Raw genomic sequence first — 53948 nt, 5'->3', positions numbered from 1 at the left:
AGTTGGCGGCGTTGTCCATCAGTTCGGCGAGCAGGTGCATGACGCCCTCGGCCGCGTACCCGGAGATCGCCGCGCTGGTGGCGCAGTGCATCCGGACCCTGCGGTAGGCGGCGATCCGGCCGACGGCGCCGCGCAGGATGCTCTCCATCACGATGGGCTTGTTCCAGGCCCGGCTGGAGCGTCCGCCCATCAGGAGGGCCAGCCGGTCGGTGACGAGGCCGAGCTGCGAGGTGCTGTGGTCCAGGCGGAGCAGGTCGCCGAGGACTTCCTCGCCGTGGCGGTCCTGCATCTCGCGCAGGTCGGCGAGCATGCCGACGGTCTTGGCCTGGACGCGGCTCAGGGACTTGGCGGCGGCTGCCTGGGCCGCGGCGGTGCGCCTCTCGCTGAGTGCCAGCTCCCGGACGAAGAGCTCGGCGCAGGCGCGCGACTGTGCGCCGCGCGGCCACTCCAGCTCGGCGAGGACGACGTCCGCCGAAGTGCCGTCACGCAGCTTCTCCACCGCGGCGGGCAGGGTGCTGCTCGTCAGGTGTTCCAGTTCCGCGGTGAGCCGGCGCGTCTCCTCGAGTGCCTGCCGGTGGCGGGAGTCGGCGTCCGCGGCCTGCCGCGCGGCGTCCTCCGCCAACGCCGCGAAGCTCTGCGCGACCTGGCGCAGGTGCGCGCCGGAGACGGGCGCGGTGTTCGCCACCGCCTCCTCGGCGCGCGCGCCGTCGCGGACCTGCTGGGCGATGCCCGGCAGGGCCACGTTGACCAGGTGCGCGAAGCCCGCGCTCTCGTGGGCGACGCGGGCCTTGAGGGCGCTGATCTCCGCCTTCCGGTCGGCCGCGGTCCGGCGTGCCCGGCCGACCAGGTGGGAGCCGAGTACGACGGACACGGCGACGCACAGCCAGGACGTCACGGCGAGGGTGGCGGTCCAGCTCCGGGCGGTGTCGGGGGCCGCCGCCCAGGCGGCTCCGGCGGCCGCTGCGGCCGCCGGCAGCACGACCAGGGGGACGGCGGGGGTGGTGCGGCGGGCTTTCTGCGCCCGGGGCGGGGTGGGGGGTGCAGACACTGACATTCCGCGGTCCCTCTGGTCCTTGAGAGCGGGGAAAAGGCCGGGCCGACATTCGTCGTTGACGGGCCGGAACGTCCGCCGGGGCCAGTGGTGATCGCTCCGGCGGGCTTGCGGCTCATGCTAGTCAGCGCCCGGGGCGCGTAAGCCGGACCGACCGCAGACCCCACCGAGGAGCGAACTTCCCCGGCATCTCACCGATCGAACGCACCGATGTGATACAGGCGTTCCGGGTGGGACGGTGTACCGACGCGTCGCGGGACGCACCGCTGCCCGCCGGGGGGCGCCGCCCGCCCGGCGACGGGTATGTAGGGTGGCTTGCGCATACGTCCCCGAGCAGTCCCTGCGGTAGGAGCCGTCCCCATGTCCCAGCGCGGCAGGCACACCCGAGCGGTGTCGCTGCTGCGTTGTGCGCTCGCGATGGTCACCGTGGTCGTCGCCGTGCTGTGCGTGGCGGGAGCGGGCCGTTCACCGGCCGCGGGCGCCGGTGCCGAGAGTGCCGTGACCGCCTCCCCGTCCGCGGTCACCGTGCTCGCCGTCGACCGTGTCTCCGACGACGAGCTGTCGCCCACGGCGCCGCGTCCGTGCGAGAAGAAGGGCCTGGCCGAGCAGTCCTCGACGCGCGGGGACCTCCGTGTTCCGGAGGCGCCGACCGCCGGCTCGGCGGACTCGCTCGCCCAGCGCGGGACCGCCCCGTCGCCGGCCGGTCACGCGGCCTTCGGACCCGCGCCGCCCACGAGTTGTGCCAGTGGTACCTCGACCACCGTTCTGAGGATCTAGACCGGCCCGTTCGTGCCGCGTCCATCGCATCCTTACGAACGGAGTCCTTCCCCATGCCCTCCTCCTCCCGGTCACTGAGCCGGGCGGGAGCGGTCCTCGCGTCCTGGCGGCCCGCCCAGTGGGCCGCCGCCGGGGCCGGTGCCGTCCTGACCGCTGTCGTCGTGGGTGTCCCCACCGCGGTCGTGCCCTCGCCCTTCTTCTCCCGGTCGGTCCCCGTCCAGTGGTGGAACCCTCCGGTGCTCGCGGCCACCGCCGTGCTCGCGGGCCTGGTCCTGGCCACCTTCGTGCGCCCGCCCGGAGCCGCCGGACCGCCGCGGACCGACGGTCCCGGCAGCAGGCTGGGACCGGTCGGCGGTGTGCTCTCCTTCCTCGCCGTGGGCTGTCCCGTCTGCAACAAGGTGGTCCTGCTGCTCCTCGGCAGCTCCGGCGCACTGACGTACTGGGCGCCGCTCCAGCCGGTCGTCGCCGTCGCCTCGCTGGCGCTGCTGGCCGAGGCGGCGCTGCGCAGGCTGTCGACGGCCGGCGTCTGTCCGCTGCCGGCCCGCGCCTGACCGCCGGCCACTCGGCGCTTCCCCGTTCCTTCCTTCCCTCTTTCCTCCTTCCGTGGAGTCGACCCATGAACACCGCATCACGCCTGCCCAAGAAGTCCCGGCCGGGTTCCGCCCCCGGCAGCGGCCCGGCGCCGCGCCGTCGGCTGCGGGTGGTCCTGGCCGCCCTCGTCCTCGTGGCCGCCGTCGTCGGCGCCACCGTCGCGCTGGGCGGTGGCGGGAAGTCCGCCGACCGCCCCGCAGACGCGTCGGCCTCGGACGCGCCGTCCGCCGCCCCGCCCGCCGATCCCGCGCTGCTCGCGCTCGCCCGTCGGGACGCCGACGACCCGTACGCCGTGGGGAAGCCGGACGCCCCCGTCGTGATGATCGAGTACTCGGACTTCCAGTGCCCCTACTGCGGCCGGTTCGCCCGCGAGACCAAGCCCGAACTGCTCCGCGAGTACGTCGACAAGGGCGTCCTCCGGATCGAGTGGCGGCACTTCCCGATCTTCGGCGAGGAGTCGGAGCAGGCGGCCCGGGCCTCTTGGGCGGCGGGCCGGCAGGGCCGGTTCTGGCAGTTCCACGACACCGCCTACGGTCAGCCGCGCGAGCGCAACAAGGGTGACTTCGCCGAGAAGGAGCTGCTCGCCATGGCAGAGGAGGCGGGGGTCGGGGACCTCGACCGCTTCCGCACGGACATGGCATCCGCCGCTGCGGACGAGGCCGTGAACCGGGACGTCGAGGAGGGGTACGCGCTCGGCGTCAGCAGTACGCCCGCCTTCCTCGTCAACGGCCGGCCGATCCTGGGCGCCCAGCCCACGGACGTGTTCGCCGAAGCGGTCGAGGCGGCCCAGGCCGCCGAGGGAGCGCGCGCACAGGGCGGAACCGATGAGTGACCCGGGCTTCGCGGTGGCTTTCCTCGGCGGGTTGCTGGCGCTGCTGAGCCCGTGCTCGGCCCTGCTGCTGCCCGCGTTCTTCGCCTACTCGTTCACCGGCCGCACCCGGTTGCTGGGGCGCACCGCGCTGTTCTACGCCGGGCTGTGTCTGACCATGGTGCCGCTCGGCGTGGCGGGCTCGCTGGCCGGACGCCTCTTCTACGGGCACCGTGACCTGCTGGTGACGGTGGGCGGCTGGCTCGTCATCGCCCTCGGGGTGGCGCAAGTGCTGGGCCTGGGGTTCGGTTCGCGCCGGATGCAGCAGGCGGCCGGCGCCCGCCGGTCGGGTTCGGCCCTGTCCGTGACGGCGCTGGGCGCGGTGTACGGGCTGGCCGGCTTCTGCGCCGGACCCATCCTCGGCAGCGTCCTGACGGTGGCCGCGATGGGTGGCGACCCCTGGCGCGGTGGGGCGCTGCTCGCGGTGTACGCCCTGGGCATGGCGGTGCCGATGTTCGTCCTGGCGGCGCTGTGGGACCGGTTCGACCTGGGCCGGCGGAACTGGCTGCGTGGGCGGCCGGTGCGGCTGGGTCCGTTGCGGACGCACTCCACGTCGTTGGCGGGCGGGGTGATGTTCATCGTCCTGGGCGCGGTCTTCCTGCTGTTCGACGGCACGTCGGCGCTGCCGTCGCTGCTGGGTGTGGAGACCGAGTTCGCCTGGGAGCAGCGCATGACGGGGCTCGGGGGCGCGGTCTCCGACCGTGCGCTGCTGGGTGTGCTCGCCCTGGTCGTCGCCGTGGGGGCGCTGGTCGTCCTGGTGCGTGGGGCGCGGGGGCCGCGGCGCGGCGGACCGGAGCGTCAGGCCGCTGCTCCGGGGCGGCGGGGTGCGCACAGTGCCGTGCGGCCCCGCTGTCGCCTCGGTCGGACGCGCCCGGCGGTGACGAACCGGCGTGTCGAGCCGCCGGGCCCGCCAACACCGTCTGGGTGACTGTGGGATGCGGCCGGGCGGGACAGCGGATCGGATGGGTGCCATGCGCAAACCCATAGCCGTGGCGTCCCGCCACTCACGCCGCCTGCTCGCGTCGGGCGTCCTCCTCGCCTCCCAGTCGCTCCTCCTGACCCTGTCCGCGGTCCCCGCGTCGGCCGACGGGACGGGCGTGACACCCGTCCGCGGCACCGCCCACATGGGCATGGGCGTCCTGGCCCACGAGGGCGTCCAGGGAGTGCCCGCCGGTACGCGGGCCGCCCAGACCGAGGGCGTCGACGTCTCCAGCCATCAGGGCAACGTCGCCTGGTCCACCCTCTGGAACAGCGGGGTGAAGTGGGCCTATGTGAAGGCCACCGAGGGCACGTCCTACCGGAACCCCTACTACTCCCAGCAGTACAGCGGTTCGTACGACACCGGCATGATCCGCGGCGCGTACCACTTCGGGATCCCGGACGGCGCCGGCGGTGCCGCACAGGCGGACTACTTCGTCGACCACGGCGGCGGCTGGTCCAAGGACGGCCGGACGCTGCCGGGCGTGCTGGACATCGAGTACAACCCGTACGGCGCCACCTGCTACGGCAGGACGGCGAGTCAGATGGTCGACTGGATCGGCGACTTCCTCGACCGTTACAAGGAGCGCACCGGCCGTCACGCCGCCATCTACACCTCCACCAACTGGTGGAAGCAGTGCACCGGGAACTACAGCGGTTTCGGCGACACCAACCCGCTGTGGGTCGCCCGGTACGCCTCGAGCGTGGGCGAGCTTCCGGCCGGGTGGGACTTCCACACGATGTGGCAGTACACCTCGTCCGGGCCGACCGTCGGGGACCACGACAAGTTCAACGGGGACCTCGACCGCGTCAAGGCACTGGCCAACGGCTGACGTCGTACGCCGGCCGCCGGTCCCGCCGGCGGTCGGCGCCCGGCGGCGGTCGGCGCCCGGCGGCCTGCGGCCGGCTCGGCTCAGCGGTCGGAGAGGGAGTCCAGGATGTCGGCGACCTGCGCCCGCACCACGTCCCGGGCCGCGGAATGCAGTGCGCCGAAGTCCGTGCGCTCCAGTGCGCCGAGCACCTGGTCGGCGCCCTCGTCGCACGGAGCGGTCTCGCTGAGCACTTCGTAGCCGTCGCGTACGGCCACCCTGAGGTGGTGCCGGCCCTCGTCGTCGGCGTGCACGGCGGTGGCGACCACCAGGGGCGGCGGGCCGCCGGCCTCGGCGGGCTCCTTCCGGTAGCCGCTGGCTGTCGGCGTGCGCCAGCGCAGACCGAGCAGCAGGTGACGCTTGGCCACGACCTCCGCCAGGTCGGTCTCGTAGGCCCGGTCCGGCCCCAGGACCGTGGGGCGGGCGTCCAGGACGAGGGCGGCGGGCAGCAGGCAGCGCAGGCTGCTGCCGACGATGTTGCCGCCGACCGTGGCGGTCCGGCGTACGGCTCCGGTGCCCACCGTGCCGGCCGCCCGGCGCAGCACCTCGGGCACGCGGTCGTCTATGCGGTGCAGGACCACGGCGGCCCCCAGCGCCTCGGGCTCCACCACGGTCGCCTCCGGCAGGTCGCGCAGCGACATGGCCAGCGCGGGGAAGCCGTCCCGTTGCCAGCCGGCCCACACGAGGGTGGCCCCGCCGATGGGCACCGCTCCCTCCGCCATGCACTCCTGCGCTTCGGACACGGTCGTGGGCAGACGCAACAGCATGGCGATCGACCTGCTTTCCCCGGCGGGCGGCGGTACGACGACGCCGCGCCCCCCGCCGCGTGATCACGGCCACTGCGCATTGTCCGTACCCCCGCGGGGGCGCGTACAGGGCTCACTCACCGGCAATGTGCGCCCTCTGCGCTCCGGAACACCACGGAGGCGCCGGGCATGTGCGACGAGTCCCGGACCGTCGACGTCCGGCCGGACCGCCCGGCGCCGGCGGTCACAGCCACTCGGCCAGGAAGCGCAGCAGCGCGGCGTTGAAGCGCTCGGGTTGTTCGGCGCCCGGGAGGTGGCCTGCCCGCTCGATCACGACCAGGGTGGAGTGCGGGACGAGACGCCGGATGGCCTCGGCCTCCGGCACGGGGGTGTAGACGTCGTCCGCGCCGACCAGGATCAGGACCGGTGCCTCCACGGAGGCCAGGACGTCCCGGTAGTCGGGGCGTTCGGCCCGGCCGCGCAGCGCCGCGGCGGCGCCCTCGGGGTCGGTGGCGCACATCGTCTTCAGGACGCGGGCGGCCACGTCCGGCATGGCGGTGACGTTGTAGGCGGCGAGCATCTTGTCGATGACCTCGTGCGCGTAACCGTCCATGCCCTCGGCGACGAGCCGGTCGGCCAACCGGTTGCGGAACGCCTTGCCCTCGGCGGTCTCCGCAGGCGCCGAGGTGTCGGACAGGACGAGCGCCCGAACCCGCTCCGGGTGGCGCAGCTGGAACTCCATGGTGATCTGGCCGCCCATGGAGACGCCGCCGACCACCGCGCGCTCGATGCCCAAGTGGTCGAGGAGCGCGGCGAGGTCGTCGGCGAAGTCGGCGAGCAGCACCTTGCCGGGGGTCACACTGCTGCGGCCGTAGCCGCGCAGGTCCGGGGTGACCACCCGGTATCCGGCCGCCGTCAGGGGCATCACCTGGGGCGCCCACAGGGTGCGGTCGAAGGGATGCCCGTGGATCAGCAGGATCGGGAGCCCCGTCGAGGGGCCGAAGTCGTCGTACTCGATCGTGGCGCCGCGCACGGTTGTGGAGTTCATTCCGGGCACTCTATGCGCGGCGGCGCCGGCAGGGGCGGGCACGTGGGATCGTCTCAAGGGGCGAGCAGTGCGCGGGTCAACTCCGCGCGCAGCAGCTCCCCTTCCTTGTGGACCAGCCCGGGCGCCTGTGCGTTCCACTGTTCGGCGGCACCGTCCAGTGCCTCGGCGAAGGCCCGGTGCGCGCGGCGTCCCACCACGGCCATCACGACGGGAAGGAGGGGACGCGCGAAGGAACGGCCCTCGATGCGCGCCTTCACGGTCACCCGCCAGCGCCCGTCCGGGGCCGGTCGCGGCACGGCCGTCACGGTGGCGCGGGCGAGTGCGTGCGTCACGGTCCCGCTCAGCGGCGCGCGGGACGGGCGGCGGGCGCGTCCGGACGCCGACGGCCACCAGCTGCCGAGGTCCAGGTGCAGGCGTCCGGTGCCGCCGAGGTACTTCGGCCCCTTGCCCCCGCTCGTCCGCAGCGTTGCCGCCAGCCACGCCTCGCGGGGCCGGGCCACACTCCTGATGCCGAGCACGCAGACCAGCCGGGCGCGGTGGGCCGGATCGTCGTCCTGCGTGACGATCTCGAACGCCGTCTCGCGGCGGCGGTCCCAGGCGAGCACCGTGACCGTCGGGTCGGTCTCCGGCCGGCCGTCCTCCGCGGCGGTGGCCCGGTAGCGGGCGCCCGGTCGCAGATGGCGCCCCTGCTCCAGGACCAGATCGGGCAGCAGGCGTCCGTCGGGCAGCCGCAGCCGCGCTCCGTCGGCCTGAGTGCCTTCGGCGAGGTCGTGGAGCATGCCGAGGCATGACTCCAGCCAACGGCGGGGCACGGGGGCGAGCGTCACGGTGTGCTGGAAGCGGGCCATGCGGTCAGGATGGCTGCCCGGGAGCGGCGGGTCACGGGGTCGGCCTGGCAGGGAGAGGCCCGGGTCGGCTGCCGGGTTGCGACGGGGGCGTGGCGGCCCGGGTCGGCTGCCGGGGTTCCGACGGGGGGCGTGGCGGCCCGGGTCGGCTGCCGGGGTCCCGTCGGGGGGCGTGGCGGTCCGTGGCGCGGCGGGGTGCCCGCGGGGCTTCCGGCTGCCCCCTTCCGGCGCCGGCCCCGACGGAACACCGACCGCCCGCGCTCGGCCGGGTGCCGCGTCAGCCGCGACCGACGCGCGCGGGGTGCCCCGTGTCCCGGCCGGTCTATGAGCGTCGTGCGACGAACACGAACTCCCTGCCCGGGCGGTCGGGGGCGTCCCGCACCTCCTCCAGCACGAACCCCTGGGCGTCGAGGTCGGCCTCGACCTCGTGCCGCTCGCGGAAGCGCAACGTCGAGTCGGAGGTCAGCACAGCGCCGTCCGAGGCGAAGACGTACGTCCAGCGGAAGCTCACCAACGGCCACCGCACCTCCGTCAGCGCGCACCAGCTCTCCACCGCGCCGACGCCGGGGATCTCCGTGACCCGCCACGTCCGCTCGCGGTTCCACTCCTCCCAGGCGCGGCGGGCCGGGTCCCGGGTCTCGAACACCAGGTGTCCCCCGGGCCGCAGGGCGTCGTGGGCGCCCCGCAGCGTCCCGTGCCACGCCCGTGTCCCGGTGATGGCCTGCGCGACGTTCGCCGTCATGGTCGCCAGGTCGGCCCGCAGCTCCGGGAGCGAGGTCGCGTCGCCCTCGATCCACCGCACCCGGTCACCGCCCGCCTTGCCCCGCGCCACCGCGAGGGACGCGCCCGCGGGGTCGACGCCGACGACGTCCATGCCGCGGTCGGCCAGCAGCAGGGCGAACACCCCCGTGCCGCAGCCGATGTCCAGCACGCGCCGCGCCCCGACCTCCTCCGCCGTGCGCAAGTACAGAAGCAGGTCACCGCGATCGGGGTCGAGGGCGTCGTGGACCGCCGCGAGCCGCGGATGCCGGAAGCACTCGTCAGCCATGCGGCCGACGGTAGCCGAAGTCCGCGGCCGGGGCGGCGGCCCGGCGGGAACGGGCCCGGTACACCGGGTCACCCGGCACGTCCCCGCCGTCGGTCCGTCAGGCGGCGGCGGTCACCGGCACGGGGCGCTCCGCGTCGTTCAGCCACTCGATGAGGGAGGTACGGGCGCGGGCGACCCGTGAGCGCACCGTCCCTATCGGGCACGCGCTGACGTCGGCCGCCTCCGCGTACGGCAGCCCGAGCAGCTGGGTGAGGACGAACGCCTCGCGCCGCTCGTCGGGGAGTGTGTCCAGCAGCTCGGCGAGGGCGATGCCGTCCTCGAAGCCGGGCAGACCGCGCGGCTGGGTGCGTTCGGCGGCCGACTCCCAGTCGTCCGTGGCCGCCGGCCGCGGCCGGCAGGAGTTGTAGCGGATGTTGTCGATCACCGCGCGGCGGGCGATGGAGAGCAGCCAGGTGCGGGCCGAGGACCGTCCCTCGAAGCGGTGCAGGCTGCCGAGTGCCCGCAGGAACGTGTCCTGGGTGAGGTCGTCGGCGCTCTGCGGGTCGGCGCCGAGGAACGTCACGTAGTGGTGGACGTCCCGGTGCAGTGCGCGCACGAAGTGCTCGACCGCGTCGGGGTCGCCGGTGCCCGCGGCGAGCGCCCAGGCCGTGATGGACGCCTCCTCGGCGTCCGTGTCCGGCTGCCGGCGTGAAGGGGGCAGGGCAGGAGTGATCACCTGTGTCCGTCCTTGTCGGGATCGGGGGTCCGGCCTCCGGGCGGGCTCGCCCGTGCGGGACGGGCAGGCGGCACGGAAGGACCGGTGACGGGGTTGCGGCCGGGCGTCGGAGCGCGCGGCCGGAGCCCGAGGTGCGGCGCCGTCGGCTCGACGGCTCGGCGGGTGCGCCGGCGGCCTCGGGAAGCCTGCTGTCGTCAGGCGACAGCGGTCCCGGCGGGCGGACCCCTGGAAGTGATCGCATGGGTGGTGGAGAGACGGCGCGGTGCCCGGTCCGAGGTGGCCCGGCGGGGACCTACCCGGGGCCGGTGCGGCGGCGCGGCCGGCCGCAGCGGCAGGCTCAGCGGAGCGAGGAGCCGGGCGGCGAGGGACCGCACGATGCGGAAGGCGGCGCGCTCGCCGTGGGCCAGCCACAGCCCGCACAGCAGCGCGGCCACCAGATGGGCGGCGAGCATCCCCGACGGGGACATGCTCCCCATGGCGTGACCGACGGCGTCAGCGCCGTCCGAGCCGTGCGGGGCGTGCACGGCATGGCCGCCGTGCACGGCCGCGCCCATGGGCATCGGCGCGGCGCCCGGCACCGCGCCCGGCCCCGACGGCATCCGGCACAGCAGGACGTCCAGCCACCGGCGTAGGAGGGACGTGTCGCCGGAAGGGCCGGGGTGCGCCCCCGCCTGGGCGAGCGAGAAGGAGGCGTGCAGGACGGTCTGGGCGGCCACCGCGAGCCCTACGACGGCGAAGGGGCCGCGTTCCCGGCCGGCGAGCCACCAGGCGGCTCCGCCCGTCGCCGACGCGCCCGCCGCCACGGCCCACCAGGGCACCGCCGCACCGGACATCAGGAGGTGGCCCAGGGCGGCGAGCAGCACACAGACGGCCGCGAACACCGCGGCCCGTACCGTGCGACAGCACCACCCTGCTCTCATGGCGGCCTCATCCTCGCATCCGCGCTTCCGTGATCACCGGTGAGTACGGTTTCCGGTCCGGCTCCCCACTCAATCCGACGCGCGTGACCCGCGCCATACCCCGTCACGCCCGTCCACGCCCGTCCACGCCCTGGCCCGACGCACGTACGGTCGGACGGCGGGCCCGTCGGGTTCCCGGCGGCCCCCGTGGAATCGGGGCGACGGAGGCGGAGCGGGGTGCACCGGCGCACGGTGGCCGTCCGCCGTGCCCCCGCGTCCGGCGCGGGGTGCGCGTCCGCTGCCGCCGCGCCGGGTATCTCACCGGCAGTCCCCACGACCGCCGGTGCGGTCACTCGTTCCCCACGGAAGGTGAAGGAGCATGACCGAACCCCACGGGCTGGAGCCCGTCGCGACGTTCTGCGGCAACTGCGACTGCGGCTGCCCGCAGCTGTTCGTCGACCCGGACGCCCCCGCCGAGCGACGGATCGTCCTGACCGACGACTTCGGCCAGCGCGTGCAGATGAGCGCCGACCAGTTCTCGTCGCTGGTCGACGACGCCAAGCGGGGCAGGCTGGACGGCATCGCGGCGCCCTGAGCCGCCCCGCCGGACCGCATCGCACCCGCCCGCGACCGCCGTGCGGCCGGGCGGGTGAACGCCCTCGCTGTACGACGGTCGCGAGCCGCCTCGCGGGGAACAGGGACAGGCATGCGCGCACTCGTCATCAACTGCACCCTCAAGCCTTCCCCCCGGCCCTCGAACACCGAGGCCCTCGCCGGCACTGTCATCGCGGCGCTCAAGGGCCACGGCGTCGAGGTGGACGTCGTACGAGCCGTCGACCTCGATCTCAAACCCGGGGTCGAGACCGACATGGGCGAGGGCGACGACTGGCCCGGCGTGCACGAGAAGCTGCTGTCGTCGCAGATCCTGGTCATCGCGTCGCCGACCTGGCTCGGCCGTCCCTCCTCGGTCGCCCAGCGGGTCCTCGAACGCATGGACGCCATGCTCTCCGAGACCGACGACGAGGATCGTCCGGTCGCCTACAACCGCGTCGCCGGCGTACTGGTCACCGGGAACGAGGACGGCGCCCACCATGTGATCAGCGAGATCAGCGGGGCGCTCACGGACATCGGCTACACCGTCCCGGGCCAGGCGTGGACCTACTGGCACCTCGGCCCCGGCCCCGGCCCCGACTACCTGGACGACGACCGGGGCCACGACTGGTCCGCCTCCACCGGCCGGGCGATGGCGTCCAACCTGGTCCACGCGGCCCGCGCGCTGGCGGCGATGCCGCTGCCGGCCCCGCCGTCCTGACGGCGTCGCCGCCCGCCCCGGAAGGACCGGAAGCAAGCGCGGAAGAATGGCCCGCCCCATGCGGGAGACCCGTCCTCCCCGGCCGTGCATGTCTGCCGTCGCCGATGCGGGGCATTCGTGCACGTGCAACGACGTACGAACCGCATGAGGAGCTGAAGTCCGCCATGACGCACGACCTGACCCCGAAGTACACGGTCCCCGGCATCGAGCGCGAGGCCGCCGGGCGGCTGATCGGCGTGCTGCGCATGCGTCTGCACGCTCTCAACGATCTGCACCTGACCCTCAAGCACGTGCACTGGAACGTCGTGGGACCGCACTTCATCGCGGTGCACGAGATGATCGACCCCCAGGTCGACCAGGTGCGCGAGATGGCCGACGACGTAGCGGAGCGCATCGCCGCACTCGGCGGGGTGGCGCAGGGCACGCCCGGGGCGCTGGTCTCCGAACGGAAGTGGGACGACTACTCCATCGGACGGGCCGACGCCATCGCCCATCTCGGCGCGCTCGACGTCGTCTACACCGGAGTGGTCGAGGGGATGCGCGCGGCGGTCGAAGAGGCAGGGAAGATCGACCCCGCCACCGAGGACCTCCTGATCGGCCAGCTCAGGGATCTGGAGCAGTTCCAGTGGTTCGTGCGGGCCCATCTGGAGAGCGCCGGAGGCACCCTGGCCACGGGCACCGCGACCTCCGAGACCGAGGCGGCGCGGCGCGGGGCGGAACTCGGCTAGGACACCGGACCCCGCACGGGGCCGACCGCGCCGCTCCGGCTCGACGGTCGGCCCCCGCATGCGCACCCGGGTACGTGCTTCAGCGTCCGGGGCGTCCCCGGCGCCCGATGAGCACCCCGACGAGGATCAGGTCGGCGACCAGCAGCGCGACGCCGATGACGAACAGGTAGAACAGCCCTTCGGCGGCCAGTCCGATCACTGCGAGGACCACCGCCACCAGCAACAGCAGCAGGAACAGGCTCATGGTCGTCGTCTCCCCTCGGGAGGGCTCGTCGGACGGTTCAGCGCCGGCCGAGCCTGCGCTCTCCCCGGCTGCCCTGCTCGTACGGCAGGTCGTAGTGGGCGAAGACCGCGCCCTCCTCCTCGGCCGCGAGTTCGCCGTCGGGATCGATCCCGGGCGCGTCCTTGACCACGCTCTTGTCGTAGGTGACCTTCAGGTAGCTCGGGCCGACGGTGGCCTTGTCGACCGGGACGAACACCAGACGCCGGCGGGTCGGCAGTCCGATGGTGACCGCCGCGAACGCGGGCCGGTCGGTGGCGGTGTCGAAGTAGATGGACTCGAGGGTGCCGATCTTTCGGCCGCCGCTGTCGACGACGTCCTGGCCCCGCCAGTCACGGATGTTGTCGGCTTCGAACATGGTTCGTCTTCCCTTCCGAGGACACGCTCACTGTCGTGTTCCCCGATTCGCTCCCCCGTCGCATGTGTGGTCCCCGGTCCGGCGTACGGCGCCCACCTCGCGATAGGCTGCCTGGCCGGAGAAGGCACCCGGGACACGGACGGACACCCGGCGGATTTCCGAAGGAGACCGAGTGTGGATGCCACAGGCCCCACGGGCGGACCGTCCCGGGAGCGGGGCGGTGCCGTGCTGGAGGTGGGTCCGTTGTCCGGCCGTCCCGGCATCCGTGCCAGCGGAGAGATCGGCGTGACCACCCGCCGGTCCTGGGAGAACGCTCTCACCGAACTGTCCCGGCGGCACGCCGACGTGTCCTACGTGGAGCTGTCCGGCGTGCGATTCGTCGACGTGGCCGGCGTGGCGGCGCTCGCCGTCACCGCCATGAACCTGCCCGGCGGGCGGGTCGTCGTGGAGCAGCCGCCGCCGCAACTGCCCCGGGTGCTGGAGCTGTTCTGGCCGTCGCTGCAGCGGATCGAGGTGGCACCGCGATGAGCACGGTGGTAACCGAGGAGATCTTCTCGCACCCGGCGCTGTTCTACCGCTCCGAGGACGAGTACGCCGACCGGACGGTGACGTTCGTGCGGGAGGGGCTGGCCGCCGGCGAGCCGGTGGCGGTGGCGGTGCCCGGCCCCAACCTCGAGCTGATCAGGACGGGGCTGGGCGAGGACGCGCGGGACATCACCTTCCTCGACATGACGGAGGCCGGGCGGAACCCGGGGCGGATCATCCCCGGTGTGCTCCGGGCGTTCGCCGACCGGCACCCCCGGGGACGGGTGCGCATCATCGGCGAGCCGGTCTGGGCCGGGCGGAGCGCGGCGGAGTACCCGGCATGCGCGCAGCACGAGGCGCTGATCAACGAGGCGTTCGCGGGCCGTGCGGCGACGATCCTGTGCCCGTACGACGAGACCCGGCTGGACGCGGACGTCCTGGCCGACGCCCTGGTCACCCACCCGACGGTCATCGACCGGAGAGGCGAGCGGGCCAGCGGGTCCTACGACTGGCGTGCGGTGGTCGCCCGGTACAACGAGCCGCTCGGGCCCGGGCCGGGCGCCGCCGTCCTCGGCTTCGGTACCGAGGAGTTGCCCGAGGCGCGCCGCTTCGCCGTCGACCGGGCCAGGTCCCTCGGACTGTCCCAGCGGTTGCAGGACGTCGAGCTGGCGGTGGCGGAGCTGACCACCAACAGCGTGGTCCACGGTGGTGGTCAGGGAACGCTCGCGGTGTGGGCCGAGGCCGGGCAGGTGGTGTGCGAGGTCCGCGACGCGGGCCGGCTGACCGATCCGCTCGCCGGACGCCGGCCCCCGCAGCCGGGGCAGATCGGCGGCCGTGGACTGCTGCTCGTGCATCACGTCGCCGATCTGGTCCGGACACACACAGGGGAAGAAGGCACCACTGTCCGCTTCTATGTGGGCCTCTGACCCCTATGTCCCTTTCTGCGCGGGTCTGTGACGCCCCGTCGATCCGGCCGGCATCCGGGCAGGCATGAGAGCCATGGCCCGGGGTAGGCGGACTGTCGTCGGCCGGTGAGCCGACGGTGACGGGGGCCGATCGACTGGGAGGGCACATCATGGCGACGACGACCGCACAGACCATCGCGCACACCACCACGGGCATGCCGGAGGTCGAGGACCCGTCCAAGGTGGCGCCCAAGGACGCGCGGGAGTTGTCGAAGCTGTTCTTCGAGCAGCTGACGGTGCTGGAGGAGGGCACGCCCGAGTACCAGTACGCGCGCAACACGCTGATCGAGATGAACATGTCCCTGGTCCGCTTCGCGGCCGGCCGCTTCCGCAGCCGCGGCCCGGAGGAGATGGAGGACATCGTCCAGGTCGGCATGATCGGTCTGATCAAGGCCATCGACCGGTTCGAGCTGACCCGCGAGGTCGAGTTCACCTCGTTCGCCGTGCCGTACATCGTCGGCGAGATCAAGCGCTTCTTCCGGGACACCTCGTGGGCGGTGCACGTGCCCCGGCGGCTCCAGGAGGCCCGGGTCCAGCTGGCCCGCGCCACCGAGGAGCTGCGCAGCCGGCTCGGCCGCAACCCCACCACGAAGGAACTGTCCGAGCTGATGAGCCTGCCGGAGGACGAGGTCGTCGAGGCCCGCCTCGCGGCCAACGGCTACAACTCCGCCTCGCTGGACGCGGCCATCGGCGGCAGCGAGGACGGGGAGTCGGCCCTGGCGGACTTCATCGGCGCCGACGACGCCACGCTCGCGCTCGTGGACGACTTCCATTCGCTCGCGCCGATGATCGCCGAGCTGGACGAGCGCGACCGGCAGATCATCCACTGGCGGTTCGTCGAGGAGCTGACCCAGAAGGACATCGGCGAACGCCTCGGCGTCTCGCAGATGCACGTGTCCCGGCTGATCTCCCGCCTGCTGGCCCGCCTGCGCGAGGGCATGCTCACCACCTCCTGAGCCCGGACGGCCCCGTCGCGCGCCGGCCCGTGTACGCCCTGCGGCGTTCGGGGCGGCGCGTCGCCGTGTGCGGGGCGCTCGCGCAGGGTGCCCGCGAACTCCGGAACGGGCCGGGGGAACGACGGGACCGGTTCCTCGTAGTGCCGGATAGTGCGGGGGGGGGGCAACTCGGTGCGGGCGGCGATCTCGCCGATCTGCACGTGCTCGCCGTTCACGTCGGGCTCCTGGCACTGCTCGTTCCTGCCGGTGCCGCCTCCCGGCGGCCCTCCCATCCCGCCCCTGACGTCAGGGTGGAGATGTGGTCGTGCGGCGCTCACGCGTCCTGGTCACCGAGCCGGTCGTGCTCAGGCGGCGGCCGTCCTGCGCCGACGGCCGCCGCCGGCTCCGGTGAGGGCGTCGATGAGCTCGTCGCGGCTCATCCTCGACCGTCCCGCGATGTCCTGCTCGGTGGCGCGCTGGTAGAGCTCGGCCTTGCTCAGCTCCCGCAGCTCGCCACGCTTGGGCGGCTTGCCGCGGGAGGGGGCCGTGGCCTTCCGGCGCGCTCCGGCGGAGCGTTCGCCGGCGGTGCCCTTCGATCCGCCGGGCCGTTCGTCCCCGGGGCTCTTCTTCCTCCCGGCCCGCCCGTCCCCGGCGCTCTTCGCCTTGCCGGCCCGCCCGTCCCCGGTGCTCTTCGCCTTGCCGGCCCCTCGGGCACCGGCGTTCTTCGCCTTGTCGGCCCCTCGGGCACCGGCCTTCTTCGCCTTGTCGGCCGACTGCCCGCCGCCCGTGCCCTTCGCCCGCTCCAGGCTCCCCTGGAGCACCTCCATCAGGTCGACGACGTTGGTCGCCTGCGGCGCCTCCTCCGCGACGGCGACCTCCTCGCCCTCCGCCTTGGCCCGGACCAGTTCCCGGACCTTCTCCTGGTACGTGTCCCGGTAGCGGGCGGGGTCCCACGGGCCGCTGAGGGCGTCCACGAGTCGCAGCGCCATGTCGAGTTCCTTGCCCCGGCCCACCCTGCCCGAGGGCAGCTCGGGCAGTTCCCGGACCGGATCGCGGACCTCGTCGGCCCAGTGGAGGGTCTGGAGCACGAGGACCTCGTCCTCGGCGCGCAGCGCGGTCAGGTACTGGCGGTTGCGCATCACGAAGGTGGCGATGCCGGCCTTCCCGGCCTCGGCGAGTGCGGTGCGCAGCAACCCGTAGACCTTGAGGTACTCCTTGCCGCGCGGGGCCACGTAGTAGGTGCGGTCGAAGTAGACCGGTGCGATCCGGTCCAGGTCGACGAAGTCGGTGATCTCGAGGGCGCGTGAGCGACCCGGCGCGATCTCGTCCAGTTCGTCCGGCTCGACGACGACGTACTCGCCCTCGCCCACCTCGTAGCCCTTGACGATGTCGCCGGTGGCGACCTCCTCGCCGGTGCGTTCGTTGACCCGCCGGTTGCGGACACGGTCGAAAGTGCCGCGCTGCAACTGGTGGAAGTGGACGGTGTGGTCCTCGGTGGCCGTGAAGAGGCCGACGGGCACCGAGACCAGCCCGAACGTGATCACGCCTGTCCAGATCGCCCGTGCCATGGCTGCCCGCTCCCGTCCGCTCCCGTCCGCCCCGTCCGCACCACCCTGGCCCTCCAGGCTGACACCGGGCACCCACTCCCGCGCGCCGGGCGCAGCACACGGGTGGGCGGCGGGGCGACAGCGCGCGGATCGGCCACCGCCGGGGTTCCCTGTGATGTGCGGGAGGTCGACCGCGCCTGCGCCCTCGGCCGTCTCCCCCACCGCACGCAGCCGATGCCGAAGCCGAACAGAGGGACACCACCCATGAGCTGTCACCTGAAGCCGATCACCCGCGAGGAGCATCTGCGTTTCGTCGCGGCCCGGCCGTCCGTGAGCCACTTGCAGACCCCCGCGTGGGGTGACGTGAAGCCGGACTGGCGGGCGGAGAGCCTGGGCTGGTTCGACGAGCGCGGCGAACTGGTGGGGGCCGGACTGGTGCTGCTGCGGCCGCTGCCGAAGCTGAAGCGGTATCTGGCCTATCTGCCCGAGGGCCCGGTCATCGACTGGGACGCGCCCGACCTCGAGCGGTGGCTGGAGCCGATGCTCGCGCACCTGAAGCGGCGGGGTGCCTTCTCGGTGAAGATGGGGCCACCGGTGGTGGCCCGGCGCTGGAGCGCCGAGGCGGTCAAGACGGCGATCGCCGACCCGGGGGCCCGGCGGCTGGGAGACGTGGAGCCCACCGAGCGGGAGCCAGGGGCCGAGGCCGTCGCCGAGCGGCTGCGCCGGATGGGCTGGCGGCGCGGCGCACCGGGCGGCGAGGACGGTTTCGCCGCCGGGCAGCCCCGCTACGTGTGCCAGGTACCGCTCGCCGGACGGTCGCCGGAGCAGGTCCAGAACGGCTTCAACCAGCAGTGGCGCCGCAACGTCAAGAAGGCCGAGAAGGCGGGCGTCAAGGTGGTCCGGGGCGACCGCGAGGACCTGAAGGCGTTCTACGAGCTGTACGTCGAGACCGCCGAACGGGACCGGTTCGTCCCGCGACCGCTCGACTACTTCGAACGGATGTGGACGGCGCTGACGGCCGAGGACCCGGACCGCATGCGGCTCTACCTCGCCCACCACGACGGGGAGGTGCTCGCGGCGGCCACGATGCTGACCGTCGGCGAGCACGTCTGGTACTCCTACGGCGCCTCGACCAGCCGTCGGCGCGAGGTGCAGCCCAACAACGCGCTCCAGTGGCGGATGATGTGCGACGCCCTGGAACTCGGCGCGTCCGTCTACGACTTCCGCGGCATCACCGACACCCTCGACGAGGACAACCACCTGCTCGGGCTGCTGCGCTTCAAGGTCGGCGCCGGCGGTCGGGCCGTCGAGTACCTCGGTGAGTGGGACTACCCGCTCAACAAGGTGCTGCACAAGGCGCTGGACCTGTACATGTCGCGGCGCTGAACCTCCGGGAGCGGCCGGAACTCCCCGGCCGGCGCGGTGCTCGGCGACGGTTCCGCCGAAGACGCCGTTCCCCTCGGGCACCCGAGGGGCCGTACTCCGTGTCAGGCCGCACGCGCCCGGTACTTCCCACCGCGCGCCAGGAGCGCGTAGAGCGACGAGGCGACGGCTAGGCCGGCCGGCAGAGCCAGGTCCACGCCGCCCAGTGCCTGTGCGACCGGCCCCGTGTAGAGCGTGTTGACGCACAGGGCCGCGACGGTGACGCCGCCGGTGAGGGCGAGGGCGCCCGCCGGATTGACGCCGGCGGTGTACCAGAAGGGGCTGCCGGGTGTCTCGTCCATCAGCGCGGGGCCGTCGTACCGGTTGCGGCGCAGCAGGATGTCCGTGGCGTAGACGGCCAGGGCGGGGCCGAGCAGGACGACGGTGAGCTGGAGGACGTTGCTGACCGTGTCGAGGAAGTCGGAGACGAGGAGCCCGTACAGGGTGAGGGCGACGGCTGCGGTGCCGTCGGCGAGCACGCTGAGGGAGCGGCGGATGCGGATGCCGACGGCCTGGAGGGCGAGGCCCGCACTGTAGGCGGTCAGGGCGTTGATGGCGATGGTGCCGAGGACCAGGGCGAGCAGGAGGACCGGGCCGAACCAGTCGGGCAGGATCTGCCGCAGCCCCGCCTGCGGGTCCGTCATGTCGACGACCGTCGCGGCGCAGGCGCCGATCGCGCAGACGGCCACGCCGGGCAGGAAACCGCCGAGGAAGGTCCAGCCGACGATCGCCCGGCCGGGCGTGGTACGCGGGAGGTAGCGGGAGAAGTCGGCGCTGGTGGTGTACGACAGCGGGGCGGACGCGATCAGGGTGACGCCGGCCACCAGGACGGCCCACAGGCCGGTGCCGGTGAGCGGTTCGGACGGCACGTACGAGAAGTCGGCGTGCCGGAAGACGCCCACCGCGACGACGGCGAAGGCGGCCGTGAGGGTCAGCGTGATGGGGAGGTACAGCTTCATGATCATGGCGTGGCCGTAGACGCCGATGGCCAGCGTGAGGGCCGCGATCACCAGCACCACGGCGATCTTGACGCCGGTGTTCGCGGTGATGCCGGTCATCTCCACGAGGGCGAAGGCGGCCGTCGCGGCGGCGGCCAGGTTCAGGGCGAAGTAGCAGACGGAGATCAGCCAGCCCACGACCGCGTTGTTCACGCGGTTGCCGCGCACGCCGTACAGCGCCCGCGTGATCACCTCGCTCGGCGCGCCCGCCGCCGGCCCGGATATCGAGAGCAGGCCGGTGAGCAACCAGAAGAGGTTGCCCACCACGATCACCGCGAGCGCCTGCCACAGGGTCAGGCCCATGAGGATCAGGGCACCGCCGGTCACCAGGCTCAGGTAGTTGACGTTGGCCGCCGCCCAGACGGAGAACAACTGCCGGGGCCTGCCGTGGCGTTCGTGGTCGGGGATGTGGTCGATGCCGTGGGCCTCGACGCGGCCCGCCCGGTCCGAGGGGGACTGCGGGGGTGGTGGGGGTGATGCCTCCTGCCGCGCGGCTCCGGTGCCTGGTTGCGGGTCGGGGATCGTGGACGCCATGAGGCTCCTCCGGGGTGCTGGTATCCCACCTGCTTGCTTGTTGGTCGCACACTCAATAGCATTGATTCCATGCCGTCAAGCATTCCGAACAAGCGAATCCGCAAGTCTCCAGCGGCCAGACGTGCGGAAATCGTTGCCGCAGCCTCCAGCGTCGCTCTGACCGAGGGGCTGGAGTGCATCACACTGAGGCGGATCGCCGAGGAGCTGGACGTCCGCCCCGGATTGATCAGCCACTACTTCCCGGCGGTGGAGGACCTGGTGGCGGAGGCCTACGGCGACGCCGCCGGCGCCGAACTCGACGAACTCCTCCCGGCCGACCGGGGCGGGGCCACGCCGACCCGGCATCTGGCGCGCTTCTTCGCGCGGGCGGCCGGTCCGGAGTTCGACGGCATCAGCCGGCTGTGGCTCAACGCCCGCCACCTCAGCCGCTACCGGCCCGCGCTGCGCGACCGCGTGGCCGTCCAGGAGGCCGCGTGGCGCGACCGGCTGGAGGCGCTGATCCGCGAGGGCGTCGAGCGGGGCGAGTTCCGCACGGACGATCCGCTGGTGGCCGCCATACAGATCCTCGTCGTCCTCGACGGCCTCGGCATGCTCGTCAACAGCGCGGACACCGGCGACGACCCGCCCGCGGTACGGCGGATGCCGATGACCACCGCGGAGCGCGAACTCGGCCTGCCCGCAGGCGCCCTGACGCCCGCCGACACCAACTGAACCGCCCCTTCAAGGAGTGACTGTGCGCACCTCTCTCGTCCTGCTCTCGGCCCGGCTGCTCGACCCGGTCACCGGCGACTTCCTGCCGCAGACCGCGCTGGCCGCCGCCGACGGCCGGATCAGCGCCCTCGGTGACGACCGGGAGGTCCGGGCACTCGCGGACGCCTCGACCACGGTCGTCGACCTGAAGGGCGCCGTGGTGACTCCCGGCCTGGTCGACGGGCACATCCACCCCGTCACCGGCGCCGAACTCACCCACGGCCTCGACCTGTCGGGCTGCACCGACGTGGACCAGGTGCGCGAGGCGCTGGCCCGCGCGGTGCGGGACCTCGCCCCCGGCGCCTGGCTGCACGGCTGGGGCCTGGACCCCAACGTGTTCGGCGACCGCCCGGTGGAGACGGCACCCTTCGACTCCGTGCTCGACGGCGTGCCCGCGCTGCTGCTGCTCTTCGACGCGCACTCCATGCTGGCCAGCCGCCGCGCCCTCGAACTGGCCGGGGTGACCGGACCGCGCTCCTTCGCACAGGCCACGGCCGAGGTGGTGTGCGACGCCGGTGGGCGGCCCACCGGTCTGCTGCTGGAGGACGCCGCCTGCGAGCTGGTGGAACGGGTCGCTCCGCAGCCCACGCGCGAGGAGCGCCGCGACCGGCTCGCCGGCGCCCTGCGCGCCATGGCCGCGACCGGGCTGACGGGTGGTCACGTCATGGACGCGAACGGCGACAGCCTCGCCTTCTTCGCCGAGCTGGACCAGTCGGGGCGGCTGCCGCTGCGCCTGCGGGTGGCGCCCTGGTGCCAGCCGGGCACCGACGCGGACGGGGTGCGCGCGCTCGTCGACGGGCAGGGCGTGGGCGGGCGGCTGTGGCGGACCGCCGGCGTCAAGATCTTCATGGACGGGACCGTCGACAACGGCACCGCCTGGCTGGAGCAGCCCGACTGTCACGGCGAGTCCCGGCACGCCTTCTGGCCGGACCCCGAGGAGTACACCCGGATCGTCGGCGAGCTGCACCGGGCCGGCGTGCCCACGGCCACCCACGCGATCGGTGACGCGGCGGTACGCCATGTCCTCGACGCGGTCGAGAAGGCGCAGGCGGACGGCGGGCGCGGGGTGCGGCACCGGGTGGAGCACATCGAGACCGTCCCGGACGACACGCTGCGCCGGTTCGCCGGCCTCGGGGTCGTGGCGTCGATGCAGCCCACCCACTGCTGCGACTTCACCCGGGCCGACCACACCGACAACTGGTCCCGGCGCCTGGGCGAACCGCGCGCCTCTCGTGCCTGGCGCTGCCGCGACCTGCACGACTCCGGTGCCGTCGTGGTCCTCGGCTCCGACTGGCCCATCGCTCCGTACCCGCCGCTGGGTGTCATGGCCGGCGCCCGCCACCGCCGCCCGACCCGTGACCTCAGCCGGGCGCCGCACGGCCCGGAGCAGGCCCTGACGGCGCTGGAGGCGCTGCGCGGCATGACCGTGAACGCGGCCTACGCGGCCGGCGAGGAGCACGAGGCCGGACGGATCGCCGTCGGTCACCGCGCCGACCTGACCGTTCTCGCCGCCGACCCGCTCACCGTACCGGCCACCGAACTGGCCGACGTGCCGGTGCTGTTGACGGTCCTCGACGGCGACCCCACGCACCGTGCCGCGAATCTGTGACGCGATCGGAGGGTTGCGGCCCACCATGTGCCGGGCAGTGAGGTTCTGTCCGGGCGCATGAGGCGGGGGTGGGCGATGTCGCGGCTGCTGGTGGTGCAGAACGGTCCCGGTGGCGGTCCGGGCCGGTTCGCTGACTGGCTGGACGCGGACGGGCTGTCCCTGGACGTGGTGCACGCGTACACCGGTGCGCCGCTCCCCGGGCACCTGGCGCACGACGGCGTCATGGTGCTCGGGGGCGGCTACCTGCCCGACGACGACGCCCGCGCGCCTTGGCTGGCGCCCACCCGCTCGCTGGTCGCCGAGGCGCTGGAGCGGGGCGCCCCCGTGTTCGGGATCTGCCTCGGCGGGCAGCTCCTCGCCCATGTCGCGGGCGGCACGGTCCGGGGCGAGCACGGCGAACCGGAGTTCGGCAGCACTCCGCTCGCCCTGCGGTCCGGAGCCGGGGACGACGCGCTCCTGGCGGGGCTGCCGGACCGGGTGACGGCCATCGAGCACCATGTCGACGCGATCACCGCCCTGCCGCCGGGCGCCGCCTGGCTGATGGAGAGCGAGCGCTGCGCCCACCAGGCCTTCCGGGTGGGTGACCGGGCCTGGGGCGTGCAGTTCCACCCGGAGGCGGGTGCGGACCGGCTGCGGTCGTGGGACCCGGAGCGGCTGCGGGCCCTCGGGCTGGACCCGGCGGAGCTGTGCCGCCGGGCGGAGCGCGACGAGCCCGCCGCCGAAGCCGTCTGGCGCGAGGTGGCCCGGCGCTTCGCCGGCGTCGTACGGAGCTGACGATCAGCCGGTGGAGGCACCGTGGCCGGTGAAGGCTCCGTGGCCGGTGAAGGCCAGCTCGGCGAAGCGTTCGCCCATGCGGCGGTGGGTGGCGGCGTCCGGGTGGATGTTGTCGGGCAGGGGGAGTTCGGCCGCGTCGGCCTCGCCGTACAGCTCACGGCCGTCGAGGTAGTGCAGGTTCGGGTCGTCGGCCGCCCGCTGGGCCACGATCCGGGCCAGCTCGTCCCGGATGACGTTCAGGGTCAGCTTCCCGCTCGCGCGTTCCGCCGGGTCGCCGGTGGCCACGAAGCGCAGTCGCCCCTCGGCGACCCCGCCGAAGTCGGGGGCGAGCGGTCCGGGGGTGTCCTCGTGGACGGGGCACAGGACGGGTGAGACGACCAGCAGCGGAGCCGTGGGGTGGCCCTCGCGGACGGTGTCGAGGAAGCCGTGCACAGCGGGGCCGAAGGCGCGCAGGCGCATGAGGTCGGCGTTGACCACGTTGATGCCGACCTTGACGCTGATCAGGTCGGCGGGGGTGTCGCGCATGGCCCGCGCGGTGAACGGGTCGAGCAGGGCGCCGCCGCCCAGGCCCAGGTTGATCAGTTCGACGCCGCCGAGGGAGGCGGCCAGCGCGGGCCAGGTGGTGGTGGGGCTCGCGGCGTCGGAGCCGTGGCTGATCGAGCTGCCGTGGTGCAGCCACACCCGGCGGCCCGCGTCCGGGGCCGGTTCGACGGGGGCGTCGGCGCGCAGGGCCACGAGTTCGGTGGTCTCGTTGTGCGGCAGCCAGATCTCGACGTCCTTGTCGCCCCCGGGCAGGTCCGCGAAGCGGAGGGTGCCGACCGGGCCGGGCTCGACGGACGCCGTTCCGGTGGTCATGTCGATGGTCAGGGTGTTGCCGCCCGCGACACTGCCGCGACCCGCCGGGCGTCCGTCGACCAGCAGGTCGTACACGCCGTCCGGGCGCGGCGGAACGCCCGCGTAGACGCGCTTGGTGGGCAGGGTGTCCAGTTCCAGGACGGTGGCCCGGGTGCGCAGGGCCAGGCGTACGCCCGAGGGCTGGGACTCGGCCATGGCCAGCTGTCCGTCGGTGTTCTGGGCACGGGCCCGGGCGGGCAGCCGGTGCGGCAGCAGACCGTGCTCGGTGCGCTCGAGGTCGAGGGCGCCGCGGACCAGGTCCGGGGTGATCGGGGTGGTGATCCAGTCATCTTGGCTGTGCATGTCGTCTCCGGCTGGGGTGGTGCTCGGTACGGGGTTCAAGGTGTGGGCCAGTTGCGCAGCAGGGCGTCGAGGGCGTCCACGATCCGGGTCCAGGTCTCCTGCGTGTCGGGGGCGCTGTGGCTGAAGCCGCCGCCCATCTCGAGGCTGACGTAGCCGTGGAAGACGCTGCCCAGCAGCCGCACCGCGTGGGTCTGGTCGGGTTCCGTCAGGTCGTAGCCGCGCAGCACGGCGCGGGTCATCCGCGCGTGGCGGACGCCCGCGCTCGCCGCGGCCGTCTCGGGGTCCAGCCGCAGCTGGGCCGCGGCGTAGCGGCCGGGGTGCTCCCGGGCGTAGTCGCGGTAGACGTCCGCGAAGGCGGCGAGGGCGTCCTTCCCGGCCCGTCCGGCCAGGGCAGTGGCGGCCCGGTCGGCGAGTTCCTCCAGGGCGAGCAGGGCGATGCGGGTCTTGAGGTCCTGGGAGTTGCGCACGTGCGAGTAGAGACTCGCGACCTTGACGTCGAACCGCCTGGCCAGCGCGGAGACCGTCACCTGGTCGAAGCCGACCTCGTCGGCCAGCTCCGCGCCCGCCCGCACCAGGCGTTCCGTGGTCAGCCCCACTCGAACCATAATCATCCCTTCGTTTACCTGAATCGATTATGCATTTACCTAAAGCATTTAGGCAACTATGTGGCCCGGCCTGCCGGGTTCCGCGGCGGCGGCGCGCGTCCGCGCCGAGGAGGCATGAGCGAGCGCGGCGAGGGGACCCCGTCCACATGTCCCGTCCCCACCTGGTCACGTTCGGGCACGGCACCGCGGGCCGCGCCGCGCTGGCCGAGCTGCTGCGGGGTGCCGGTGTCTCGGCCGTGGTGGATGTCAGGACGGCGCCGGGCAGCCGCCGCGACGCCGACCTGCTGCGGGAACGGCTCGCCCGGTGGCTGCCCGAGGAAGGGTTCGCCTACCGGTGGGAGCAGCGGCTGGGCGGCTTCCGGAGGCCGGCGCCGGACTCGCCCGACGTGGTGTGGCGCAACATGTCGTTCCGCGGGTACGCCGGCCACACCCGTTCGCCGGAGTTCGTCACCGCCATGGACGAGTTGCTGGACCGGGCGGCGCGGGAACGCACCGCGGTGATGTGCGGTGAAGCGGTGTGGTGGCGGTGCCACCGGCGCCTGATCGCCGACTTCGCCTTGCTGGCCCGCGACACCCCCGTGGAGCACCTCATGCACGACGGCCGCCTGACGGCCCACTCCCCCACCCCGGGGGCGCGGCTGCGGACGGACGGACTCCTCGTGTACGACGACGAGGAGACGGCGGCGAGGCACTCGCGGTCGTAACGGCCGGAGCACACACGTCGAGGCGGAGGCGGAGGACCATGCGGCGCGAGGACGGACACCGCGGGGCGGACGGCGACCACGACGCGGAGTCGGTCGAGTCGGTGCTCGACGAGCTCTACACCACGCCGCCGTCCGACTTCGTCCCGCGCCGTACGGAACACGCCGCGGCCGCCAGGGCGGCAGGCCGCGGGGAGGACGCCCGCCGCATCCGCGCGGCCCGCCGGCCCACGCTCGCAGCCTGGGCGGCGAACCTGCTGACCCGTTTCCGGCCGGAGGAGAGCCGCCGGTTCCTGGACCTGGGGCAGGCACTGCGCGAGGCATACCGCACCCTGGACGCCGACGGTCTCAAGGAACTCTCCGCGCAGCGCCGGAGCGTCGTCTCCGCGCTGTCCCGGCAGGCCGCCGAACTCGCCGACGAGGCGGGGCACCGACTGTCCGAGGCGGCGCGGCGGGAGGTCGAGTCGACCCTGCAAGCCGTCCTCGCGGACCCGGGCTCGGCCGCGAGATGGGCCGGCGGACACCTGGAGGGCGCCCTGACCCCGCCGTCGGAGTTCCCCTCCGGCACCGTCCCGGCCGAGCCCGCGCCACGCGAGCGGCCTTCCCTGCCGAAAGCGCCTCCCCCGGGCCGCGCGAAGGACGAACTCGCCGAACGGCGCCGCAAGCGGCAGGAAGAACTCACCCGCGCCGAACAGGCCGCGGAACGGGCCGCGCGGCAGGCGCGTGACCGACGGGCGGAACACGCGGACGCCGACGCCTCGTTGCGACGGACCGGCGACGAACTCCACCGTGCACGCGAGGAGATGTCCGCGGCCGAGCAGCGGCTGCGGCAGGCACGACAGGAACTGGAGCGGGCCGAACGGGAACAGCGGGAGTCCGAGGAACGGGAACGCGCGGCGGCTCACGCCCTGGACCGGGCCGAACGGGAGGCGCATGCGGCGGCACAGAAGGTGAACCGTCTGGCCGGCCGGGCCAAGTCCGGCCCGATCGAGTAGTACGCCCACGCGTCTGAGTACCCGTACTCATGAGACGCCCCTCCCGTCGGGGGAGGCTTGCCGTGTCAACCGGCCAGAGGGAGCCCGACATGCACATCGTCAGCCGAGTTCACCGTCCGTCAGCCGTACGCGGGGAGCGAAACGCCACACGGTCCGTCCTGGGTCTGGCACTGGCCTGCGCGGCCGCCGCCGCGGTGCTGACCGGCTGCTCCATGGAGGACGCGACCTGCGGCGGTGGTGAGTACCCGGTCCTCGCCGTCGGCGGCACCGGCAGCGCCTGCGTCCCCAACGGCGAGGAACCGCCCGAGGGTTACACCCGTTACCCGGAGGGCAAGGTGCCCGAGCACGTGGGCGACGAGTGGGACACCTACTGGCAGACGCACACCGTCGACGAGGACGGGAACATCGTGGAGGTGCCCGAGGGCCAGTGAGCAGGGGCTGTTCGCGGTCCGAACGCACGCACGAGGAAATGAGGCGGGACATACCACGGTGACGGCCATACGTGGTATACCGGCCGAGCGCCGATCGGACATGGTCCCCATGTCCCGCGCCCGATGTCCCAACGTTCCTCCCGAGCCTTCACGGCCGCGAATCGAGGAGAGTCACAGCATGTCCGAGAGTACGACGCAGCCCGCCACCGAACTGGCCTCGCAGTACAGCGTCCAGGTGACCGACGACCTGGAGCGCAACATCAAGGAGCAGGAACGCATCGGTGCGGAGATCACCGCCCTCCAGCAGCAGCTGGCCGCGCTGCAGCACGACCACGCCCTGCTGGTGAACATGCAGCAGGCGCTCGGCCTCACCTCGGCGCCGTCCCAGCCGGCGACCGCGCCGGAGCCCGCCGCCGCGACCGACTCGGCCGGCGTGCCCGCACCCCGTGACGGCGCCGCCACGGAGCCGGGCGCCGGGAAGCGGACGCGGGGCCGCAAGGCCGCCGCCGCACCCAAGCGCGCCGCCGCCCCGAAGCCGGGCGCCAAGCCGGCCGCGAAGTCCGCGACCAGGTCGAAGCCGGCCGCGAAGTCCGCCCCCGAGCGGGCCGCGAAGTCCGCCACGAAGTCGGCCACGAAGGCCGCCGGGAAGCCCGCGGCGAAGAAGCCGTCGTCGCGGACCGCGTCCGCCGAGCAGGCCGCCGCCCAGCCCACGCTGGTCGAGCTGGTGCGCACCCACCTCACCGAACAGAGTGAGCCGCGCTCCGCCGCCGAGGTCGCCACGGCACTCGGTCGGGCGAACTCCGGACGCACCATCAAGACCACGGTCGTGCGCACGACTCTCGAGGGGCTCGTCGCCAGGAACCAGGCGCAGCGCACCAAGCAGGGCACCTCGGTCTACTACACCGCCACCGACGCGCCCGAGGCGGCGAAGCAGCCGGCCACCGACACGAAGACCACGGCCGCACAGGACCAGGACTGACGGCCGCGGCACCCGGCACCGCCGGGTGGTGACCCCGTCCTCCCCCGCCGTGCGGCCGCGCGCGGCCGAGGGGAAACGGGGCGAGTATCGGTGGATGGGTGTTGTACTGCCGGTGCTCTTCGCACTCCTCGCCGCGTTCAGCAACGCGCTGGCCACCGTGCTCCAGCGCCGGGCGGCGTTGACCGTGCCGCAGTCCCAGGGCTTCCGCCCGGGGCTCGTCGTCGACCTGTTGCGGCGGCCGGTCTGGCTCGGCGGCATGCTGGCCGTCGTCGTCGCCGGTGTGGGGCAGGCGGTGGCCCTGGCGACGGGGCCGCTGTCACTCGTACAGCCGCTGTTCGTGCTGGAACTTCCGCTGGCGCTGTTGCTGGCCTCGCTGATGACCGGCCGCCGTCTGGCCCCCGCCCTGTGGCTGGCCGTGGGCGGGGTGGTCGTCGGACTGGGAGTCGCGCTGGCGTCGGCCGCGCCGGACGCCGGCCAGGACGACGTGCCCCTGGACCGGTGGCTGCCGACGCTGGTGGCCTGCGCCGGAGCGGCGGTGCTGCTGGCGGCGGCCGGTCTCAGGCGCCCCGTCGGCAAGGCCCGCGCCGGTTGCCTCGGTGCGGCCACCGCGGTGTGCTACGCGCTGACGGCGGCTCTGATGAAGGACTCCATGCACGTCCTGGACACCGACGGCCTGACCGGCTTCCTGACCACGTGGCAGACGTACGGCTTCGCCGCGGCCGGTGTCGCCGCGGTGCTCCTGCTGGAGCACGCCATGCAGGGCGGCCCCCTGGTCGCCTCCCAGCCCGCCCTCACCCTGGGGGACGCCGCGGTGAGTCTCATGCTCGGCGTGGTCCTCTACCGCGAGGACGTACGGGCCGGCTGGTGGGTCCTGCCGCAGTTGCTCGGGGTCGCCCTCATCGTCGCGGGGGTCCTGACGCTCGCCCGGCGAGGCATGGACCTGCGCGAGACGAACAAGATGCCCGAAGCCACCGCCTGAGGCACAGTGGTCGCACATCGCTGGGCGACCACGAGGGACGGCATGTCGCAGGCCCCTGCTTCCGGCACCGACGGGGAGGCCCCGCCGGCCACCAAGCTACCCCTGTTCACCCTGACGGCCATGGTCGTCGGGTCGATGGTGGGTGCCGGGGTGTTCTCGCTGCCGGGGCGGTTCGCCGAGGAGACCGGCGTCGCGGGAGCGCTGATCGCCTGGGGCATCGCCGGCACGGGCATGCTGATGCTGGCCTTCGTCTTCCAGTTCCTCGCCGTGCGCAGACCCGACCTCGACGCCGGTGTGTACGCGTACGCCAAGGCGGGCTTCGGCGAGTACCTGGGCTTCTTCGCGGCCTTCGGCTACTGGGCCAGCACCTGCGTGGGCAACGTGACGTACTGGGTGCTCATCATGTCGACGATCGGCTCGGTCTGGCCGGAGCTCGGCGACGGGGACACCGCCCTCGCCGTGGTCCTGTCCTCGATCGGGTTGTGGGCGTTCTTCTGGATGATCCGGCGCGGGGTGAAGGAAGCGACGGCCATCAACAAGATCGTGACGGTGGCCAAGCTCGTCCCCATCGTCATCTTCGTGATCCTGGCGCTGGTGTACTTCCGACCGGGTGTGTTCGCCGACAACTTCGGCGGGGCGGACTACGCGGGTTCACTGTTCTCGCAGGTGCGCGGCACCATGCTGGCCACCGTGTTCGTCTTCCTCGGCGTCGAGGGCGCCAGCGTCTACTCCCGGCACGCCAAGCGCCGCTCGGACGTGGGCAGGGCGACGGTGCTGGGCTTCCTCAGCGTGTTCGCGGTCTTCGCGTCGGTGACCATCGTGTCGTACGGCATCATGCCGATGGCCGAGATCGCGGACCTGCGCCAGCCGTCCATGGCGGGAGTCCTGGAAGAGGCCGTCGGGACCTGGGGCAGGGTGTTCATCAGCGTCGGCCTGATCGTGTCGGTGCTGGGCGCCTACCTGGCGTGGACGCTGATGGCGGCCGAGGTGCTCTTCGTCGCCGCCAAGGACGACGACATGCCGCGCTTCCTGCGCCGCGCCAACGCGGTCGACGTGCCCGTGCCGGCACTGCTGATGACGTCGCTGCTCACCCAGGTGGTGCTGATCGCCACCAGTTTCTCGGACGACGCCTTCAACTTCGCGCTCAATCTGACCAGCGCCCTGTCCCTGATCCCGTACCTGCTGGCGGCTGCCTTCGCGGTGCGGATCGGCGTCCGTGACGACCCGCTCACGGAGGGCGGGCGGAGTTCCCGGCGTGAGCTGGCCGTCGGCGTCGTCGCCACGCTCTACACCGCGTTCCTGCTGTACGCGGCCGGACTGAAGTACGTCCTGGTCTCCTTCATCCTCTACGCCCCGGCGACGGCCCTGTTCGTGATGGCCCGTCGCGAACAGGGCAGGCGGCTGTTCTCCCCGGCGGAACTCGTCGTCCTCGCCGTCTCCGTGGCCGGCGCGGTCCTGGGCGTCGTCGCGCTGGCCGCCGGATGGATCAGCCTGTGAGCCCCGTCCCCTCCGTCCCCCGTCCCGCACCTCTCAAGGAGGCCGTGTGACCAGCAACGAAAGCGCCGTGCAGCCCGCGCTCGGCGTCCACTCCGAGGTCGGCCGGCTGCGCAAGGTCCTGGTGTGTTCGCCCGGCCTCGCGCACCGGCGGCTGACGCCGACCAACTCCGACGACCTGCTCTTCGACGACGTGATGTGGGTGGAGAACGCCCAGCGCGACCATGCCGCCTTCGTCGGCGAACTGCGCCGGCGCGGGGTGGAGGTGGTGGAGCTGCACGACCTGCTGGCGCAGATCATGGCGATCCCCCAGGCGAAGGCGTGGCTCCTGGACCGCAAGATCACCGCCAACCAGGTCGGCGTCGGGCTCATCGACGCCACCCGCGCCTACCTGGAGACCCTGTCGCCCAGGGAGTTGGCCGAGTTCCTGGTCGGCGGACTCGCCGTCGGCGATCTGCCCGAGGACTTCCGCTCCCCGTACCTCGCCCTCGCCCGCGAGTCCACCGGCGCCCGCGAGTACCTGATGCCGCCGCTGCCCAACACCCTGTACACCCGCGACACCACCTGCTGGCTGTACGGCGGGGTCACCCTCAACCCCTTGTACTGGCCCGCGCGGCACGACGAGACCCTGCTGATGAAGGCGATCTACACCTTCCACCCCGACTTCAGGGGTTCGAAGGTGTGGTGGGGCGATCCCGAACTCGACTGGGGCCAGGCCACCTTCGAGGGCGGCGACATCATGCCGGTGGGCAACGGCGTGGTCCTCATGGGCATGAGCGAGCGCACCTCCCGCCAGGCCATCACCCAGGTCGCCGCGTCACTGTTCCGCAGCGGCGCCGCCGAGCACGTCGTCGTGGCCGGGATGCCGAAGCTGCGGTCCGCCATGCACCTGGACACGGTGTTCACCTTCGCCGACCGCGACGTGGTGACCCTCTACCCGCGCATCATGGACGCGGTGCGCACCTTCTCGCTGCGCCCCGGCGACCGGGCCCCCGGCTTCGACGTCGTCGACGAGGGCACGACGCCGTTCGTCGACGTCGTCGCCAAGGCGCTCGGACTGTCCTCGCTGCGGGTGGTGGAGACGGGCGGCGACGCCTACGCCTCCGAACGCCAGCAGTGGGACAGCGGCAACAACGCCGTCGCGATCGAACCGGGCGTGGTGTTCACCTACGACCGCAACACCCTCACCAACGCCCTGCTGCGCGAGGCCCGCGTCGAGGTCGTCACCATCGTGGGCGCGGAACTGGGCCGGGGCCGCGGCGGCGGGCACTGCATGACCTGCCCGCTGGTACGGGACCCCGTCGACTTCTGAGCGTCCCCGGGGCGCCCCGGCCGCCCCTCACCGGCAGAACCCGTACGCCTGCTCCAGCCACCGGTGCAGCGCCGTGTGAACACTGCCGGGGAGCTGGCTGAGCCGTTCGATGGCGGCCCGGTCCCCGGCGGAGGGCGCGATGCCGGCCGCGGTCAGCAGCGCGAGCAGGTCCAGTCGGCGCAGGTCGGCGGGGTCGATGCGACTGGGGACGCGTTGGGCGGGGTCGGGCGGCTGGAGCAGGAAGTCGCCGCCGGTGTCGCGGGAGCGCGCCGGGTCGGCGGCGGTCGGGGCAGTCATGGTGTGCATACCGCGGTCCTCCACTTGGTGGGTCGCCGTTCTCGACGGGAAGAGACACCGGCGCGGCGACGGCGGTTGCGGACCGGCCGCCGGACCACACGGTGGATGCAATCGGCGCCTTATCGCACGAACCGGCCGGGCACGGGCGCGAGTCGGTACGCGTCCCCGTGGTGGACGACCCGGCCCGCGGTGGGGGGCGGGAAGTGGGTGCCCAGCACCAGTGTGTCCGTACCGGCCAGCGAGGCCAGCAGGGAGCGCCGGGTCGACTCGGCGCGCGCCGGGTCGATGTCCACGCAGCTGCCCAGTGCGGGGCGGGCGAGTTGCACGGGGTGGTGGACGCAGTCCCCGGTGACGATCGCGCCGGCGCCGGGTTCGCCCACCCGCACGGTGACGTGGCCCGGTGTGTGTCCGGGGGTCGGCAGGAGTCGCAGGCCGGGCGCGAGGTCGGTGCCCTCGGCGGGGACCTCCACGGCGTCGAGGAGCCCGGCGTCCTCGACCGGGTCCACGGAGTCCCGGAACATCTGGCGCCGCGGTTCGTCCATGGCGTACCCGGCCCAGAATTCGCGCTCGGCGCGGGAGACGACGTAGCGGGCGTTGGGGAAGGTGGGGACCCAGCCGGCGTCGGTCCGCCTCGTGTTCCAGCCGACGTGGTCGGTGTGCAGGTGGGTCAGGATCACCAGGTCGACGGTGTCCGGGGGGAATCCCGCCCCGGTGAGCCGCTCCAGGTAGTCGGTGCGCAGGTTGTGCCAGGCGGGGTTCGCGCGCGTCTTGCCGTTGCCGATGCCCGTGTCGACGAGGACGCGCAGCCCGCCGGTGGTCAGGGCGAAGCTGTGGCTGCCGAGCCGCAGGACGCCGTCCTCGTCGGCGAAGTCGGGGTGCAGCCACCGCTCGCGGGTGACCACGTCCGGGGTGGCGCCGGGCAGCAGCCAGGGTCCGGTGGCGGGCGGCAGGAGGGTCTCGTCGATGCGGTGGACGGTGGTGTCGCCCACGGTCCAGGAGGGGGTCTGCATGGCGGTGCCGTCTTTCGTCGACGCAGCTAAAAGCTATTGGTTTGCGTTTGGACACCGTAGGCCCTATGGTCCTCTAACGCAAACGATTAGCGTTAAGTGAGTGCGAGAAGGAAGGGATCCCATGCCCAGCCCTGAAGAGGACCGCACAGCCGTGGTGGCGGCGACCGCCCGGCACATCCACACCGTCGTCTCGGTGCTGCGGGAGCTGGACCTCGGCGACACGCCCCCCGCCGCGGCCTTCCGCGCCGACGAGGAGGGGGTGCGCGGTGCGGCCGTATGAGTTGTCCCTGGCCGCTGCCGCCGACGCGATCCGCGACCGGCGGCTCTCCCCGGTCGACCTGGTGGACTCGGTGCTGGAACGCGCCCGGGAGGTGCAGCCGGGGCTGGGCGCGTACGTGACGATCACGGCGGACCGGGCCCGCGCCGCGGCGCGCGCGGCCGAGCGGGAGGTGGCGAGCGGCCGTGTCCGCGGGCCGCTGCACGGTGTCCCGATGGGGCTGAAGGACCTGATCGACGTGGCCGGTACGGCGACCACCGCGAGTTCCCGGGTCCGCGCCGGCCACCGCGCGCAGGCCGACAGCACGGTCGCCGCGCGACTGGCGGCGGCCGGTGCGGTGCTGGCCGGCAAGACCCACACCCACGAGTTCGCCTACGGCCTGACCACGCCCCAGACGCGCAACGCCCGGGACCGGGCCCGGATCGCGGGCGGCTCCAGCGGCGGCTCCGCCGTCGCCGTGGCGGCGGGCGCGGCCACCTTCGCGCTCGGCACCGACACCGGCGGATCGATCCGTGTGCCCGCCGCGCTGAACGGCGTCGTCGGCCTCAAGCCGACCTACGGCCTCGTCCCCCGCCACGGGGTGACGTCCCTGTCGTGGTCGCTGGACCACGTGGGCCCGATCACCCGCACCGTCGAGGACGCCGCGCTGGTGCTGGCCGCCGTGGCGGGCCACGATCCACGCGATCCCGCCTCGACGCCCGCCCCCGTGACCGGCCACCGGCGGCCCGCGCGGGACGGCGACCTGACCGGGCTGCGCGTCGGCGTGCCGAGCACCTACTACTTCGACCACGTCGACCCGGAGGTCGAGACCGCCGTCCGGCGCGCGGTCCGGCGTCTGGCGGAGCTCGGCGCCCGTCTCGTCGACGTGGAGATCCCGATGGCACGCTACGTGCAGGCGATCCAGTGGGGCCTGATGGTGCCCGAGGCCAGCGCCTACCACGAGCGGACCCTGCGCACCGCCGCCGACCTGTACGAGGACGACGTCCGCGTACTGCTGGAGGCCGGGGAGCTGATGTCCGCCGGGGACCACCTGCGGGCCCAGCGGGCGCGGACGCTGATGCGGCGGGAGTGGGCGCGCATGCTCCGGCAGGTCGACGTCGTCGTCGCACCGACCGTGCCGCTCACCGCGGTACCGGCCGGACAGGCGTCCGTGTCCTGGCCCGACGGCACGGTGGAGGCCGTCTCGGACGCCTACGTCCGGCTCTCCGCGCCGGCCAACATCACCGGCGTCCCCGCGCTGACCGTGCCGGTGGGCCCCGACCGGGCGGGACTGCCGATCGGCATGCAGGTGCTGGGGCGCCCGTTCGACGAGGCCACCGTGGTGCGGGTGGGCCACGCCTACGAACGGAGCACCGCTTGACGCAAGGACTTTGCTTTAAGGTGTGGGCATGAGTCCCCGACCTATGGTCCGCCCCGGCGGGCGCAGTGCCCGGGTCCAGGAGTCGGTGCACACCGCCGTACGCGAGCTCACCGCCGAGGTGGGCCGCGACGCGCTGACGGTGCCACTGGTCGCCGCCCGCGCCGGGGTCACCCCGTCGACGGTCTACCGCCGTTGGGGCGACCTCCAGGAGTTGCTGTCGGACGTGGCCGTCGAACGGCTGCGCCCCGACACCGCCCCCGAGGACCACGGCGGCCTGCGCGCCGACCTGACGGCCTGGGCCGAGCAGTTCCTCGACGAGATGGCCTCTCCCCCGGGCCGCGCCTACATCCGTGACGCCCTGCTGGGTGACCCGGACGGCACCAACGCGGGCCAGTGCTCGGCCTACGCCGCCGAGCAGATCGACGTGGTCCTCGCCCGCGCGGCCGGCCGCGGGGAGGCGGTGCCCGACACGGAGGCGGTGATGGACCGCGTCGTCGCGCCCGTCATGTACCGCATCCTGTTCCGTCCCGACGGGCTCGACGCCGGGTACGCGCGCCGTCTGGTGGCCGGGCTGCTGGACGCGTCCGGCTGACACCGGCCGACGCGCCGCGGGCCGGGGGCGCTGCTCCGTACGAGTGGTGCGTTCGTGGAGGCGGTCGTACGGTCAAGTACGGGGAACCGAGCGGAGACAAAGTGACCCCGATACGGCCGGGAGCAGACATGGGCAGGAACCCTATGAGGGCAGCGATCACGCTCTGTGCCGCCGCCGCGCTCGCAGTACCCATGGGCACGGCCTACGCGGCACCGCCGGCGCAGCACACGGCCACCGACCGGGCGGCGCACAGCCGGCAGACGCAGGACCCGGTGCTGATCGACTGCGCCTCCCAGCCCCAGGTGCGGCCCGAGGCGTTCGTCCTCGCCTGCGGTGACGGCAACAGCAGGCTGGTCTCCATGCAGTGGCTGCGCTGGGACGCGAACGCGGCCGTGGGCCGGGGCACCAACGCCGTCAACGACTGCGAACCCTACTGCGCCGCGGGCACGTTCCGCTCCTATCCGGTGACGGTCCGCCTCGACCAGCCGCGGGCCTCGGAGGACGACCCGGGTGAGCGGCACTACACCCGGATGACCCTCACCTACACCGACGGCAGGCCGGACGGGTTCCCGCGCACGGTGAGCTACCCCCTGTCCGGCTGACGGGGCCCGCGGCCCCGCCGGTCAGTCCGGGAGCGCCAGCCGGCAGGTGTCGCCGGGCTCGAGCCGCACCTCGCGGTCCGGCAGCCGGACGTCGATGGGCAGCGGTCCGGAGGCGGGCACGGCGATCTCCAGCCGGCCCTGCTCCAGCCGGAACCGCACGCCCCAGTGGCCCTGGTAGCGGACGGAGAACCCGTACGAGGACAGCGCCGGCAGCGGGACCGGGTCCAGCCACAGGGCGCCCGAGCGGGTCTCCAGTCCGGTCAGGCCCCGCTGGACCAGGTCGAGCGTGCCCGCCATGGCGCCGAGGTGGATGCCCTCACCGGTGGTGCCGCCCTGGAGGTCGGCGACGTCGCCCTTCAGGGCCTCCTGGCAGTAGGTCCAGGCCTCGGCGCGGCGGGCCCGGGCGAGGATCCAGCCGTGCACCAGGCCGCTGAGGGTGGAGCCGTGGCTGGTGCGGGCCAGGTAGTAGTCGACGGTGCGCTGCCAGGTCTCGTCGTCCAGGCGGTACCCCAGCCGTTCGAAGAGCGAGCGGAGTTCGGCCGGGGAGAACAGGTAGCCCAGCATCAGTACGTCGGCCTGCTTGGACGCCTGGTAGTTGTTGACGCTGTCGCCCTCGGCCTCCAGGACGCGGTCGAGACGCCGGATGTCGCCGTACCGCTCCCGGTAGCCCGCCCAGTCCAGTTCGGTGAGGTCGCCGTACCCCTCGAACTGGCTGACGACGCCCTCGTGGAAGGGGACGTGGAGGGTGCGGGAGACGCTCTCCCACTGTTCGAGTTCGCCGTCGTCCAGGGCGGTGCGCTCGACCAGTTCGCGGCGGCGGGGTTCGGGCAGGTCGCGCAGCACCTCCAGGGTGCGGGCGAGGACCCAGGCCGCGGTGACGTTGGTGTACGCGTTGTCGTCGAGGCCCGGCCGGTCGGCGCCCGGGTACGCCTCGTGGTACTCGTCGGGGCCGACGACGCCCCGGATGCGGTGCCGTCCGGTCTGCTCGTCCCAGGTGGCGGAGTCGGCCCAGAAGCGCGCGATCTGGAGCAGCATCTCGGCGCCCTTGGTGTGCAGGAACTCGGCGTCACCGCTGGCCTCGCAGTACTGCCAGACGTTGTACGCGATCGCCGAGCCCACGTGGTGCTGGAGGTGCGAGTGGTCCGGCAGCCAACGGCCCGAGTGCGGGTTCAGGTGGAGCTGCTGGGTCTCCTCGCGCCCGTCGCTGCCGCTCTGCCACGGGTACAGCGCGCCGCGCCGGCCGGTCGCGCGGGCCGCGGCGCGGGCCCGTTCCAGGCGGCGGTGCCGGTAGTGCAGCAGGGACCGGGACACCTCCGGGAAGTGCAGGTTGAGGTAGGGCAGGACGAACAGTTCGTCCCAGAAGACGTGTCCGCGGTAGGCCTCCCCGTGCAGCCCGCGCGCCGGTACGCCGACGTCCAGGTCGGCGGTGTGCGGGGAGAGGGTCTGCAGCACGTGGAAGAGGTGCAGGCGCAGGATGCTGCCCGCCTCGCCGGGGACGTCGAGCTCGGCCCGGCGCCACAGCTGGCCCCAGGCGGTCCGGTGGGACGTCAGCAGGTCGTCGAAGCCAGGGGCGGCGGCCACCCGGTCGATCGCGGCCTGGAGGGGGTCGCTGATCGCCGGGTCGCGTGAGGTGTGCAGGGCGACGACCTTGTCGACGGTGACGGTGCGGCCCGGCCGGGCGCGCAGGGTCGTGTGCTGGGTGACCCGCAGGTGCTCCCGGGCCGGGGTGACGGTCGCGCCGGCCGTCGTGCGGGCCGCCAGCCCGATCCGGATGTCCGAGGTGCGGGTGCGGCAGCGCAGCCACACCGAGGCGTCGTCGGTGACGCCGGTGTGCACGTGGGTCAGGTGCCGGCCGTCCAGGTCCCGGTAGCGCGGCACCCCGGCGTTGGTGACACCGCCGTCGAGGGCAGACTCCACTTCCAGGTCCACCGCACCGGCGTCCACGGTGAACTCCGTGCGCAGCGCGGCCAGGTGCGGGTCGGCCATGTGCACCAGGCGAAGCTGACGTACCGTCAGCACGCGCCCCTCGCCGATGCCGAAGTGGGTGAGGCGTTCCAGCACCCCCGAGTCCAGGTGCACGGTCTGCCGGTGGTCGAGCACCTCGGCGGTGTCCGGCGTGAGCCAGTCCCCTCCGGCGGTCCGGAAGCGCAGCGGCAGCCAGTTGGGGAGGTTGACCATGTCCTCGTTCTCGACCTCGCGTCCCGAGACGGCGGAGGTGAGCCGGTTGTAGCAGCCGGCCACGTAGGTGCCCGGGTAGTGCACGTCGTCCGCGACGCACTCGGGGAGCGCGCCGCGGGTGGCGAAGTAGCCGTTGCCGAGCGTGCACAGCGACTCCCGCAGCCGCTCCTCGGCCGGGTCGTAGTGGTCGTAGTCCCAGGTCGAGGGCGTCGCGGTCACGGTGAGCCGTCCCAGGTCCAGTCGGCGACCTCGGGCATGTCCACTCCGTGCTCGCGGATCCAGTCGTGGTGGCGCAGCCTGATGTCCTCCATCCGCTGCCGTACGGCCGCCGCGCGTACCGCCAGGCCGGGGACGCGGTCGATGACGTCCATGACGAGGCGGTAGCGGTCCAGGTCGTTGCCGACCACCATGTCGAAGGGCGTGGTGGTGGTCCCGATCTCCTTGTAGCCGCGCACGTGCAGGTGGGCGTGGCCGGTGCGCCGGTAGGCGAGCCGGTGGATCAGCCAGGGATACCCGTGGTAGGCGAAGATGACCGGCTTGTCGGCGGTGAACAGGCCGTCGTACTCGAAGTCGCTCATGCCGTGCGGGTGTTCGCCGCTGGGCAGCAGCCGGGCGATGTCCACGACGTTGACCACGCGCACGGCGAGGTCGGGCAGGTGCTCCCTCAGGAGCTGCGCGGCGGCCAGTACCTCCTGGGTGGGGACGTCACCGGCGCAGGCGAGCACCACGTCCGGTTCGCGGCTGCCGTCCTCGGTGCCGGCCCAGTCCCAGATGCCGGCGCCGCGCGCGCAGTGCACCCGGGCCTCTTCCATGGACAGCCAGTCGAAGCAGGGTTGCTTGCCGGCGACGATCACGTTGACGTAGTCGCGGCTGCGCAGGGCGTGGTCGGCGACGGAGAGCAGGGTGTTGGCGTCCGGCGGCAGGTAGACCCGTACGGCCTCGGGACTCTTGTTGAGGATGTGGTCGACGAAGCCGGGGTCCTGGTGGGAGAAGCCGTTGTGGTCCTGGCGCCACACGTGGGAGGTGAGCAGGTAGTTGAGGGAGGCGACGGGTGCGCGCCAGGGCAGGCGGCGGGTCACGCGCAGCCATTTGACGTGCTGGTTGACCATCGAGTCGACGATGTGGACGAAGGCCTCGTAGCAGGAGAACAGTCCGTGCCGGCCGGTGAGGAGGTAGCCCTCCAGCCAGCCCTGGCAGGTGTGTTCGGACAGGATCTCCATGACGCGTCCGTGCCGGTCGAGGTCCTCGTCGACGGGCAGGGTCCGTTCCTGCCAGGCCTTGCCGCTGGCGCCGTAGACGGCCTGGAGGCGGTTGGAGGCGGTCTCGTCGGGGCCGACGAGGCGGAAGTCGCGCCGGTCGGCGGTGGCGGCCATGACGTCCCGCAGCAGGTCGCCGAGGACCCGGGTGGGCTCGTGCACGGTCGCGCCGGGTTCGTCGACGGGGACGGCGTACTTCTCCAGCGGGGGCATGGGCAGCTCGCGCAGGAGGAGACCGCCGTTGGCGAAGGGGGTGGCGCCGAGGCGGCGGTGGCCCTCGGGGACGGCGGCGAGGACGGCGGGGCGGGGCGCTCCGGTGTCGTCGAAGAGTTCCTCGGGCCGGTAGGAGCGCAGCCACCGCTCCAGCTGACGCAGGTGGTCGGGGTCAGTGCGTACGGCGGACAGGGGGACCTGGTGTGCGCGCCAGGTGTTCTCCACGGGCAGGCCGTCGACCTCGGCCGGTCCGGTCCAGCCCTTGGGGGTGCGCAGCACGATCATCGGCCAGCGCGGGCGGCTCGTCGCGCCGTCCTCACGGGCGGCGCGCTGGATCGCGGCGACGCGGTCGAGGGCGGTGTCCATGGCGTGGGCCATCGTGCGGTGGACGGCGGCCGGGTCGTCGCCGGTGACGTGGATCGGGTCGTGGCCGTAACCGCGCAGGAGGTCGTCCAGCTCGGCCTCGGGGAGGCGGGCGAGCACCGTGGGGTTGGCGATCTTGTAGCCGTTGAGGTGCAGGATCGGCAGGACCGCGCCGTCGTTGACCGGGTCGAGGAACTTGTTGGAGTGCCAGGACGTCGCCAGCGGCCCCGTCTCCGCCTCGCCGTCGCCGATCACGCAGGCGACCACGAGTCCGGGGTGGTCGAAGGCGGCACCGTAGGCGTGCGAGAGCGCGTAGCCGAGCTCGCCGCCCTCGTGGATGGAGCCCGGCGTCTCGGGGGCGACGTGGCTGGGCACGCCGCCGGGGAACGAGAACTGCTTGAACAGCCGGGCCATGCCGGTGGCGTCCCGGGTGATGTCCGGATAGGTCTCGGTGTAGGAGCCCTCCAGCCACGCGTTGGCCAGAACGGCGGGGCCGCCGTGCCCGGGTCCCCAGACGCAGAGCGCGTCGAGGTCGCGGGCCTTGATCACCCGGTTGAGGTGGGTGTGGACCAGGTTGAGGCCGGGTGAGGTGCCCCAGTGGCCGAGCAGGCGCGGCTTGACGTGCTCGGGACTCAGTGGCTCGGTGAGCAGGGGATTGGCCATGAGGTAGATCTGACCGACGGAGAGGTAGTTCGCGGCGCGCCAGTGGGCGTCCAGGCCGGCCAGCTCCTCGTCCGTGAGCCCGGAGGGCGCCTGCTGCGTGTCGACGGACATCGGGGGTCCTTTCCGTGTCGGGACAGCGGTCGGGCCGCGCGGGCACGGAGGTGCCCGTGCACATCCCAACCCTGCGCAGACCGGTCGGGTACCCGACAGGACCGTTCGGGTCACGTCGGTCACCGGACGGGGCCGACAGGAAGATGGCACGGCCGCCACCGGCGCCGACCCCGGTGCCGACCGTGCTGATGCACCGTGTACCCCAACTTCCTGCGGACACGCAGGAGTTGCACAAGCCCTGCACCGGCCGTGGCCGCCGCCACGCGGAGGCCCGGGCGGAGACGCCGTCGGCACCCTCCATTCGATACCCCCCTGGGTATATCTGTTACGGTGGCAATGGATACCCCAGGGGGTAATTGGGAAGGAGTCTGTGCCGTGTTCTTTGTCGACGTCCTCGAGACCGAGGGGCTGGGCAACCGCAGCTACCTGGCGGGCGGTGCCCGCGCGGCCGTGGCCGTGGACCCACCGCGGGACATCGACCGGGTCATCGCCGAGGCCGCGCGGCGCGGGGTGCGGATCGCCGCCGTCGCCGAGACCCACGTCCACAACGACTACGTCACCGGCGGCCTGGAGCTCGCCCGCCTCACCGGCGCGCGCTACCTGGTGCCGGCCGGGGCGGAGGTGGCGTACGCGCGGGTGGCGGTGGCCGACGGGGACGTGGAGCCGGTCGACGAGGGCCTGGAGCTGCGCGCGGTGGCCACGCCCGGTCACACCCCGCACCACACCTCGTACGTCCTCGAGGAGTCGGGCCGGGCGGTGGCCGCCTTCACCGGTGGCTCGCTGCTGATCGGCGGCGTGGGCCGGCCGGACCTGGTCGAGCCCCGGCTGACCGAGGAACTGGCCCGCGCGCAGCACGCCTCCGCGCACCGCCTCGCGGACCGGCTGGACGACGAGGTGGCCGTGTTGCCGACGCACGGATTCGGCAGCTTCTGCTCCTCCTCCCGGGCCGGCGGCGAGCACAGCACCATCGGCGCCGAGAAGGCGGCCAACCCGGCACTCGCGCAGGACGTGGAGACCTTCGTGGCGGAGTTGCTGGCGTCACTGGACGACGTGCCCGCCTACTACGCGCACATGGCTCCGGCGAACGCGGACGGGCCCGCCCCCGTGGACCTGACCGAGCCCCGCCGTGCCGACGCGGACGAGATCGCCCGGCGGCTGGCCGCCGGTGAGTGGGTCGTGGACCTGCGCAGCCGGGTGGCCTTCGCCGCCGGCCACGTGGCCGGGTCGTTCAACTTCGAGGTCGACGGACAGCTCGCGACCTATCTGGCGTGGATGATCCCGTGGGGCAAGCCGGTGACGCTGCTCGCGGGGAGCGCCGCGGAGGTCGCCCGCGCCCAGCGGGAGCTGGCCCGGGTGGGCATCGACCGGCCCGCCGCGGCGGCGGTCGGCTCCCCGGCCGACTGGGTCGTGGACGGCGCCCGGCCGGCCTCGTTCCGGCGGGCGACGTTCGCCGAGCTGGCCGCGGCACGGCACGAGGGTGCCGACGTGGTGGTGGTCGACGTGCGCCGGGACAGCGAGCGGGCGAACGGCTGGGTCGAGGGCAGCGTGCACATTCCCGTCCACGAGATACACCGGCGCCTGGCCGAGGTCCCGCCGGGCACGGTGTGGGTGCACTGCGCGGGCGGCATGCGCGCGGCCGTCGCCGCGTCGGTCCTGGACGCCGCGGGCCGTGAGGTGGTCGCGGTCGACGACGGCTTCGCGGCGGCGGCCGACGCCGGTCTTCCGCTGGCCACGCCGTCGGACGGCCGCGCCGCATGACCGCGCTCGTCCTCGCCCTGGCGGCCGGTGCCGTGGCCGGCCTGTCCCTGGGCGCGCTGGGGGCGGGCGGCAGCATCCTCACCGTCCCCGCGCTGATCTACCTGCTGGGCTTCACCCCGGCCGCGGCGACCACCGCGAGCCTGGTCGTCGTGATCGTCTCGTCGGTCACCGCACTGGTCGCCCACGCACGGGGCGGCGCGGTGCGCTGGCGGGCCGGGCTGGCGTTCGCCGCAGCGGGTGTGCTGCCCGCCGCGGCGGCCGGCGCGCTGTCCGCGCAGATCCCCGAGACGGTACTGACGCTGGCCTTCGCGGCGCTGGCCGCACTGGCCGGACTGCACATGCTGCGCCGCCGCGCACCCCGCGAGGGCGGACCCGTGTCGGGCGTCCGCGCGGCGGGGGCCGGCGCCGGGCTGGGAGCGGTGACCGGGTTCCTCGGGGTCGGCGGCGGTTTCCTGGCGGTACCCGCGCTGGTGACGGTGCTGGCCGTGCCGATGGGCGCGGCGGTGGGCACGAGCCTGCTGGTCGTGACGGCCAACGCGCTGGTGGCCCTGGCGGCCCGGGCGTACTCGGCCGTACACCTGGATCTCAGGCTGCTCCTGCCGTTCCTGGCGACGGCCGTCCTGGGCGCGTGGGACGGGAGGCGGCTGGCCGCCAAGGTGTCCGAGGGGACGCTGCGGCGCGTGTTCGGCGCCGTACTGCTCGCCGTCGCCCTGGCGATGTGCGTCACCGCGGCGCCGTGACCGGCCCGGCGGGCCCGGCCGGTCAGGCCGGTCAGGCCGGTCAGGCCAGGGAGAGGAACAGCTTCTCCAGGCGGGCCCGCATCTGGGCCGAGTCCCGCATCTCGGGGTCGTCACCGGTCATGCACTGCTGCAGCCCCGTGGCGATGATCGAGAATCCGGCCCGGTCCAGGGCACGGGAGACGGCGGCGAGCTGGGTGACCACGTCCTCGCAGTCGCGCCCCTCCTCGATCATCCGGATGACTCCCGCGAGCTGCCCCTGGGCGCGCCGCAGCCGGTTGAGCGCCGACTTCAGCTCGTCGGCCGACATGTCGAGTTCCACGCTTCCTCCTCCACCGGGCCCCATATACCCCCGCGGGTATCGTACCGCGAGGGCGTACACAACGAGAAAGGCTTCAGCCATGACCACCCGTACCGCACCGACCACCGCCCTGACCCCGGAGCAGGCCGCGCACCGCCTGGACGAGTTCACCGTCGTCGACGTCCGCTCCCCCGGCGAGTACGCCGGCGGCCACCTGCCCGGCGCGCACAACGTGCCGCTGGACCGGCTGGACGAGGCCGCCGACGCGCTGACGGCCGCCGCCGCGCGCGGGCCGCTGCTGCTCGTGTGCGCCACCGGGAACCGGTCCGCGCAGGGCTGCGCCCGGCTGACGGCGCGAGGCGTCGAGGCGGCCACCCTCGAAGGCGGCACGAGCGCCTGGGCGGCGGCGGGCCACTCGGTGGAGCGCCCGGCCGGCGCCCGTACGCCGTGGCCGATGGACCGGCAGGTGCGCCTCGCCGCCGGCTCGCTCGTCGCCCTGGGGTTCCTGGCGGGCCGCGCCTGGCGTCCCGCCCACTGGCTGTCCGGCGCGGTCGGCGCGGGCCTGGTGTTCTCCGGGGTGACCGGCACCTGCGGCATGGCGACAGTCCTGGCTCGGCTGCCGCACAACCGGGCCGCCGGGAGCGCCACCCCGTTCGAGGAGACGCTTACGCGGCTGGCCGGCTGAGCCGAACCACCTCACGACGGCGGGCGCCGACCCCTTCGAGGGCCGGCGCCCGCCGTCAATTTTGCATGCCGTGCATCTTTGCATACTATGCAACTTATGACGGAGAAGGGTGCCGCGGGGGGCGGTCTGCGGGAGCGGAAGAAGCGGGCCACGCGTGCCGCTCTCGCCGAGGCCGCGGTACGGCTCGCCGCCGAGCACGGGGCGGAGAAGGTCACCGTGGAGGCGATCAGCGCCGCGGCCGGAGTCTCGGTGCGCACCTTCTTCAACTACTTCGACACGCGGGACGACGCCTTCGTCGTCATCGACGCGGACGCGGGCGCCCGCATGCGGCGCGCCGTGCTCGACGCACCGGCGGGCCTGTCCCCGCTGGAGGTCCTGCGCGGGGCCATGGCTGCTGAGCTCGCCGAGGCGGAGCAGCAGCACGAGCTGTGGCGGCTGCACGCCGAGGTGCTGCACGCCTCACCGCACCTGCTGGCGCGGGGCGTCGGGGCGCACATGGCGGCCGAGGCCGAGCTGGCCGAAGCGATCGCCGAGCGCCTCGGCGACGCGGGCGGCGGCATCTACCCGCGGCTGCTGGCCGCGGTGGCCGGCACCGCGGTGCGCACCAGCATGGACCACTGGTCGGCCCACCAGGAGGAAGCCGCGTTCCTCGACGTCTTCCACGAGGTGTTCTCCCTCCTGGCCGCCGGTCTCCCGGCCCCCGCCGCGTAACCGCCCCGCACCACAGCCTCCGCACCACCTCCAGCGCGCCGGGCGCCGGCGCGAATTCGTCAGTCCACCACCGAAAGAGATGCCGTGACCGCAGCTCAGGCGCCCGCCGACGCGCCTCCGACCTCCATGGATCAACGCCAGATACTCCAGGCCATGTCCGGCCTGATGGCCGGCATGTTCGTCGCCATCCTGGCGGGCACCGTCGTCTCCAACGCGCTGCCGACGATCATCGCCGACCTGGGCGCCAGCCAGTCCTCCTACACCTGGGTCGTCACCGCCGAACTGCTGGCGATGACCGCCACCGTGCCCCTGTGGGGCAAGCTCTCCGACCTCTTCAACAAGAAACTGCTGCTCCAGCTCTCGCTGCTGATGTTCGTGATCGGTTCGCTGCTGGCGGGCTTCTCGCACGACACGACGCTGCTGATCTTCAGCCGGGTCGTCCAGGGCATCGGCGCGGGCGGCCTGACCGCCCTCGCGCAGGTCGTCATGGCCGCCATCATCCCGCCCCGGGAACTGGGCAAGTACTCCGGCATCTTCGGTGCCGTCTTCGCCGTCGGCACCGTGGCCGGGCCGCTGATCGGCGGCGTGCTGGTCGACACCGACTGGCTGGGCTGGCGCTGGTGCTTCTTCATCGGCGTGCCGTTCGCGCTGCTGGCGATCTTCCTGTTGCAGCGGACGCTGAAGCTGCCCACCGTGAAGCGCGAGGTGAAGATCGACTGGCTCGGCGCCTTCCTGATCGTCGCCGGCGTCTGCGCGCTCCTCATCTGGGTCTCCCTGGCCGGCAACCAGTTCGACTGGGCGTCCTGGCAGACCGCCGCACTCGTCATCGGCGGTGTGGTGCTGCTGGGCCTGGCGGTCCTCGTCGAGGCCCGCACCGCCGAGCCGGTGATCCCGCTCGACATCTTCAAGAACCGCACGGTCACCCTGACCACGGTCGCCAGCCTCCTGGTCGGTGTCGCCATGTTCGGCGGGACCGTCTTCCTCTCGCAGTACTTCCAGGTGTCCCTGGGCAAGTCGCCGACCGTCGCCGGTCTGATGAGCCTGCCGATGATCCTGGGCCTGCTGGTGTCGTCCACCGTCGCCGGGCAGCTCATCAGCCGGACCGGCAAGTGGAAGAGCTACCTGGTGGCGGGCGCGGTCATCATGACCGCCGGCCTCGCGATGCTCTCCCTGATCGACGCCGACACCCACTTCGGACTGCTCAGCGTCTACATGGCCGTCCTCGGTATCGGCGTCGGCATGCTGATGCAGAACCTGGTGCTCGCCGCGCAGAACGACGTCCCTGCGGCCGAGCTGGGCGCCGCGACCTCCGTGCTGTCCTTCTTCCGCAGCATGGGCGGCACGATCGGCACCAGCGTCCTGGGCGCGATCCTCGCCAACCGGGTCGCCAGCGAGATGACCAAGGGCCTGGAGAAGGCGGGCGCCACCGGTGCCGCCGAGGGCGGCTCGGGCGGCGGCCACGGGGCCGTCCCCGACATGAGCACGCTGCCCGCCCCGATGCGGGAGATCGTGCAGCACGCCTACGGCGTCGCCACCGCCGACCTGTTCCTCGTGGCCACCCCGTTCGCGCTGCTGGCGCTGGTCGCCGTGGTCTTCATCAAGGAGAAGCCGCTGAAGACCACCAGCGGCATGGAGCGCCTCGCCGAGGAGGCCGGCGAGGCCGCCGCCGCCCCGGCCGACAAGGGCCCGGCGGCGCCCGTCGCCTGAGGCACCCGGCACCCCGCACGGTGGGGCCGCCCGTCCGATCCGGACGGGCGGCCCCACTGTCGTGTCCGGCGATAACCCCGGGCCATCACGAGCGAACCGGCCTGGTGCTCCCCCGCCCCGTGGATCATGTGCGGGGACACCGCCGCCCGCCGGACGGAAAAGGCGCTCCTGCGGTCAGATGCCGAAGGGAGCCGCGTAACGGACGGTGCCGGCCGGCAGCGGGTGGGCGGCGTCCAGGGTGAGGGCCATGAGGGCCTCGTCGGGGACGTCGATGCTCAGGCCGATGCCGTGGGCGGAGGCGCGGCCGAAGCCGAACCGGGGGTAGTACTCCGGGTGTCCGAGCACGACGACGTGGTACTCGCCCATGCGGCCGGCCGCGGCGAGTGCCGCGCGGACGGCCGCGGCGCCGGCGCCGGTGCCCTGGTGGCCGGGGAGCACGGCGACGGGTGCCAGGCAGAGCGCCGGACTGTCGCCGATGTGGCACCGGGTCAGCAGGGCGTGGCCCACGGGGCGGTCGTCGTCGTCCACCGCGACGAGGGACAGGCCGCCGATCCATGCCTCGGGGTCGGCGCGCAGCGCGTCGACGAGGGCGGCCTCCTCCGGCGTGGGGAAGGCGGCGCGGACGATGTCACGGATGGCGGGGATGTCGGCGCCGGTCTCGGCGCGGGTGTTCCAGGTGTGCGACATGACGGGATGAGGTTCCGTTCCTGGGTTGCGTTCGTCTGGGTCAGGCCGTGGCCCGGGACGTGAGGGAGACCCGGGCGCCGCGAAGCGCGGCTTCGGACACGGTCATCGACCTCACCTCCCTGTCATCCCGATGCGGACTCGTCGAACGCGAACGGCCGCCAGTCTACCCGTGCGGCACCGGCGTCATCACCCGCCGGGGGTGGGACCGGTGTCGTACACGGGGACCTGGGACTGGATATCGAAGGTGACGGATCCGGCCTTCTCGAAGTTCAGGGTGATCTTCATGAAGTCGCCGCCGCGGACCACCTGACGTACGTCCCGCAGCAGCAGGTGGTTCTCGCGTTCTGGCCGGGCGCGTTTCAGTCCTGGAGCTCGAAACTGTCGTCCCCGCCGCAGCCGGTCAGGGCCAGGGCGGTCGCGGCCAGAACGGAGGCGGCCGCGGCCTGGGCGGCTCTCCCACGCGTGAGCACCATGGCACCTCCGGTACGGCGGTCGGCATCCGCGCCCGGGTTGCCCACGGGCCGGAGTGCGAACGGCCGGTGACGCGGCAGGCAGGAGGCCTCGCGCACCGTGGGATCGTGGGCGCCGGACGCGCCGTGCGGGACCGCCCGTGCGGCTTCGCGGCGTGGGGGGCCGCTCCGTCCGCCCGGCTCGCGACCAATCCATGGGCCGTGCGGCCTCGGATCACCCGGGGACATGCCCGCCCGTCGCAATTCTTTTGGAGACCCGCTCGTGAAGGAAGCCGTGCACATCGGCAGAAATTTATCGGCCCGACCTGATCTGCAACAGCTCATCCATGAGGTGGCCCTCGGAGATCAGGACTCCTTCGCCACGGTCTAAGGGCGCCGTGGACGGTGCGGCGGGGGTCGGGATCACCGTGGAGCCGGCCGGCGGGTCGGAACAGCCGACCTCCACACCGATCGCACTGATGAACCTGCCTGCCTGAGGCCGCGGGGCTCCCCGCGCCCGTTCCCCTCCGCTCGCCGAGGGCCGGGACGGGGAGCCCCGCGGGCTCGGTCGCCACCCGCCACCGCCGATCCTCGGCTGGTAGGCTGGTCAAGACGTTGATCGTGGATCGAGGAGTCCCAGACATGGTGGGTGACGACGACATCTCCGGGTGATACCCGGATCTGACCGGCCGCCGGTGCGCGCGCGAGAGCGCCGCCGCAGTGGCCTTCTCGTCGTTCCCTTTTCCCCTTCTGTCTGCCGGGCAGAGGCCTCTCCCTGCCCGCCCTCTCCTTCACGAGGTCGTGTCATGTCCGACGCCGCAATCCGCTGTTCGCGCCTCTCCTTCTCCTGGACCGACGGCACCCCCGTCTTCGAAGACCTGTCGTTCACCGTGGGCACCGGCCGTACGGGACTGGTCGCGCCGAACGGTGCCGGCAAGTCCACCCTGCTGAAACTGATCGCCGGGGAACTGCGGCCCGGCGCCGGGACCGTGTCCGTGACCGGCGATCTCGGCTACCTGCCGCAGAGCCTCCCCCTGACCGGCGACCTCACCGTGGCCGAGGTGCTGGGGGTCGCCGCGGTGATCCGGGCCATCGACGCGGTCGAGGGCGGGGACGTGGCAGAGGAACACTTCACCGTCATCGGCGACGACTGGGACATCGAGGAACGCACCCGCGCCCAGCTCGACCGCCTGGGCCTGGCCGGCCTCGCCCTGGACCGGCGGCTGGGCACGCTCAGCGGCGGTCAGGTCGTCTCCCTGGGGCTCGCCGCCCAGTTGCTGAAGCGCCCCGACGTACTGCTGCTCGACGAGCCCACCAACAACCTCGACCTGGACGCCCGCACCAAGCTCCACGACGTGCTGGCGGACTACAACGGCTGTCTGCTGCTGGTCAGCCACGACCGCGCGCTGCTCGACCGCATGGACCGCATCGCCGAACTCGGCCGTGGCGAACTGCGTCTCTACGGCGGCAACTTCACCGACTACCAAGAGGCCGTCCGCTCCGAACAGGAGGTCGCGGAGAAGAACGTCCGCAACGCGGAGCAAGAACTGAAGTGCGAGAAGCGGGAGATGCAGCAGGCCCGCGAGCGTGCCGAGCGCCGCGCGAGCAACGCCGCGCGCAATCTGAAGAACGCCGGTCTCCCCCGGATCTTCGCCGGCAACATGAAGCGCGGAGCGCAGGAGTCCGCGGGCCGGGCGGGCCAGACGCACGCCGGCCGGGTCGGCGAGGCCCGGGCCCGGCTGGACGAGGCGGAGCGGTCGCTGCGCGACGAACAGCGCATCGCCCTGGACCTTCCGGAGACCGATGTGCCCGCGGGACGGAACCTCTTCGTCGGCAGGCGGCTGCGGGTCCGGCTCGGTGAAGGGGACGTGTTCGGGGGCGCGGGCGTCGACCTGACCGTCCGCGGACCCGAGCGCATCGCGCTGACCGGCCCCAACGGCGCCGGCAAGAGCACGTTGCTGCGCCTGGTCAACGGCGATCTGGAGCCGGAGAGCGGTGAGGTCGGGCGGGCCGACGGGCGCATCGCCTACCTCTCCCAGCGGCTCGACCTGCTGGACGCGGACCGTACGGTCGCCGAGAACCTCGCCGCGTACGCCCCGCGGCGGCCCGAGGCCGAGCGGATGAACCTGCTCGCCCGTTTCCTCTTCCGGGGCGCCCGCGCCCATCTCCCGGTCGGCCTGCTCTCCGGCGGCGAGCGGCTGCGGGCCACGCTGGCCTGCGTCCTGTGCGCGGAGCCCGCGCCGCACCTGCTGCTCCTCGACGAGCCGACGAACAACCTGGACCTGGTCAGCGCGGGCCAGCTGGAGAGCGCCCTGAACTCCTACCGGGGTGCCTTCGTGGTGGTCAGCCACGACCAGCGGTTCCTGCACGAGATCGGCGTCGACCGGTGGCTGCGGCTGGCCGACGGGGAGCTGACGGAGACGGGGGCTCCCGAGGTGTGAGCCGGCGGAGGGGGCGAGCCGGCGGGGCTGTGACGCACGGCCGACCGCCGCTGCGCCGGGTGGCGTTCCTTGCCCCCGCGGGGCATCGGACGGCAGGCTTCGGGTGTGGCCACTTTGCTGATCGTGCATCACACGCCGTCGCCGAACTGTCAGGCGATGCTGGAGTCCGTCGTGTCCGGGGCGACCGCCCCGGAGATCGAGGGCGTACGGGTGGTCCGGCGCGCGGCGCTGGCGGCGACCGCGGTCGACGTGCTGGAAGCCGACGGGTACGTGCTGGGCACGCCGGCCAACCTGGGTTACATGTCCGGAGCGCTGAAGCACTTCTTCGACCAGGTCTACTACCCCTGCCTGGACGGGACGCGGGGCCGGCCGTTCGGCTACTACGTGCACGGCGGCAGCGACACCACCGGGGCGGTGCGCGGCATCGAGGCGGTCACCACGGGCCTCGGCTGGCAGCGCGCGGCGCCGGCGGTGACCGTGGCCGGCGAGCCCGGCAAGGCCGATCTGGAGGCCTGCTGGGAGCTGGGGGCCGCGCTCGCCGCCGGGTTGATGGACTGACCGACCGCGGGTGGGCCTCCCCACCGCGTCACCGGTCACCCGTGGAGTCGGCGGGCGGCGTTCATGTCGGCGCGCCGGTCTCCGGCCAGTGGGCCGGAGGGCCCGTCACCCGCCCGTGAGCGTGCCGAGGAACCGGACGTGCGGGCGTCCGCCGGGTCCGGTGCCGGTCACCTCGGCGCGCACCCCGTACACCTCGGCGACCAGGTCGGCGGTCAGGACCTCGGCGGGGCCGCCCGAGGCCACGACACGTCCCTCGGACAGCACCACGAGGTGGTCGCAGTACATCGCCGCGAGGTTGAGGTCGTGCAGCGCGACGACGCTGGTCGTGGGCAGGGCGGCGACCAGGGCCAGTACGTCGAGCTGGTGCTGGATGTCGAGGTGGTTGGTCGGTTCGTCCAACAGGAGTTCGCGCGGCCGCTGGGCGAGGGCGCGGGCGATCTGGACGCGCTGGCGTTCACCGCCGGAGAGGGTGTGCCAGAGCCGGTCCGCCTGTCCGGTCAGACCGGTGCGCGCCATGGCTTCGGCGACCGCTTCCTCGTCGGCGGCGGACGCCGGTGCCCAGGCGCGCCGGTGCGGGATGCGGCCCAGGCGTACGACGTCCAGCACGGTCAGTTCCACCTGGGTGTCGGCCTGTTGCTCGACCACGGCGACCCGTCGGGCGACGTCCCGTCGGCCGATGCGGTCCAACGGCCGCCCGTCCAGCGTGACGACACCGGAAGCGGGGGCGAGCACGCCCGCGAGGAGCCGCAACAGTGTGGACTTTCCCGAGCCGTTGGGGCCCAGCAGGCCGGTCATGGCACCGGGCCGGGGGCTCAGGTCCACGCCGTCCAGGATCAGCCGTCCGCCGGCGGCGCGGGAGACCCGTTCCGCGCTCAGGGTCACCGTGCCCTCCTGGTGCGGTACAGCACGAGGACGAAGGCGGGCACGCCGATCAGCGAGGTGACCACGCCCACGGGAACCTCCTGCGGTTCGAGGACGGTACGGGCCAGGGTGTCGACCCACACCAGGAAGACCGCCCCGGCGAGCGCGCACACCGGCAGCAGCCCGGCGTGGCCCGGGCCGGTCAGCGCCCGCACCGCGTGCGGCAGCACCAGGCCGACGAAGCCGATGGCGCCCACCGAGGCGACCAGGGTGGCGGTGAGCAGCGCGGTGGCGCACAGCAGCACCAGCCTGGTCCGGGTCACCCGGACGCCGAGCGTGGCGGCCGCGTCCTGGCCGAAGGCGAAGGCGTCCAGCGTCCGGGCGTACCCGAGGCACACGGCCAGCACCAGCACCAGTGCCCCGGCACCGGTCCACACGTCCGTCCAGCCGGCGCCGCCGAGCGAGCCGAGCAGCCAGAACAGCACGCCGCGGGTGGTCTCGGCGTCGGCCGCGGTCATCACGACGAACGAGGTGAGCGCCGAGAAGAGCTGCATCGCCGCCACGCCGGCGAGGACGACCCGGTCCGTGGTGCCGCCGAGGCTGTGGCTGAGCAGCATCACGAGCGCGAAGGAGCAGACCGCCCCGGCGAACGCCCCGCCGGACACGGACAGCGCGCCGCCGCCGACGCCGAGTACGACGACCAGGACCGCGCCGGTCGAGGCGCCGGAGGAGACGCCCAGCACGAAGGGGTCGGCGAGCGGGTTGCGCAGCAGGGACTGGAGCACGGCCCCGCACACGGCGAGTCCGGCGCCGCACACCGCCGCCAGGAGGGTGCGGGGCAGCCGCAGGTCCCAGACGATGCCGTCCCGGATCGGGGTGACGTCGGTGGTGCCGCCGCCGAGGTGGGCGACGACCACGGACCACACGTCGCCGACGCCGATGTCGGCCGGGCCGATGGTGACGGCGACGGCGACGGAGGCGCACAGGGCGAGGATTCCGGCCGCCGCCCATGCCGGGTGCCGGCGCCCGGCCGCACGTGTGCCGGGGGCCGCCCGGCCGACGGCCGTCACTTGGTGAGGCCGTACGCGCGCAGCGCGGCCGCGAGCTTCTCGACGCCCTCGACGGTGCGGACGGTGGGGTTCATGGCCTGCCCGCTGAGCAGCACGTACCGCTTCTTCCTGACCGCGGTCATGTTCCTGGTGACGGGGTCGGACTCAAGGAACTCGATCTTCTTCGCGGCGGTCTCCGCCGTCTGGGACCTGCGGGTGAGGTCTCCGAGGACGAGGACGTCGGGATCGCGGTCGGCGACGGTCTCCCAGCCGACCTGCGGCCACTCCTGGCGGGTGTCGTCCATGACGTTCTCCGCGCCGACCGCGCGGGTCATCACGCCGGGGGCGCCGCAGCAGCCCGCCAGGTACGGCGAGGTGGAGTTGGCGAACCAGTACATGACGGTGACGCCGGAGGCGTCGATGCCCTTCGTGGCGCTGTCGATCCGGGCCTTCAGGCCGGCGACCAGCTTCTCCCCGCGCTCCTCCACGTCGAAGATCCGGGCCAGGTCGCGGACTTCGGTGTAGACCGCGTCCATGGTCAGGGGCTCGCTGCGGACGCCGTCGCCGTCGCCGCTGTTGTCCTTGCCTGCGCAGTCGGACGGGGACAGGTAGGCCGGTACGCCGAGTTGGGCGAACCGCTCGCGGGTGGCGACGCCGCCGGGGCCGAGCGTGGAGGCGAAGGAGGCGGCGACGAAGTCGGGTTCGGCGTCCAGGACGGTCTCGAAGGACGGCATGTCGTCGGCGAGCCTGGGCACGCCGGCGTTCGCCTTCTCCAGGCCCTTCATGACCGGGTCGGTCCAGGTGGCGGTGCCAGCCATGCGGTCGGCGAGGCCGAGGGAGAGCATGATCTCGGTGGTTCCCTGGTTGAGGGAGACCGCCCGTCGGGGTGGCGAGGTGACCTTCACCTCGTGTCCGCAGTCGTCGACGGTGCGCGGGTAGCCGGTGGCCGCGGCCGGTGCGGCGGAGTCGTCGGTGGCGGCTCCGGCACCACAGCCGGACGCGAGCAGGGCGCCGGACAGCAGCAACGGGACGAGGGGGCGGAAGGGACGGCGGGAGCCGGTGGGGCGGCCGGAGCCGACGGGACACGCTGCGGACAAGGAAGATCCTCTGGCGTCGAGGGCTCATGCGCGAAGCCCGTTCGTACGGTGCGGCCCGCGCCGTACGCGGCGCGGGTGCCAGCAGGTCTTCGGACTCGGGTTCGACCGGACGGGACGCCT

The 53948-nt window shown here is 73.3% G+C and carries 55 protein-coding genes, 3 pseudogenes and 1 riboswitch (2 of these 59 cut by a window edge); of the genes and pseudogenes, 35 read left to right on the top strand and 23 right to left on the bottom strand.

The window, feature by feature from the left end; all coding sequences use genetic code 11:
* Positions 1-1054, bottom strand: the 5' portion of a protein-coding gene (locus tag ACLIN4_RS32805; RefSeq protein WP_381915180.1) for an ATP-binding protein. It extends 656 nt beyond the left edge of the window; the window shows 1054 of its 1710 coding nt (coding positions 1-1054); its start codon is at positions 1052-1054; its stop codon lies beyond the left edge, outside the window.
* 357 nt (positions 1055-1411) lie between these two features.
* Here ACLIN4_RS32805 and ACLIN4_RS32800 point away from each other — a divergent pair, with 357 nt between their 5' ends.
* The 5 genes from ACLIN4_RS32800 (at position 1412) to ACLIN4_RS32780 (ending at position 5098) form a co-directional block, all read left to right on the top strand.
* On the top strand, positions 1412-1828 hold the full coding sequence (locus ACLIN4_RS32800; protein ID WP_100049581.1) for a hypothetical protein: 417 nt from the start codon (positions 1412-1414) through the stop codon (positions 1826-1828).
* Between the two features lie 53 nt (positions 1829-1881).
* A complete protein-coding gene (locus ACLIN4_RS32795; protein WP_307651668.1) occupies positions 1882-2379 on the top strand; it encodes a hypothetical protein in 498 nt (165 codons plus the stop codon).
* A 65-nt stretch (positions 2380-2444) separates the two neighbouring features.
* Positions 2445-3251 (top strand): DsbA family protein, encoded by an 807-nt coding sequence (locus ACLIN4_RS32790; protein ID WP_307651669.1) that lies wholly within the window; start codon positions 2445-2447, stop codon positions 3249-3251.
* On the top strand, positions 3244-4215 hold the full coding sequence (locus ACLIN4_RS32785) for a cytochrome c biogenesis CcdA family protein (protein WP_290012135.1): 972 nt from the start codon (positions 3244-3246) through the stop codon (positions 4213-4215). The genes ACLIN4_RS32790 and ACLIN4_RS32785 overlap by 8 nt, the downstream gene beginning before the upstream one ends.
* A gap of 43 nt (positions 4216-4258) precedes the next feature.
* Positions 4259-5098 carry a lysozyme gene (locus ACLIN4_RS32780; protein WP_307651670.1) on the top strand — a complete coding sequence of 280 codons (840 nt, stop codon included), beginning with the start codon at positions 4259-4261 and terminating at the stop codon, positions 5096-5098.
* A gap of 80 nt (positions 5099-5178) precedes the next feature.
* Here the strand turns inward: ACLIN4_RS32780 and ACLIN4_RS32775 are convergent, their stop codons facing one another.
* The 6 genes from ACLIN4_RS32775 to ACLIN4_RS32750 all read right to left on the bottom strand — a co-directional run bounded on the left by ACLIN4_RS32775 (position 5179) and on the right by ACLIN4_RS32750 (position 10456).
* Positions 5179-5901 carry an FAD binding domain-containing protein gene (locus tag ACLIN4_RS32775; protein ID WP_107480128.1) on the bottom strand — a complete coding sequence of 241 codons (723 nt, stop codon included), beginning with the start codon at positions 5899-5901 and terminating at the stop codon, positions 5179-5181.
* Between the two features lie 223 nt (positions 5902-6124).
* Positions 6125-6928, bottom strand: a complete 804-nt coding sequence (locus tag ACLIN4_RS32770) for an alpha/beta fold hydrolase (RefSeq protein WP_307651671.1) — start codon at positions 6926-6928, stop codon at positions 6125-6127.
* Between the two features lie 53 nt (positions 6929-6981).
* Positions 6982-7776: a hypothetical protein gene (locus ACLIN4_RS32765; RefSeq protein WP_289910064.1), complete on the bottom strand. Its 795-nt coding sequence runs from the start codon at positions 7774-7776 to the stop codon at positions 6982-6984.
* A gap of 319 nt (positions 7777-8095) precedes the next feature.
* The gene (locus ACLIN4_RS32760) at positions 8096-8821 is read right to left on the bottom strand and encodes a class I SAM-dependent methyltransferase (RefSeq protein ID WP_307651672.1); all 726 of its coding nucleotides are present in this window, start codon (positions 8819-8821) and stop codon (positions 8096-8098) included.
* 97 nt (positions 8822-8918) lie between these two features.
* A complete protein-coding gene (locus ACLIN4_RS32755) occupies positions 8919-9536 on the bottom strand; it encodes a sigma-70 family RNA polymerase sigma factor (RefSeq protein WP_307651673.1) in 618 nt (205 codons plus the stop codon).
* Positions 9537-9730: 194 nt separating this feature from the next.
* Complete coding sequence (locus ACLIN4_RS32750; protein WP_307651674.1) at positions 9731-10456, bottom strand: hypothetical protein; 726 nt, start codon at positions 10454-10456, stop codon at positions 9731-9733.
* Positions 10457-10814: 358 nt separating this feature from the next.
* Between ACLIN4_RS32750 and ACLIN4_RS32745 the strand changes: the two genes are divergently transcribed.
* From ACLIN4_RS32745 to ACLIN4_RS32735, 3 genes are all read left to right on the top strand, one after another.
* Positions 10815-11030 carry a hypothetical protein gene (locus tag ACLIN4_RS32745; protein ID WP_307651675.1) on the top strand — a complete coding sequence of 72 codons (216 nt, stop codon included), beginning with the start codon at positions 10815-10817 and terminating at the stop codon, positions 11028-11030.
* A gap of 111 nt (positions 11031-11141) precedes the next feature.
* Positions 11142-11747 carry a flavodoxin family protein gene (locus tag ACLIN4_RS32740; protein WP_107479076.1) on the top strand — a complete coding sequence of 202 codons (606 nt, stop codon included), beginning with the start codon at positions 11142-11144 and terminating at the stop codon, positions 11745-11747.
* Between the two features lie 164 nt (positions 11748-11911).
* A complete protein-coding gene (locus tag ACLIN4_RS32735; protein WP_100047026.1) occupies positions 11912-12475 on the top strand; it encodes a Dps family protein in 564 nt (187 codons plus the stop codon).
* Positions 12476-12554: 79 nt separating this feature from the next.
* Here the strand turns inward: ACLIN4_RS32735 and ACLIN4_RS32730 are convergent, their stop codons facing one another.
* Positions 12555-12719, bottom strand: a complete 165-nt coding sequence (locus tag ACLIN4_RS32730; protein WP_179342604.1) for a hypothetical protein — start codon at positions 12717-12719, stop codon at positions 12555-12557.
* Between the two features lie 37 nt (positions 12720-12756).
* Positions 12757-13113: a PRC-barrel domain-containing protein gene (locus ACLIN4_RS32725; protein WP_100047027.1), complete on the bottom strand. Its 357-nt coding sequence runs from the start codon at positions 13111-13113 to the stop codon at positions 12757-12759.
* 174 nt (positions 13114-13287) lie between these two features.
* Between ACLIN4_RS32725 and ACLIN4_RS32720 the strand changes: the two genes are divergently transcribed.
* From ACLIN4_RS32720 to ACLIN4_RS32710, 3 genes are all read left to right on the top strand, one after another.
* Positions 13288-13641: an STAS domain-containing protein gene (locus ACLIN4_RS32720; protein WP_100047028.1), complete on the top strand. Its 354-nt coding sequence runs from the start codon at positions 13288-13290 to the stop codon at positions 13639-13641.
* Positions 13638-14564, top strand: coding sequence for an anti-sigma factor RsbA family regulatory protein (locus ACLIN4_RS32715; RefSeq protein ID WP_307651676.1), 927 nt, complete (start codon positions 13638-13640; stop codon positions 14562-14564). Before ACLIN4_RS32720 ends, ACLIN4_RS32715 begins: the two co-directional genes overlap by 4 nt.
* 149 nt (positions 14565-14713) lie before the next feature.
* Complete coding sequence (locus ACLIN4_RS32710; protein WP_107479078.1) at positions 14714-15559, top strand: RNA polymerase sigma factor SigF; 846 nt, start codon at positions 14714-14716, stop codon at positions 15557-15559.
* A gap of 102 nt (positions 15560-15661) precedes the next feature.
* Here ACLIN4_RS32710 and ACLIN4_RS32705 read toward each other — a convergent pair.
* Positions 15662-15774: pseudogene (locus tag ACLIN4_RS32705) on the bottom strand (MerR family transcriptional regulator); the annotation flags it as partial.
* A gap of 129 nt (positions 15775-15903) precedes the next feature.
* Positions 15904-17106, bottom strand: coding sequence for a Ku protein (locus ACLIN4_RS32700; RefSeq protein ID WP_411576500.1), 1203 nt, complete (start codon positions 17104-17106; stop codon positions 15904-15906).
* Between the two features lie 243 nt (positions 17107-17349).
* On the opposite strand from ACLIN4_RS32700, the gene ACLIN4_RS32695 reads away from it, so the two are divergent.
* Entirely contained in the window at positions 17350-18471 is a 1122-nt protein-coding gene (locus tag ACLIN4_RS32695; protein WP_107479080.1) for a lipid II:glycine glycyltransferase FemX, read from the top strand.
* A gap of 101 nt (positions 18472-18572) precedes the next feature.
* On the opposite strand, the gene ACLIN4_RS32690 is transcribed toward ACLIN4_RS32695, so the two are convergent.
* A complete protein-coding gene (locus tag ACLIN4_RS32690; protein ID WP_307651677.1) occupies positions 18573-20039 on the bottom strand; it encodes a purine-cytosine permease family protein in 1467 nt (488 codons plus the stop codon).
* 69 nt (positions 20040-20108) lie between these two features.
* Here ACLIN4_RS32690 and ACLIN4_RS32685 point away from each other — a divergent pair, with 69 nt between their 5' ends.
* The 3 genes from ACLIN4_RS32685 to ACLIN4_RS32675 all read left to right on the top strand — a co-directional run bounded on the left by ACLIN4_RS32685 (position 20109) and on the right by ACLIN4_RS32675 (position 23172).
* Positions 20109-20750 (top strand): TetR/AcrR family transcriptional regulator, encoded by a 642-nt coding sequence (locus ACLIN4_RS32685; RefSeq protein ID WP_107479082.1) that lies wholly within the window; start codon positions 20109-20111, stop codon positions 20748-20750.
* 22 nt (positions 20751-20772) lie between these two features.
* Positions 20773-22398: an amidohydrolase gene (locus ACLIN4_RS32680; protein ID WP_107479083.1), complete on the top strand. Its 1626-nt coding sequence runs from the start codon at positions 20773-20775 to the stop codon at positions 22396-22398.
* A gap of 75 nt (positions 22399-22473) precedes the next feature.
* A complete protein-coding gene (locus tag ACLIN4_RS32675; RefSeq protein WP_289910131.1) occupies positions 22474-23172 on the top strand; it encodes a type 1 glutamine amidotransferase in 699 nt (232 codons plus the stop codon).
* 3 nt (positions 23173-23175) lie between these two features.
* Here ACLIN4_RS32675 and ACLIN4_RS32670 read toward each other — a convergent pair whose 3' ends face one another.
* Both ACLIN4_RS32670 and ACLIN4_RS32665 read right to left on the bottom strand, forming a co-directional pair.
* Positions 23176-24369, bottom strand: a complete 1194-nt coding sequence (locus tag ACLIN4_RS32670; RefSeq protein WP_289910080.1) for a GDSL-type esterase/lipase family protein — start codon at positions 24367-24369, stop codon at positions 23176-23178.
* A 35-nt stretch (positions 24370-24404) separates the two neighbouring features.
* Positions 24405-24974, bottom strand: coding sequence for a TetR/AcrR family transcriptional regulator (locus ACLIN4_RS32665; protein WP_100047038.1), 570 nt, complete (start codon positions 24972-24974; stop codon positions 24405-24407).
* 146 nt (positions 24975-25120) lie between these two features.
* On the opposite strand from ACLIN4_RS32665, the gene ACLIN4_RS32660 reads away from it, so the two are divergent.
* The 7 genes from ACLIN4_RS32660 to ACLIN4_RS32630 all read left to right on the top strand — a co-directional run bounded on the left by ACLIN4_RS32660 (position 25121) and on the right by ACLIN4_RS32630 (position 31865).
* Positions 25121-25678 carry a DUF488 family protein gene (locus ACLIN4_RS32660; protein ID WP_290012127.1) on the top strand — a complete coding sequence of 186 codons (558 nt, stop codon included), beginning with the start codon at positions 25121-25123 and terminating at the stop codon, positions 25676-25678.
* 38 nt (positions 25679-25716) lie between these two features.
* Positions 25717-26670: a hypothetical protein gene (locus ACLIN4_RS32655; RefSeq protein WP_107479087.1), complete on the top strand. Its 954-nt coding sequence runs from the start codon at positions 25717-25719 to the stop codon at positions 26668-26670.
* An 89-nt stretch (positions 26671-26759) separates the two neighbouring features.
* Positions 26760-27101 carry an SCO0607 family lipoprotein gene (locus tag ACLIN4_RS32650; RefSeq protein WP_290012126.1) on the top strand — a complete coding sequence of 114 codons (342 nt, stop codon included), beginning with the start codon at positions 26760-26762 and terminating at the stop codon, positions 27099-27101.
* 178 nt (positions 27102-27279) lie between these two features.
* Complete coding sequence (locus tag ACLIN4_RS32645; protein ID WP_289910085.1) at positions 27280-28080, top strand: hypothetical protein; 801 nt, start codon at positions 27280-27282, stop codon at positions 28078-28080.
* A gap of 94 nt (positions 28081-28174) precedes the next feature.
* Positions 28175-29059: a DMT family transporter gene (locus ACLIN4_RS32640; protein ID WP_107477947.1), complete on the top strand. Its 885-nt coding sequence runs from the start codon at positions 28175-28177 to the stop codon at positions 29057-29059.
* 42 nt (positions 29060-29101) lie between these two features.
* Positions 29102-30556: a basic amino acid/polyamine antiporter gene (locus ACLIN4_RS32635; protein ID WP_307651678.1), complete on the top strand. Its 1455-nt coding sequence runs from the start codon at positions 29102-29104 to the stop codon at positions 30554-30556.
* Between the two features lie 46 nt (positions 30557-30602).
* Complete coding sequence (locus tag ACLIN4_RS32630) at positions 30603-31865, top strand: arginine deiminase (RefSeq protein WP_290012123.1); 1263 nt, start codon at positions 30603-30605, stop codon at positions 31863-31865.
* A 27-nt stretch (positions 31866-31892) separates the two neighbouring features.
* On the opposite strand, the gene ACLIN4_RS32625 is transcribed toward ACLIN4_RS32630, so the two are convergent.
* Positions 31893-32171: a hypothetical protein gene (locus ACLIN4_RS32625; RefSeq protein ID WP_100047045.1), complete on the bottom strand. Its 279-nt coding sequence runs from the start codon at positions 32169-32171 to the stop codon at positions 31893-31895.
* 110 nt (positions 32172-32281) lie between these two features.
* The gene (locus ACLIN4_RS32620; RefSeq protein WP_107477950.1) at positions 32282-33172 is read right to left on the bottom strand and encodes an MBL fold metallo-hydrolase; all 891 of its coding nucleotides are present in this window, start codon (positions 33170-33172) and stop codon (positions 32282-32284) included.
* Between the two features lie 121 nt (positions 33173-33293).
* Between ACLIN4_RS32620 and ACLIN4_RS32615 the strand changes: the two genes are divergently transcribed.
* From ACLIN4_RS32615 to ACLIN4_RS32600, 4 genes are all read left to right on the top strand, one after another.
* Complete coding sequence (locus tag ACLIN4_RS32615) at positions 33294-33452, top strand: hypothetical protein (RefSeq protein ID WP_179342463.1); 159 nt, start codon at positions 33294-33296, stop codon at positions 33450-33452.
* A complete protein-coding gene (locus ACLIN4_RS32610; protein WP_289910096.1) occupies positions 33439-34809 on the top strand; it encodes an amidase in 1371 nt (456 codons plus the stop codon). Before ACLIN4_RS32615 ends, ACLIN4_RS32610 begins: the two co-directional genes overlap by 14 nt.
* A 28-nt stretch (positions 34810-34837) precedes the next feature.
* Complete coding sequence (locus tag ACLIN4_RS32605; RefSeq protein ID WP_100047047.1) at positions 34838-35401, top strand: TetR/AcrR family transcriptional regulator; 564 nt, start codon at positions 34838-34840, stop codon at positions 35399-35401.
* Between the two features lie 143 nt (positions 35402-35544).
* Positions 35545-36003 (top strand): hypothetical protein, encoded by a 459-nt coding sequence (locus ACLIN4_RS32600; protein WP_289910098.1) that lies wholly within the window; start codon positions 35545-35547, stop codon positions 36001-36003.
* 21 nt (positions 36004-36024) lie between these two features.
* Here the strand turns inward: ACLIN4_RS32600 and ACLIN4_RS32595 are convergent, their stop codons facing one another.
* Complete coding sequence (locus ACLIN4_RS32595) at positions 36025-38400, bottom strand: glycoside hydrolase family 65 protein (protein WP_289910099.1); 2376 nt, start codon at positions 38398-38400, stop codon at positions 36025-36027.
* Positions 38397-40787 (bottom strand): phosphoketolase, encoded by a 2391-nt coding sequence (locus ACLIN4_RS32590; protein WP_381912694.1) that lies wholly within the window; start codon positions 40785-40787, stop codon positions 38397-38399. The genes ACLIN4_RS32595 and ACLIN4_RS32590 overlap by 4 nt, the downstream gene beginning before the upstream one ends.
* Positions 40788-41162: 375 nt before the next feature.
* On the opposite strand from ACLIN4_RS32590, the gene ACLIN4_RS32585 reads away from it, so the two are divergent.
* Both ACLIN4_RS32585 and ACLIN4_RS32580 read left to right on the top strand, forming a co-directional pair.
* Positions 41163-42545 carry an MBL fold metallo-hydrolase gene (locus ACLIN4_RS32585; RefSeq protein ID WP_107477953.1) on the top strand — a complete coding sequence of 461 codons (1383 nt, stop codon included), beginning with the start codon at positions 41163-41165 and terminating at the stop codon, positions 42543-42545.
* Positions 42542-43285 carry a sulfite exporter TauE/SafE family protein gene (locus ACLIN4_RS32580; RefSeq protein ID WP_307651679.1) on the top strand — a complete coding sequence of 248 codons (744 nt, stop codon included), beginning with the start codon at positions 42542-42544 and terminating at the stop codon, positions 43283-43285. Before ACLIN4_RS32585 ends, ACLIN4_RS32580 begins: the two co-directional genes overlap by 4 nt.
* A 40-nt stretch (positions 43286-43325) precedes the next feature.
* Here the strand turns inward: ACLIN4_RS32580 and ACLIN4_RS32575 are convergent, their stop codons facing one another.
* Positions 43326-43604 (bottom strand): metal-sensitive transcriptional regulator, encoded by a 279-nt coding sequence (locus tag ACLIN4_RS32575; RefSeq protein WP_043384109.1) that lies wholly within the window; start codon positions 43602-43604, stop codon positions 43326-43328.
* 79 nt (positions 43605-43683) lie between these two features.
* Between ACLIN4_RS32575 and ACLIN4_RS32570 the strand changes: the two genes are divergently transcribed.
* The 3 genes from ACLIN4_RS32570 (at position 43684) to ACLIN4_RS32560 (ending at position 46686) form a co-directional block, all read left to right on the top strand.
* On the top strand, positions 43684-44268 hold the full coding sequence (locus tag ACLIN4_RS32570) for a rhodanese-like domain-containing protein (RefSeq protein ID WP_107479778.1): 585 nt from the start codon (positions 43684-43686) through the stop codon (positions 44266-44268).
* Between the two features lie 87 nt (positions 44269-44355).
* Complete coding sequence (locus ACLIN4_RS32565; protein WP_100048684.1) at positions 44356-44979, top strand: TetR/AcrR family transcriptional regulator; 624 nt, start codon at positions 44356-44358, stop codon at positions 44977-44979.
* Positions 44980-45105: 126 nt separating this feature from the next.
* Positions 45106-46686, top strand: coding sequence for an MDR family MFS transporter (locus ACLIN4_RS32560; RefSeq protein ID WP_179342706.1), 1581 nt, complete (start codon positions 45106-45108; stop codon positions 46684-46686).
* 174 nt (positions 46687-46860) lie between these two features.
* Here the strand turns inward: ACLIN4_RS32560 and ACLIN4_RS32555 are convergent, their stop codons facing one another.
* On the bottom strand, positions 46861-47373 hold the full coding sequence (locus ACLIN4_RS32555; protein ID WP_290012115.1) for a GNAT family N-acetyltransferase: 513 nt from the start codon (positions 47371-47373) through the stop codon (positions 46861-46863).
* A 732-nt stretch (positions 47374-48105) separates the two neighbouring features.
* On the opposite strand from ACLIN4_RS32555, the pseudogene ACLIN4_RS32550 reads away from it, so the two are divergent.
* The 4 genes and pseudogenes from ACLIN4_RS32550 to ACLIN4_RS32535 form a co-directional block, all read left to right on the top strand.
* Positions 48106-48210 (top strand): annotated as a pseudogene (locus ACLIN4_RS32550) (RNA polymerase subunit sigma); the annotation flags it as partial.
* A gap of 1 nt (position 48211) precedes the next feature.
* Positions 48212-48319, top strand: a pseudogene (locus ACLIN4_RS32545) (anti-sigma factor); the annotation flags it as partial.
* Positions 48320-48628: 309 nt separating this feature from the next.
* Complete coding sequence (locus tag ACLIN4_RS32540) at positions 48629-50263, top strand: ABC-F family ATP-binding cassette domain-containing protein (protein WP_411576499.1); 1635 nt, start codon at positions 48629-48631, stop codon at positions 50261-50263.
* A 105-nt stretch (positions 50264-50368) separates the two neighbouring features.
* Complete coding sequence (locus ACLIN4_RS32535) at positions 50369-50821, top strand: flavodoxin family protein (protein ID WP_100048679.1); 453 nt, start codon at positions 50369-50371, stop codon at positions 50819-50821.
* A gap of 105 nt (positions 50822-50926) precedes the next feature.
* On the opposite strand, the gene ACLIN4_RS32530 is transcribed toward ACLIN4_RS32535, so the two are convergent.
* Genes ACLIN4_RS32530 through ACLIN4_RS32520 form a run of 3 tightly spaced genes read right to left on the bottom strand, consistent with a single transcriptional unit; the run spans position 50927 to position 53828 of the window.
* Positions 50927-51703 (bottom strand): ABC transporter ATP-binding protein, encoded by a 777-nt coding sequence (locus ACLIN4_RS32530; RefSeq protein ID WP_289910118.1) that lies wholly within the window; start codon positions 51701-51703, stop codon positions 50927-50929.
* Complete coding sequence (locus ACLIN4_RS32525; RefSeq protein ID WP_373420356.1) at positions 51700-52752, bottom strand: FecCD family ABC transporter permease; 1053 nt, start codon at positions 52750-52752, stop codon at positions 51700-51702. The genes ACLIN4_RS32530 and ACLIN4_RS32525 overlap by 4 nt, the downstream gene beginning before the upstream one ends.
* On the bottom strand, positions 52749-53828 hold the full coding sequence (locus tag ACLIN4_RS32520; protein WP_179342705.1) for an ABC transporter substrate-binding protein: 1080 nt from the start codon (positions 53826-53828) through the stop codon (positions 52749-52751). Before ACLIN4_RS32520 ends, ACLIN4_RS32525 begins: the two co-directional genes overlap by 4 nt.
* A gap of 62 nt (positions 53829-53890) precedes the next feature.
* Positions 53891-53948: riboswitch (cobalamin riboswitch) on the bottom strand; it runs 128 nt beyond the window's last position.

It is taken from the genome of Streptomyces mutabilis (genome assembly GCF_046628145.1).
GTDB classification, from domain to species: Bacteria; Actinomycetota; Actinomycetes; order Streptomycetales; family Streptomycetaceae; genus Streptomyces; species Streptomyces mutabilis.
The sequence above is the reverse complement of the archived record's forward strand: the minus strand, read 5'-3'. Positions and strand labels throughout refer to the sequence as shown.

Bases quoted from the DNA above. Each gene is read 5' to 3' on its own strand.
- ACLIN4_RS32800 (WP_100049581.1), top strand. From the start codon at position 1,412: ATGTCCCAGCGCGGCAGGCACACCCGAGCGGTGTCGCTGCTGCGTTGT.
- ACLIN4_RS32795 (WP_307651668.1), top strand. From the start codon at position 1,882: ATGCCCTCCTCCTCCCGGTCACTGAGCCGGGCGGGAGCGGTCCTCGCG.
- ACLIN4_RS32790 (WP_307651669.1), top strand. From the start codon at position 2,445: ATGAACACCGCATCACGCCTGCCCAAGAAGTCCCGGCCGGGTTCCGCC.
- ACLIN4_RS32785 (WP_290012135.1), top strand. From the start codon at position 3,244: ATGAGTGACCCGGGCTTCGCGGTGGCTTTCCTCGGCGGGTTGCTGGCG.
- ACLIN4_RS32780 (WP_307651670.1), top strand. From the start codon at position 4,259: ATGCGCAAACCCATAGCCGTGGCGTCCCGCCACTCACGCCGCCTGCTC.
- ACLIN4_RS32775 (WP_107480128.1), bottom strand. From the start codon at position 5,901: ATGCTGTTGCGTCTGCCCACGACCGTGTCCGAAGCGCAGGAGTGCATG.
- ACLIN4_RS32770 (WP_307651671.1), bottom strand. From the start codon at position 6,928: ATGAACTCCACAACCGTGCGCGGCGCCACGATCGAGTACGACGACTTC.
- ACLIN4_RS32765 (WP_289910064.1), bottom strand. From the start codon at position 7,776: ATGGCCCGCTTCCAGCACACCGTGACGCTCGCCCCCGTGCCCCGCCGT.
- ACLIN4_RS32760 (WP_307651672.1), bottom strand. From the start codon at position 8,821: ATGGCTGACGAGTGCTTCCGGCATCCGCGGCTCGCGGCGGTCCACGAC.
- ACLIN4_RS32750 (WP_307651674.1), bottom strand. From the start codon at position 10,456: ATGAGAGCAGGGTGGTGCTGTCGCACGGTACGGGCCGCGGTGTTCGCG.
- ACLIN4_RS32745 (WP_307651675.1), top strand. From the start codon at position 10,815: ATGACCGAACCCCACGGGCTGGAGCCCGTCGCGACGTTCTGCGGCAAC.
- ACLIN4_RS32740 (WP_107479076.1), top strand. From the start codon at position 11,142: ATGCGCGCACTCGTCATCAACTGCACCCTCAAGCCTTCCCCCCGGCCC.
- ACLIN4_RS32735 (WP_100047026.1), top strand. From the start codon at position 11,912: ATGACGCACGACCTGACCCCGAAGTACACGGTCCCCGGCATCGAGCGC.
- ACLIN4_RS32730 (WP_179342604.1), bottom strand. From the start codon at position 12,719: ATGAGCCTGTTCCTGCTGCTGTTGCTGGTGGCGGTGGTCCTCGCAGTG.
- ACLIN4_RS32725 (WP_100047027.1), bottom strand. From the start codon at position 13,113: ATGTTCGAAGCCGACAACATCCGTGACTGGCGGGGCCAGGACGTCGTC.
- ACLIN4_RS32715 (WP_307651676.1), top strand. From the start codon at position 13,638: ATGAGCACGGTGGTAACCGAGGAGATCTTCTCGCACCCGGCGCTGTTC.
- ACLIN4_RS32710 (WP_107479078.1), top strand. From the start codon at position 14,714: ATGGCGACGACGACCGCACAGACCATCGCGCACACCACCACGGGCATG.
- ACLIN4_RS32700 (WP_411576500.1), bottom strand. From the start codon at position 17,106: ATGGCACGGGCGATCTGGACAGGCGTGATCACGTTCGGGCTGGTCTCG.
- ACLIN4_RS32695 (WP_107479080.1), top strand. From the start codon at position 17,350: ATGAGCTGTCACCTGAAGCCGATCACCCGCGAGGAGCATCTGCGTTTC.
- ACLIN4_RS32690 (WP_307651677.1), bottom strand. From the start codon at position 20,039: ATGGCGTCCACGATCCCCGACCCGCAACCAGGCACCGGAGCCGCGCGG.
- ACLIN4_RS32685 (WP_107479082.1), top strand. From the start codon at position 20,109: ATGCCGTCAAGCATTCCGAACAAGCGAATCCGCAAGTCTCCAGCGGCC.
- ACLIN4_RS32675 (WP_289910131.1), top strand. From the start codon at position 22,474: ATGTCGCGGCTGCTGGTGGTGCAGAACGGTCCCGGTGGCGGTCCGGGC.
- ACLIN4_RS32670 (WP_289910080.1), bottom strand. From the start codon at position 24,369: ATGCACAGCCAAGATGACTGGATCACCACCCCGATCACCCCGGACCTG.
- ACLIN4_RS32665 (WP_100047038.1), bottom strand. From the start codon at position 24,974: ATGGTTCGAGTGGGGCTGACCACGGAACGCCTGGTGCGGGCGGGCGCG.
- ACLIN4_RS32660 (WP_290012127.1), top strand. From the start codon at position 25,121: ATGTCCCGTCCCCACCTGGTCACGTTCGGGCACGGCACCGCGGGCCGC.
- ACLIN4_RS32655 (WP_107479087.1), top strand. From the start codon at position 25,717: ATGCGGCGCGAGGACGGACACCGCGGGGCGGACGGCGACCACGACGCG.
- ACLIN4_RS32650 (WP_290012126.1), top strand. From the start codon at position 26,760: ATGCACATCGTCAGCCGAGTTCACCGTCCGTCAGCCGTACGCGGGGAG.
- ACLIN4_RS32645 (WP_289910085.1), top strand. From the start codon at position 27,280: ATGTCCGAGAGTACGACGCAGCCCGCCACCGAACTGGCCTCGCAGTAC.
- ACLIN4_RS32640 (WP_107477947.1), top strand. From the start codon at position 28,175: ATGGGTGTTGTACTGCCGGTGCTCTTCGCACTCCTCGCCGCGTTCAGC.
- ACLIN4_RS32635 (WP_307651678.1), top strand. From the start codon at position 29,102: ATGTCGCAGGCCCCTGCTTCCGGCACCGACGGGGAGGCCCCGCCGGCC.
- ACLIN4_RS32625 (WP_100047045.1), bottom strand. From the start codon at position 32,171: ATGCACACCATGACTGCCCCGACCGCCGCCGACCCGGCGCGCTCCCGC.
- ACLIN4_RS32620 (WP_107477950.1), bottom strand. From the start codon at position 33,172: ATGCAGACCCCCTCCTGGACCGTGGGCGACACCACCGTCCACCGCATC.
- ACLIN4_RS32615 (WP_179342463.1), top strand. From the start codon at position 33,294: ATGCCCAGCCCTGAAGAGGACCGCACAGCCGTGGTGGCGGCGACCGCC.
- ACLIN4_RS32605 (WP_100047047.1), top strand. From the start codon at position 34,838: ATGAGTCCCCGACCTATGGTCCGCCCCGGCGGGCGCAGTGCCCGGGTC.
- ACLIN4_RS32600 (WP_289910098.1), top strand. From the start codon at position 35,545: ATGAGGGCAGCGATCACGCTCTGTGCCGCCGCCGCGCTCGCAGTACCC.
- ACLIN4_RS32590 (WP_381912694.1), bottom strand. From the start codon at position 40,787: ATGTCCGTCGACACGCAGCAGGCGCCCTCCGGGCTCACGGACGAGGAG.
- ACLIN4_RS32580 (WP_307651679.1), top strand. From the start codon at position 42,542: ATGACCGCGCTCGTCCTCGCCCTGGCGGCCGGTGCCGTGGCCGGCCTG.
- ACLIN4_RS32570 (WP_107479778.1), top strand. From the start codon at position 43,684: ATGACCACCCGTACCGCACCGACCACCGCCCTGACCCCGGAGCAGGCC.
- ACLIN4_RS32565 (WP_100048684.1), top strand. From the start codon at position 44,356: ATGCAACTTATGACGGAGAAGGGTGCCGCGGGGGGCGGTCTGCGGGAG.
- ACLIN4_RS32560 (WP_179342706.1), top strand. From the start codon at position 45,106: ATGGATCAACGCCAGATACTCCAGGCCATGTCCGGCCTGATGGCCGGC.
- ACLIN4_RS32555 (WP_290012115.1), bottom strand. From the start codon at position 47,373: ATGTCGCACACCTGGAACACCCGCGCCGAGACCGGCGCCGACATCCCC.
- ACLIN4_RS32540 (WP_411576499.1), top strand. From the start codon at position 48,629: ATGTCCGACGCCGCAATCCGCTGTTCGCGCCTCTCCTTCTCCTGGACC.